General features: G+C 63.7%; 55 protein-coding genes (2 of these 55 cut by a window edge). 26 read left to right on the top strand and 29 right to left on the bottom strand.

What is annotated here, in order from left to right; genetic code table 11:
* The 4 genes from CRP40_RS18920 to CRP40_RS18905 all read right to left on the bottom strand — a co-directional run.
* Nucleotides 1–177: the beginning of an NfeD family protein gene (locus CRP40_RS18920; protein ID WP_027915285.1), read on the bottom strand. Its footprint begins 261 nt before the window's first position; 177 of the gene's 438 nt are visible here — the first part of the coding sequence; the start codon lies at nt 175–177; its stop codon lies beyond the left edge, outside the window.
* Nucleotides 178–314: 137 nt separating this feature from the next.
* Nucleotides 315–1,034: a cobalt-precorrin-6A reductase gene (locus tag CRP40_RS18915; protein ID WP_027915284.1), complete on the bottom strand. Its 720-nt coding sequence runs from the start codon at nt 1,032–1,034 to the stop codon at nt 315–317.
* Nucleotides 1,031–2,125, bottom strand: coding sequence for a cobalt-precorrin-5B (C(1))-methyltransferase (locus tag CRP40_RS18910; protein WP_027915283.1), 1,095 nt, complete (start codon nt 2,123–2,125; stop codon nt 1,031–1,033). Before CRP40_RS18910 ends, CRP40_RS18915 begins: the two co-directional genes overlap by 4 nt.
* Nucleotides 2,118–3,329 carry a bifunctional cobalt-precorrin-7 (C(5))-methyltransferase/cobalt-precorrin-6B (C(15))-methyltransferase gene (locus tag CRP40_RS18905; protein WP_027915282.1) on the bottom strand — a complete coding sequence of 404 codons (1,212 nt, stop codon included), beginning with the start codon at nt 3,327–3,329 and terminating at the stop codon, nt 2,118–2,120. The genes CRP40_RS18910 and CRP40_RS18905 overlap by 8 nt, the downstream gene beginning before the upstream one ends.
* Before the next feature lie 157 nt (nt 3,330–3,486).
* On the opposite strand from CRP40_RS18905, the gene cobG reads away from it, so the two are divergent.
* The 7 genes from cobG to CRP40_RS18870 all read left to right on the top strand — a co-directional run bounded on the left by cobG (nt 3,487) and on the right by CRP40_RS18870 (nt 10,026).
* Complete coding sequence (gene cobG, locus CRP40_RS18900) at nt 3,487–4,800, top strand: precorrin-3B synthase (RefSeq protein ID WP_027915281.1); 1,314 nt, start codon at nt 3,487–3,489, stop codon at nt 4,798–4,800.
* Complete coding sequence (locus tag CRP40_RS18895; RefSeq protein WP_027915280.1) at nt 4,793–5,419, top strand: precorrin-8X methylmutase; 627 nt, start codon at nt 4,793–4,795, stop codon at nt 5,417–5,419. Before cobG ends, CRP40_RS18895 begins: the two co-directional genes overlap by 8 nt.
* Complete coding sequence (locus CRP40_RS18890; protein WP_027915279.1) at nt 5,419–6,150, top strand: precorrin-2 C(20)-methyltransferase; 732 nt, start codon at nt 5,419–5,421, stop codon at nt 6,148–6,150. Before CRP40_RS18895 ends, CRP40_RS18890 begins: the two co-directional genes overlap by 1 nt.
* Nucleotides 6,138–7,835 (top strand): precorrin-3B C(17)-methyltransferase, encoded by a 1,698-nt coding sequence (gene cobJ / locus CRP40_RS18885; RefSeq protein ID WP_027915278.1) that lies wholly within the window; start codon nt 6,138–6,140, stop codon nt 7,833–7,835. The genes CRP40_RS18890 and cobJ overlap by 13 nt, the downstream gene beginning before the upstream one ends.
* Nucleotides 7,836–7,951: 116 nt before the next feature.
* Nucleotides 7,952–8,635, top strand: a complete 684-nt coding sequence (locus CRP40_RS18880) for a hypothetical protein (RefSeq protein ID WP_027915277.1) — start codon at nt 7,952–7,954, stop codon at nt 8,633–8,635.
* A gap of 34 nt (nt 8,636–8,669) precedes the next feature.
* Nucleotides 8,670–9,377 (top strand): hypothetical protein, encoded by a 708-nt coding sequence (locus CRP40_RS18875; RefSeq protein ID WP_134325434.1) that lies wholly within the window; start codon nt 8,670–8,672, stop codon nt 9,375–9,377.
* Nucleotides 9,370–10,026 carry a hypothetical protein gene (locus CRP40_RS18870; protein ID WP_027915276.1) on the top strand — a complete coding sequence of 219 codons (657 nt, stop codon included), beginning with the start codon at nt 9,370–9,372 and terminating at the stop codon, nt 10,024–10,026. The genes CRP40_RS18875 and CRP40_RS18870 overlap by 8 nt, the downstream gene beginning before the upstream one ends.
* Here CRP40_RS18870 and CRP40_RS18865 read toward each other — a convergent pair.
* The 8 genes from CRP40_RS18865 to CRP40_RS18830 all read right to left on the bottom strand — a co-directional run bounded on the left by CRP40_RS18865 (nt 10,023) and on the right by CRP40_RS18830 (nt 20,398).
* Entirely contained in the window at nt 10,023–12,815 is a 2,793-nt protein-coding gene (locus CRP40_RS18865) for a hybrid sensor histidine kinase/response regulator (RefSeq protein ID WP_050587336.1), read from the bottom strand. The two genes, CRP40_RS18870 and CRP40_RS18865, sit on opposite strands and share 4 nt — an antisense overlap.
* A 149-nt stretch (nt 12,816–12,964) precedes the next feature.
* On the bottom strand, nt 12,965–14,254 hold the full coding sequence (purD, locus tag CRP40_RS18860) for a phosphoribosylamine--glycine ligase (protein ID WP_027915275.1): 1,290 nt from the start codon (nt 14,252–14,254) through the stop codon (nt 12,965–12,967).
* Between the two features lie 99 nt (nt 14,255–14,353).
* Nucleotides 14,354–15,961: a bifunctional phosphoribosylaminoimidazolecarboxamide formyltransferase/IMP cyclohydrolase gene (gene purH / locus CRP40_RS18855; RefSeq protein ID WP_027915274.1), complete on the bottom strand. Its 1,608-nt coding sequence runs from the start codon at nt 15,959–15,961 to the stop codon at nt 14,354–14,356.
* An 81-nt stretch (nt 15,962–16,042) separates the two neighbouring features.
* Nucleotides 16,043–16,363 carry a DNA-binding transcriptional regulator Fis gene (gene fis / locus CRP40_RS18850; RefSeq protein WP_023534526.1) on the bottom strand — a complete coding sequence of 107 codons (321 nt, stop codon included), beginning with the start codon at nt 16,361–16,363 and terminating at the stop codon, nt 16,043–16,045.
* Nucleotides 16,360–17,373 (bottom strand): tRNA dihydrouridine synthase DusB, encoded by a 1,014-nt coding sequence (dusB, locus tag CRP40_RS18845; protein ID WP_027915273.1) that lies wholly within the window; start codon nt 17,371–17,373, stop codon nt 16,360–16,362. The genes fis and dusB overlap by 4 nt, the downstream gene beginning before the upstream one ends.
* A gap of 207 nt (nt 17,374–17,580) precedes the next feature.
* Nucleotides 17,581–18,909 (bottom strand): DUF3426 domain-containing protein, encoded by a 1,329-nt coding sequence (locus CRP40_RS18840; RefSeq protein WP_027915272.1) that lies wholly within the window; start codon nt 18,907–18,909, stop codon nt 17,581–17,583.
* A 42-nt stretch (nt 18,910–18,951) separates the two neighbouring features.
* A complete protein-coding gene (gene prmA, locus CRP40_RS18835; protein ID WP_027915271.1) occupies nt 18,952–19,830 on the bottom strand; it encodes a 50S ribosomal protein L11 methyltransferase in 879 nt (292 codons plus the stop codon).
* Nucleotides 19,831–19,942: 112 nt separating this feature from the next.
* Complete coding sequence (locus CRP40_RS18830; RefSeq protein WP_027915270.1) at nt 19,943–20,398, bottom strand: MaoC family dehydratase; 456 nt, start codon at nt 20,396–20,398, stop codon at nt 19,943–19,945.
* 130 nt (nt 20,399–20,528) lie between these two features.
* Here CRP40_RS18830 and CRP40_RS18825 point away from each other — a divergent pair, with 130 nt between their 5' ends.
* From CRP40_RS18825 to CRP40_RS18815, 3 genes are read left to right on the top strand one after another with little or no spacing between them, the layout of a single operon-like run.
* Nucleotides 20,529–20,891, top strand: coding sequence for a CidA/LrgA family protein (locus CRP40_RS18825; RefSeq protein ID WP_023534554.1), 363 nt, complete (start codon nt 20,529–20,531; stop codon nt 20,889–20,891).
* Nucleotides 20,888–21,604, top strand: a complete 717-nt coding sequence (locus tag CRP40_RS18820) for an LrgB family protein (RefSeq protein ID WP_027915269.1) — start codon at nt 20,888–20,890, stop codon at nt 21,602–21,604. Before CRP40_RS18825 ends, CRP40_RS18820 begins: the two co-directional genes overlap by 4 nt.
* Nucleotides 21,605–21,613: 9 nt before the next feature.
* Nucleotides 21,614–22,204, top strand: coding sequence for an LON peptidase substrate-binding domain-containing protein (locus CRP40_RS18815; RefSeq protein WP_027915268.1), 591 nt, complete (start codon nt 21,614–21,616; stop codon nt 22,202–22,204).
* Nucleotides 22,205–22,217: 13 nt separating this feature from the next.
* Here the strand turns inward: CRP40_RS18815 and CRP40_RS18810 are convergent, their stop codons facing one another.
* Entirely contained in the window at nt 22,218–23,534 is a 1,317-nt protein-coding gene (locus CRP40_RS18810) for a bifunctional DedA family/phosphatase PAP2 family protein (RefSeq protein WP_027915267.1), read from the bottom strand.
* A gap of 3 nt (nt 23,535–23,537) precedes the next feature.
* A complete protein-coding gene (locus CRP40_RS18805; protein WP_027915266.1) occupies nt 23,538–24,206 on the bottom strand; it encodes a DNA-3-methyladenine glycosylase in 669 nt (222 codons plus the stop codon).
* Between the two features lie 246 nt (nt 24,207–24,452).
* On the opposite strand from CRP40_RS18805, the gene CRP40_RS18800 reads away from it, so the two are divergent.
* From CRP40_RS18800 to CRP40_RS18740, 13 genes are all read left to right on the top strand, one after another.
* A complete protein-coding gene (locus CRP40_RS18800) occupies nt 24,453–25,724 on the top strand; it encodes a glutamate-5-semialdehyde dehydrogenase (RefSeq protein WP_027915265.1) in 1,272 nt (423 codons plus the stop codon).
* A gap of 1 nt (nt 25,725) precedes the next feature.
* Nucleotides 25,726–26,385, top strand: a complete 660-nt coding sequence (nadD, locus tag CRP40_RS18795) for a nicotinate-nucleotide adenylyltransferase (RefSeq protein ID WP_027915264.1) — start codon at nt 25,726–25,728, stop codon at nt 26,383–26,385.
* 43 nt (nt 26,386–26,428) lie between these two features.
* A complete protein-coding gene (gene rsfS, locus CRP40_RS18790) occupies nt 26,429–26,848 on the top strand; it encodes a ribosome silencing factor (RefSeq protein WP_027915263.1) in 420 nt (139 codons plus the stop codon).
* 10 nt (nt 26,849–26,858) lie between these two features.
* Complete coding sequence (rlmH, locus tag CRP40_RS18785; RefSeq protein ID WP_027915262.1) at nt 26,859–27,326, top strand: 23S rRNA (pseudouridine(1915)-N(3))-methyltransferase RlmH; 468 nt, start codon at nt 26,859–26,861, stop codon at nt 27,324–27,326.
* A gap of 16 nt (nt 27,327–27,342) precedes the next feature.
* Nucleotides 27,343–29,232, top strand: coding sequence for a penicillin-binding protein 2 (gene mrdA / locus CRP40_RS18780; protein WP_027915261.1), 1,890 nt, complete (start codon nt 27,343–27,345; stop codon nt 29,230–29,232).
* Nucleotides 29,233–29,270: 38 nt separating this feature from the next.
* Nucleotides 29,271–30,374 (top strand): rod shape-determining protein RodA, encoded by a 1,104-nt coding sequence (rodA, locus tag CRP40_RS18775; RefSeq protein ID WP_042139378.1) that lies wholly within the window; start codon nt 29,271–29,273, stop codon nt 30,372–30,374.
* A gap of 17 nt (nt 30,375–30,391) precedes the next feature.
* Nucleotides 30,392–31,402, top strand: coding sequence for a lytic murein transglycosylase B (mltB, locus tag CRP40_RS18770; protein WP_027915259.1), 1,011 nt, complete (start codon nt 30,392–30,394; stop codon nt 31,400–31,402).
* Nucleotides 31,402–32,409 carry a septal ring lytic transglycosylase RlpA family protein gene (locus CRP40_RS18765; protein WP_027915258.1) on the top strand — a complete coding sequence of 336 codons (1,008 nt, stop codon included), beginning with the start codon at nt 31,402–31,404 and terminating at the stop codon, nt 32,407–32,409. The genes mltB and CRP40_RS18765 overlap by 1 nt, the downstream gene beginning before the upstream one ends.
* Before the next feature lie 266 nt (nt 32,410–32,675).
* Nucleotides 32,676–33,836 (top strand): D-alanyl-D-alanine carboxypeptidase family protein, encoded by a 1,161-nt coding sequence (locus CRP40_RS18760; protein WP_023534573.1) that lies wholly within the window; start codon nt 32,676–32,678, stop codon nt 33,834–33,836.
* A gap of 72 nt (nt 33,837–33,908) precedes the next feature.
* Nucleotides 33,909–34,184, top strand: coding sequence for a DUF493 domain-containing protein (locus CRP40_RS18755; RefSeq protein WP_027915257.1), 276 nt, complete (start codon nt 33,909–33,911; stop codon nt 34,182–34,184).
* A complete protein-coding gene (gene lipB, locus CRP40_RS18750; protein WP_027915256.1) occupies nt 34,184–34,831 on the top strand; it encodes a lipoyl(octanoyl) transferase LipB in 648 nt (215 codons plus the stop codon). The genes CRP40_RS18755 and lipB overlap by 1 nt, the downstream gene beginning before the upstream one ends.
* Before the next feature lie 2 nt (nt 34,832–34,833).
* Nucleotides 34,834–35,850 carry a lipoyl synthase gene (gene lipA, locus CRP40_RS18745; protein WP_027915255.1) on the top strand — a complete coding sequence of 339 codons (1,017 nt, stop codon included), beginning with the start codon at nt 34,834–34,836 and terminating at the stop codon, nt 35,848–35,850.
* A 108-nt stretch (nt 35,851–35,958) separates the two neighbouring features.
* On the top strand, nt 35,959–36,897 hold the full coding sequence (locus CRP40_RS18740; RefSeq protein WP_027915254.1) for an LD-carboxypeptidase: 939 nt from the start codon (nt 35,959–35,961) through the stop codon (nt 36,895–36,897).
* Nucleotides 36,898–36,983: 86 nt separating this feature from the next.
* Here CRP40_RS18740 and CRP40_RS18735 read toward each other — a convergent pair whose 3' ends face one another.
* The 5 genes from CRP40_RS18735 to leuS all read right to left on the bottom strand — a co-directional run bounded on the left by CRP40_RS18735 (nt 36,984) and on the right by leuS (nt 43,031).
* A complete protein-coding gene (locus CRP40_RS18735) occupies nt 36,984–38,294 on the bottom strand; it encodes a lytic murein transglycosylase (RefSeq protein ID WP_027915253.1) in 1,311 nt (436 codons plus the stop codon).
* A 60-nt stretch (nt 38,295–38,354) separates the two neighbouring features.
* Nucleotides 38,355–38,519: an alternative ribosome rescue factor ArfA gene (gene arfA, locus CRP40_RS18730; RefSeq protein ID WP_027915252.1), complete on the bottom strand. Its 165-nt coding sequence runs from the start codon at nt 38,517–38,519 to the stop codon at nt 38,355–38,357.
* 159 nt (nt 38,520–38,678) lie between these two features.
* Nucleotides 38,679–39,716, bottom strand: coding sequence for a DNA polymerase III subunit delta (holA, locus tag CRP40_RS18725; RefSeq protein ID WP_023534580.1), 1,038 nt, complete (start codon nt 39,714–39,716; stop codon nt 38,679–38,681).
* Nucleotides 39,717–39,757: 41 nt separating this feature from the next.
* Nucleotides 39,758–40,363, bottom strand: a complete 606-nt coding sequence (gene lptE / locus CRP40_RS18720) for an LPS assembly lipoprotein LptE (RefSeq protein WP_027915251.1) — start codon at nt 40,361–40,363, stop codon at nt 39,758–39,760.
* A 61-nt stretch (nt 40,364–40,424) separates the two neighbouring features.
* On the bottom strand, nt 40,425–43,031 hold the full coding sequence (leuS, locus tag CRP40_RS18715; protein WP_027915250.1) for a leucine--tRNA ligase: 2,607 nt from the start codon (nt 43,029–43,031) through the stop codon (nt 40,425–40,427).
* Between the two features lie 224 nt (nt 43,032–43,255).
* Between leuS and CRP40_RS18710 the strand changes: the two genes are divergently transcribed.
* Nucleotides 43,256–43,570 carry a hypothetical protein gene (locus CRP40_RS18710; protein WP_027915249.1) on the top strand — a complete coding sequence of 105 codons (315 nt, stop codon included), beginning with the start codon at nt 43,256–43,258 and terminating at the stop codon, nt 43,568–43,570.
* Nucleotides 43,571–43,684: 114 nt separating this feature from the next.
* A complete protein-coding gene (locus CRP40_RS18705) occupies nt 43,685–44,446 on the top strand; it encodes a YdcF family protein (protein ID WP_027915248.1) in 762 nt (253 codons plus the stop codon).
* Between the two features lie 47 nt (nt 44,447–44,493).
* On the opposite strand, the gene lnt is transcribed toward CRP40_RS18705, so the two are convergent.
* The 8 genes from lnt to CRP40_RS18665 all read right to left on the bottom strand — a co-directional run bounded on the left by lnt (nt 44,494) and on the right by CRP40_RS18665 (nt 52,141).
* A complete protein-coding gene (lnt, locus tag CRP40_RS18700) occupies nt 44,494–46,011 on the bottom strand; it encodes an apolipoprotein N-acyltransferase (RefSeq protein WP_027915247.1) in 1,518 nt (505 codons plus the stop codon).
* An 8-nt stretch (nt 46,012–46,019) separates the two neighbouring features.
* On the bottom strand, nt 46,020–46,859 hold the full coding sequence (locus CRP40_RS18695; protein ID WP_023534628.1) for an HlyC/CorC family transporter: 840 nt from the start codon (nt 46,857–46,859) through the stop codon (nt 46,020–46,022).
* Between the two features lie 25 nt (nt 46,860–46,884).
* A complete protein-coding gene (gene ybeY / locus CRP40_RS18690; RefSeq protein WP_027915246.1) occupies nt 46,885–47,358 on the bottom strand; it encodes an rRNA maturation RNase YbeY in 474 nt (157 codons plus the stop codon).
* Complete coding sequence (locus tag CRP40_RS18685; protein WP_027915245.1) at nt 47,351–48,349, bottom strand: PhoH family protein; 999 nt, start codon at nt 48,347–48,349, stop codon at nt 47,351–47,353. Before CRP40_RS18685 ends, ybeY begins: the two co-directional genes overlap by 8 nt.
* 258 nt (nt 48,350–48,607) lie before the next feature.
* On the bottom strand, nt 48,608–49,153 hold the full coding sequence (locus tag CRP40_RS18680; RefSeq protein WP_027915244.1) for a tetratricopeptide repeat protein: 546 nt from the start codon (nt 49,151–49,153) through the stop codon (nt 48,608–48,610).
* Nucleotides 49,154–49,407: 254 nt separating this feature from the next.
* On the bottom strand, nt 49,408–50,691 hold the full coding sequence (gene hemL / locus CRP40_RS18675; protein WP_027915243.1) for a glutamate-1-semialdehyde 2,1-aminomutase: 1,284 nt from the start codon (nt 50,689–50,691) through the stop codon (nt 49,408–49,410).
* Between the two features lie 16 nt (nt 50,692–50,707).
* Complete coding sequence (thiE, locus tag CRP40_RS18670; protein WP_027915242.1) at nt 50,708–51,331, bottom strand: thiamine phosphate synthase; 624 nt, start codon at nt 51,329–51,331, stop codon at nt 50,708–50,710.
* Between the two features lie 12 nt (nt 51,332–51,343).
* Nucleotides 51,344–52,141, bottom strand: a complete 798-nt coding sequence (locus CRP40_RS18665; protein WP_027915241.1) for a hydroxymethylpyrimidine/phosphomethylpyrimidine kinase — start codon at nt 52,139–52,141, stop codon at nt 51,344–51,346.
* 262 nt (nt 52,142–52,403) lie between these two features.
* On the opposite strand from CRP40_RS18665, the gene CRP40_RS18660 reads away from it, so the two are divergent.
* Nucleotides 52,404–54,389: a hybrid sensor histidine kinase/response regulator gene (locus CRP40_RS18660; protein ID WP_027915240.1), complete on the top strand. Its 1,986-nt coding sequence runs from the start codon at nt 52,404–52,406 to the stop codon at nt 54,387–54,389.
* 73 nt (nt 54,390–54,462) lie between these two features.
* On the opposite strand, the gene CRP40_RS18655 is transcribed toward CRP40_RS18660, so the two are convergent.
* Both CRP40_RS18655 and CRP40_RS18650 read right to left on the bottom strand, forming a co-directional pair.
* Complete coding sequence (locus CRP40_RS18655; protein WP_027915239.1) at nt 54,463–54,840, bottom strand: hypothetical protein; 378 nt, start codon at nt 54,838–54,840, stop codon at nt 54,463–54,465.
* A 327-nt stretch (nt 54,841–55,167) separates the two neighbouring features.
* Nucleotides 55,168–55,413 carry the 3' portion of a hypothetical protein gene (locus tag CRP40_RS18650; RefSeq protein ID WP_027915238.1) on the bottom strand. The gene runs 141 nt beyond the window's last position, so only the last 246 of its 387 coding nucleotides appear in the window; its start codon lies off the right edge, out of view; its stop codon occupies nt 55,168–55,170.

Here is a 55,413-nt window from a genome sequence, read left to right as displayed (position 1 = left end):
CAGCACGACCCAGAGCAGCCCTTGCATGGCCAATTCCAGGCCTGGAAACGCCAGGGAAACCAAGGCCACCAGCACGGCGCCGATACCGAACCAGAGGATGAAGAACGTAGGCAAGACCAGCTCGAGCAACGTCAGCGCGATGCCGAACACCAACCAGATCCACCATTGCAATTCCATATCAGGCACGTCTTCCGAGGGGGGCGCCCGAGTTTAAGGCAGGACTGCGACACATGGCCACTTGCGGGCGCTCGGAAAAAGCCTAAGGGTGTGTAGGAGTCCAACCCCACCAGGCGCGATGCAAGGGGCTTTCGCCACTAAGCAAACAAGGCCGCTACCAGTTCCGGCAGGGCATGGAACGTCCGATCGGTGATCGGCAATGTCGGGCGCTTGAGAATGAACACCGGCAGACCCAGCGCGCGGGCTACCTCCAGCTTGGGTTCGGTGGCGACGCTGCCGCTGTTCTTGCTGATCAGAACGTCGATGCGCCGGTCGATGAACAGCGCACGTTCCTGGTCCAGGTCGAAAGGCCCGCGTGCACCGATCACCTCGCAGCGCGCATTGCCAGGGCAGGCCTGCAAGGCGCGCAGGGTCCAGAACTGGCCATCCGGGATGGCGTCCAGGTGTTGCAGGGGTTCCCGACCCAGGGTGAACAGCGGTCGGGCATAAGGCCCAATGCCCTGCATCAGCGCCGGCCAGTCTTCCACTTCTCGCCAGTCATCCCCCGCTTGTGCCTGCCAGGCTGGACGGTGCAGGGCCCAGCAAGGAATCCCGACACGCTGCGCGGCGCTGGCCGCGTTGGCGCTGATACGAGCGGCATAGGGGTGGGTGGCATCGACCAGCAGTGTGATGCCGTTTTCACGCAGGTACTGGGCCAGCCCCTCGGTCCCTCCGAAGCCGCCCACGCGTACCTGGCACTGCAGGTCGTCGGGCACCCGGCCGATGCCGGCCAGGCTGTAGATGTGGTCTGGGCCCAGCAGGCGCGCGATGGCCAGCGCCTCGGTAATGCCGCCGAGCAACAGAATGCGCGCGTTCATGGCTGACCCGCCCGGCCGACGATGCCGCCCTGGCGGTCGATGGCGACCACCTCGACGCTGACCTGCGCCGGCACGACGCTGCGGGCGAAGGCGAGGGCATGCTGGCACACGGCATCACCCAACTGCACACCCGCGCTATGGGCCAGCGCCAGGGCTTGCTGGCTGGTGTTGGCGGCCACGATGGCTGCCTGAAGCGCCGGATCGGCCCCGCCTGCCGCCGCCCAGCCCGCCAACTGTGGCAGGTCGATGCTCGAATGACGGCTGTGCAGGTCCATGTGCCCGGCGGCGAGCTTGCTGATCTTGCCAAAGCCTCCGCACAGGGTCAGGCGGGGCACCGGGACCTTGCGCAGGTGCTTGAGTACCGCGCCCACGAAGTCGCCCATCTCGATCAGGGCGATTTCCGGCAGCCCGTAGACACGACGCATGGTGTCCTCACTGGCGTTGCCGGTGCACGCGGCGATGTGGGTGTAGCCGTTGGTGTGTGCCACATCGATACCTTGATGGATGGAGGCAATGTAGGCTGCGCAGGAGAAGGGGCGGACGATACCGCTGGTGCCCAGGATCGACAGGCCGCCGAGGATGCCCAGGCGTGGGTTCATGGTCTTGAGCGCCAGGGCTTCACCGTCCCGCACGTTGAGGGTGACCTCGAACCCGCCGGTGTAGCCGCATTCGACGGCCAGGCCCTGCAGGTGGTCCGTGATCATGCGCCGTGGCACCGGGTTGATGGCCGGTTCGCCCACTGCCAGAACCAGCCCCGGCCGGGTCACGGTGCCCACGCCTGCGCCCGCGACGAAGTGCACACCGGGCTGGGCACGCAGGCGTACCTGGCTGAACAGCAGTGCACCGTGAGTCACGTCCGGGTCGTCGCCGGCGTCTTTGAGGGTGCCTGCTTCGGCGTAATCGTCGACCAGCCGGCAGAACTCAAGGCGCATCTGCACCACCTTGCCCTTGGGCAGGGTGATGCTCACCGCGTCGCTGTCTGCACCGGTGAGCAGCAGACGCGCTGCCGCCAGGCTGGTCGCGGTGGCGCAGCTGCCAGTGGTCAGGCCACTGCGCAGCGGGGCGGCCTGTTCGCGGGTTTCTTCACGCATCGGCCGGCTTGACCACGTCGAGCAAGGTGATGGGCAATGCTTGGCGCCAGGTATCGAAGGCACCCAGGGGCTGGGCATGGGCAACATGGATGCGGGTCAGTTCGCCGCCGTGCTGCTCCTTGAAGTGGGCCAGGGCCAGTTCGCTTTGTACCGTCACGGCGTTGGCCACCAGCCGTCCGCCTGGGCGCAAGCTGGACCAGCAGTGCGCTAGAACCCCTGGACGGGTGACTCCGCCTCCAATGAACACCGCATGCGGGGGTTCCAGCCCGTCCAGTGCCATGGGGGCCTTGCCGCGCACCAGGTGCAGACCAGGCACGCCCAAGGCATCGCGGTTGTACTCGATCAACCCCTGACGGCCCTCGTCGGCCTCGATGGCCACTGCGCGGCATGCCGGGTGTGCACGCATCCATTCGATGCCGATCGAGCCGCAGCCCGCGCCCACGTCCCAAAGCAGTTGCCCAGGCTCCGGGGCCAGCCGGCCCAGGGTGATGGCGCGCACATCGCGCTTGGTCAGTTGGCCGTCATGCCGGTAGGCGTCATCGGGCAGGCCTGCCAGACGGTGCAGGCGCGGCGCTTCGGGCGCTGCCACGCATTCGATGGCCACCAGGTTGAGCGCGGCCGTTTGCCCGTGCTGCCACGTGGATGCATGCCCGTGCAACTGGCCCTGAGCCTCGCCACCCAGGTGTTCGAAGACCCACAGGCGGCTGGGGCCGAAACCCCGTTCGCGTAACAACGCGGCAATTGCCGCCGGGCTGTCCCCATCGTTGCTCAATACCAGCAGACGCAGCCCACCATGCAGGTGCGCGTTGAGTGCGGCCAGCGGCCTTGCCACCAGCGACACCACCTGCACGTCCTGCAGCGCCCAACCCAGGCGCGCAGCCGCCAGGGCGCACGAGGAGGGCATCGACAGCACCTGCATCTCGTCGGCAGGCACCTGGCGCGCCAGGCTGGCGCCCACCCCATAGAACATCGGGTCGCCACTGGCCAGCACGCACACAGGCGCGCCACGCAGCGCAAGCACGGGCGCGAGCGAAAAAGGGCTCGGCCAGTGCAGCCGTTCGCCGGTCACGCAACGCGGCAGCAGGGCCAGCTGGCGGGGGCTGCCGAAAATCCGCGCGCCACTGAGCAGCGCTCGGCGAGCTTGTTTGCCCAGACCGCTGAAACCGTCTTCGCCGATGCCTACTACCGTCAGCCAGGGTGCCATTGATACCTCTAGAGTTCGTGCGTGTGCAGCACGCCCAATTGTGCCTTTACCCGAAAGATGCTCGACCACCGGCTTTTCATGCGGGCGGCCAAAGCAGGCATAATACCGCGCCTTCTCCACTCAAGCGCAGTTTCACGGATTGCCGGACACCTCAGCGATGCCACCTCACGCTTCCTACAGTTCGCCTCGCCCCTCGGCTTGCCCGGGGTTGTGGCGTATCGTCAGCGCCCTGGATGGCGGCATCTGCCGGATCAAGCTGCCGGGCGGGGTGTTGCTGGCCCAGCAGGCCGAGGCCGTCGCCAGCGCCGCCGAGCGCTTCGCAGGCGGTGTAATCGAGGCCACCAACCGGGGCAACCTGCAGATCCGTGGCGTGGGCCCTGATCACCCGGGCCTGGTAGCGGCGCTGCTCGCCGCTGGGCTGGGCCCGCGTGAAGCGGCCGGCGACGATGTTCGCAACCTGATGCTCAGCCCCCTGGCTGGGCTTGACCCAGCGGGGGTGCTGGACGTCAGGCCGCTGGCAGGGCAGATCCTCGACCTGCTCGAGGGCACGCCACGCTTTCACGCGTTGTCGGCCAAGTTCGCCCTTCAGCTCGATGCTGGTGAACGCCTGGCCATGCTCGATCACCCGCACGACCTGTGGCTTTCGGTGCTTGAGCTTGAGCAGCGGCCCTGGCTCGCATTCGGCCTGGCCGGCAGCCTTGGTGAGGGTGACGTACTGGGTGCGGTGCCGTTCAGCCAAGGCCTGACCCTGGTGCGCGCCGTGCTCGAACGTTTTCTGGACCTGGCCACCCCAACCCAGTCGCGCATGCGGCATGTGCTGCAGGCCTGCACGGCAGCCGATTTCATCGGTGGGCTTGGCGTGGCGTTGCGCCAAGACCCCGCCGTGCTGGGCTGGCGCCGACCGGTTCGCCCGGTGACGTGGCTGGGGGCACTGCCTCAGCGGCGTGGGGTTGCGCTGGGCGTGGCCCCGCCACTGGGGCGGCTCACCCCGGCCATGCTGCGTGAGGCGGCGCGTGTCGCGCGTGAACAGGGCGACAGCAGCCTGCGCTTGACCCCCTGGCAGAGCCTGGTGCTGCCCAACCTGGCGCCCAGCGGCCTCGACCAGGCGCAGCGCAGCCTGATGACGGTCGGGCTGCTCTGCCACGCGGCCGAGCCCCTGGTGCGCATCAGCGCCTGCACCGGCGCCAGCGGCTGTGCCAAGGCCTTGAGCGAGACGAAGGCCGACGCCGTGGCATTGGCCGCATTATTGGGCCCCGGGGCGCCTGTCAGCGTGCATCTTACTGGCTGCCCCCGGTCCTGTGCCCTGGCCCACACCGCCCCGGCCACGCTGCTGGCCCGCGCGCCCGGGCGCTACGATCTTTACCAGCGTGATCCCCGCCTGCCGGGGTTCGGCGCCCTGCGCGCCACTGACATTACCTTGAATGAAGCAGGCGCCATGCTCGACCTGCCGACGGAGCACCTTGATGATTGACTACATCCGCGATGGTCAGGAGATCTATCGCAATTCCTTCCGGATCATTCGTGAGGAAGCCCGACTTGAGCGGATTCCCGCAGACCTCGAAAAGCTTGCGGTGCGCGTGATCCATGCCTGCGGCATGGTCGATGCGATTGATGGCCTGCAATTCTCCGAAGGCGCCGGCCAGGCGGGCCGCCAGGCCTTGCTACGTGGCGCACCGATCCTGTGCGATGCGCACATGGTCGCCGAGGGCATCACCCGGGCACGACTGCCGGCGAACAACCCGGTGATCTGCACCTTGCGCGACCCGAGCGTACCGGACCTTGCCAAGGCCGCTGGCAACACCCGCTCCGCCGTTGCCCTGGAGCTGTGGCGCCCACACCTTGAAGGCAGCGTGGTGGTGATCGGCAACGCGCCGACGGCGTTGTTCTACCTGTTGGAAATGCTCGATGCCGGCGCGCCGCGCCCAGCGCTCATTCTGGGGTTTCCCGTCGGCTTCGTTGGCGCTGCCGAATCCAAGGCCATGCTGGCGGCCGACAGCCGTGGCGTGCCCTTCGTGATCATGCAGGGGCGGCTGGGCGGTAGTGCCATGGCCGCCGCGGCCGTGAATGCCCTGGCCACGGAGGTGGAGTGATGGCCCCGCGTGGACGCCTGATCGGCCTTGGCGTAGGGCCGGGTGACCCTGAACTGATCACGCTCAAAGCCCTGCGCCTGCTGCGCGAGTCGCCCGTGGTCGGCTACTTCGTCGCCAAGGGCAAGCGCGGCAACGCATTCGGCATCATCGAAGCGCACCTGCAACCCGAGCAGACGTTGCTGCCGCTGGTCTATCCGGTGACCACCGAATCCTTGCCCGCCCCCCTGTCCTACGAGCAGGTGATCAGCGATTTCTATGACGAAGCCAGCGTACAGGTGGCCGAGCATCTGGACGCAGGGCGTGATGTGGCGGTGATCTGCGAGGGTGACCCCTTCTTCTATGGCTCCTACATGTACCTGCACGACCGCCTGGCACAGCGCTATGAAGCGCAGGTGATTCCTGGTGTGTGCTCCATGCTCGGTGGAGCCTCGGTGCTGGGTGCACCGCTGGTCTATCGCAACCAGAGCCTGTCGGTGCTCTCTGGCGTCTTGCCGGCCGAAGACCTCAAGCGCCGCCTGGCCGACGCCGATGCGGCCGTCATCATGAAACTGGGGCGCAATTTCCCCAAGGTGAGGCAGGTGCTCGGTGAGCTGGGCCTGCACGCGCGTGCGCTGTATGTGGAACGCGCCACCATGGCCAACCAGAAAATCGTACCGCTGGACCAGGTTGACCCACAGTCCTCGCCGTATTTTTCGCTGATCATCGTGCCGGGGGAAAAATGGCAGGGCTGAACACGCAGGTAGCACCGGCCATCGTCATCCTGGGACAGGGCAGCCTGGCCACTGCCCGTTGCCTTCAGCAGGTCTACGCCCAGGCCACGATTCACGGCCTGCAAGGGCGCGTTCAGGGTGCAGACCAGGATTACAACGCCTTTGGCGATCTGCTGCGCAGCCTTTACCAGCGCGGTACGCCAATCATCGCCTTGTGCGCTGCGGGTATCGTGATCCGCAGCCTGGCCAGCCTGTTGGGGGAGAAGGGCAGCGAGCCGCCGGTGCTGGCCGTGGCAGAAGACGGCAGCGCCGTGGTGCCCCTGCTCGGTGGCCTCAGTGGCGTCAACCAGATGGCACGGGACATGGCCTCGGCGCTGGGTGTGTCAGCGGCCATCACCACCAGCGGCGAGTTGCGCTTTGGTACGTGCCTGCTCAACCCGCCCCAGGGTTACGCTTTGGCGGACCTGGAACAAGGCAAGCGCTTCGTTTCCGACCTGCTGGCCGGGGAGCCGGTTCGCATCGAGGGTCAGGCGCCGTGGCTGGCGCAGGCACAGTTGCCTGCCAGTGATGCCGCGCAGCGCACCATCCATGTAGGCCATCTGGCGCGTCCCGCCAGCCGAGACGAGCTGTTGATTCATCCCCGCTCCGTCGTGGTCGGTGTCGCAAGCGGCGATCTGCAGATGATTCGTGACGCGCTGCAGCAGGCCGGTATTGCGCAGGCGTCACTGGCCTGCGTGCTGGCCGATGAGCGGGCCATGGCGGACACCCGGTTGCAGGCTGCCGCGCAGGCGCTGGGTGTCGAATTGCGCTTTGCCGCAAGGCCCGACGATGTGGCTGGCATGGTGGGCGCTGCACTGCCCGATGCGCGGTTGCAGTGCCAGGGTGAGGTGGTCATCGCCGTGGCACCTGCGCCGATCGAAGTGGCTCAGGTTGGCCGTCGCCGCGGGCGGCTGGCGGTCATCGGTCTGGGGCCAGGCGCAGCGGAGCTGATGGTGCCAGCGGTCAAGGCTGAGCTGGCCCGGGCCGAGGATGTGCTGGGCTACGAAACCTATGTACGAATGGCAGGGCCGTTCCGGGACGATCAGGTGCTGCACTGCACCGACAACCGTGAGGAGATGCAGCGCGCCCGGCACGCATTCGAACTGGCCGCGCGTGGCCGTTCGGTGGTGGTGGTGTCATCGGGGGACCCAGGCGTATTCGCCATGGCCGCTGCGGTGCTCGAGGCGTTGCACGCGTCCACGGACGCTGCCTGGCACGCTGTCGACCTGGAGATACTGCCTGGTGTATCGGCCTCCTTGGCAACGGCTGCACAGGCTGGCGCGCCGCTGGGGCATGACTTCTGCGTGATGTCGCTGTCGGACAATCTCAAGCCCTGGTCGATCATCGAGAAACGCCTGGACCTCGCTGCCCAGGCCGATCTGGTGCTGGCCTTCTACAACCCGATTTCCAAAGCACGGCCGCACCAACTTGGGACCGCGCTGGACGTCGTACGCCGGCACCGTGGTGCTGATACACCTGTAGTCCTTGGCCGTGACATTGGTAGGCCGGGGCAGACTTTGCGCGTCGTCTCTTTGGCCCAACTGGTGCCAGAAATGGTCGATATGCGCACCATGGTGCTGGTGGGCTCATCGACCACGTGCACGTTCGAACGCCCAAATGGTGGGCAGTGGGTCTACACGCCGCGGTGGTATGGCGCCAAGCCCTGAAGCACGGTAGCTCGATCCGAGGGGGAAGCGTTTCGGCGCAGGATGAGCAGCGTCGAGCGGTTAGGTTCAAGGCCGAAGCCACCTGGTTTCGACCGGACCTAACTGGAGCCTTTGACATGACCACCAACAAAGAAAACCTTGAACTGCAAGTCTTGCCTGACATGAACCTGTTCGTGTTCCCCGACACCATGAGCGAGGCCAACCGTACTGCGGCCAAGGCCTGCCACGCCCTGGCTACCCAAGGCGCCAACAAGCAGCACCACCCGATCCAGGAAACCCAGGCCTGGTTCAACCAGTACGTGTTCCTGATGTCGAAGATGGGCTGGACACCCACGCGCGTTGATGTTCAGCGCATTACCCAGAGCGACAGGCACCTGGAAATCAGCAACCTGGTTGGCAAGGGGCTGCAAGCTGCCTATGGCGCCTTTACTGGTGACGTGGCCTCGGCGCTGGAAGGGTTGGGCAAGACCGTCGTTTCCGCACTGGCTGCCAGCACCAAGAATGTCGAACTGCTGGACCGCAAGTCCGTGGAGGATGACCGCAACAGCCTGAGCCTGAACAAGTGTGAGCAGACCGGTGCTGGCCAAGTCGCCATGATGGTGAGCGCAGTCCAGACCGATGCCAAGCCTGACAAGAAAGCCAACTACCTGTTGGCCAAATGGGAGAGCAGCGGCACCACCAACTATGCCTGCGGTGCCGTGCTGAACCTTGATCAGCGCCAGTACGAGAAAGTACGCGCCGTTGTTGAAACCAAGCTCGACGACAACGCCCTGGAAGTGTTGCTGGCCCTCGAAATCTAACCTGTCGGTATGGCTCACCGGAGCCTTGGCTTCGGTGAGCCTGGAGGGTGCATCAATGTCAAATAACTACAGCGTGTGGCGCAATGGCAACAGCCTGGTGCTCGTCGACAAGACCATCAGCGAGTCCTGCAGGCTCGACATGCTCAATATCCAGCTGGCGGCCTACCTCGCCGCGTGCAATGGCGGGGTCTCAGGGGTTGATGGGGACAGCTGGCTCAAGGAATACATACGTGTGCAGAGCGGTTTCGGCTGCACGCTAGCCACGCTACGGTCGCAAACGACACCCATGGTGCCGGTTGCCGCGTTCAGGCCTTGGACCATGCTTTGCGACAGCCTTCTCCAGGCTACGCCTCACCACCTTCGCGAAGCTGTCGCGCAGTGTCTGGAAGCCTGCGCAAGCAGTGAAACATGTGATAACCGGATAGGGGGGCGCTGTGACCTTGGCGAACCCCTTGGCGACACCTGCCTGAACCACGCGCATGCCGAGGTTCGGCTGGTGCTGCCTGACTATTCCATCATCAGCACTCAATTGAACCTTGGAAGTCGAGCGCCGCTTGATACTGACTGGCTCTGGCAATCGTTCGACCCTCCGGCGGTGCCGGCCTGCTGGCAGTTCCAAGGGCAGTATTTGATCGATTCCAGGCGTATGAACCTCATCGGGCCGGGGCTTGCAAAAAAACTTCAGGCCAAGCTCGCCCTTCATCGCAGCGAAATCAGCGTGCAGGAGCCGAACCATGACTAACACCGACGCATCATCTATCGCCGGCCAGCTGGTACACAGCAGTGTGCTGGTCTTTTTGCCAGGCGTATGCCCGCAAGCACGTTCAGACATACTGCTGGCCAACGCCTTTGCTCAGCAGGTGGCATGGGGGGATTTGAAAGACGGTCTTGAACCTGACTGGTTCAGGAATTACTGGCGCAACCTCGCTGCCCTGGGCTTCGATGGCAAGCTGGCGCCAGCAGGGCGGCGGCCGGGGCCTGACCGGGGCAGCCTCGCTGCGCAGGCAATCGAGCACATCAGCCAAGCGGGCTCTGCCCGGCTGGGCGAAGCGGCCAACCAGGCGCTGGAGGCCTTACGTCGTGATGACAAGGCTCTGAAACTGTTCAGCAGCCATTCGATCGTGGGCACTCAAGCGCGTGTGCAGTTGTTGCCCTGCGCCCAGCAGTCCAATGGCTTCATCGACATGGTGCTGCTGCACATGGATGTCTCGATGGAAAAAAGCGCCAGCGACTTCCTGTTCAAGGGCGCGAGCAATGGCATCAGTGTGAGAGACCTGCGACTGGAAGTGATCCATTTCAATCTGCAAGGGTTTCGTGAGGATTATCGGCGCCGGGCAGAGGCCAGTGTTGCGCGAACGGCCGAGCGCGTCATCAGGGATTTGGTGCTCTAGTTGCGCGGCGAGCTGCCGTCCGGACCCATGCCCTGATCGGCATTGGCCGGCTGCTGGCTGGCCCAGTATTGAATCAACTCTCGCAGTTGCGACAATTCGACGGGCTTGGCCATGTGGCCGTCCATGCCGGCTTGCTTGGCGCGGTCCTTGTGCTCGGCAAGGATATGCGCGGTCAGCGCAACGACGGGCGTGTGCGCGCGCTGGTTGGCGGCTTCCCATTCGCGCAGGCGCCTGGTTGCCGAGAAACCATCCAGAACCGGCATTTCGCAATCCATGAGCACCAAGTCATAGCGCTTGGCTTTCATCGCTTCAAGAGCTTCTTCGCCGTTGGACGCGGTATCGGGCTGCAGGCTCAGCTTGCCGAGCATACCGCGGATGACCTTGGTCGAAATGGTGTTGTCCTCTGCGACCAGCACGCTGAAATGCGGGGGCAGGTCGAGCGCCTGGGGCTGGCCGGGTGCAGCCGCCGGCAGCGCCTGCTCGCGGCCGCGTTGAGCCAGTTCTTCGGCCAGGGTGGTCTTGAGTGTGTAGCCAGCCACCGGTTTGGCCAAGATCCGCTTGATCCCGGCGTTGCGCGCGATGATCTTGCTGGGCGCGTTGCTGATACCGGTCAGCATGACCACCAGAATGTCGTGATTGAGGCTGGGGTCTTCCTTGATTTTGGCGGCCAGTTGCATGCCGGTCATGCCGGGCATGTTCTGGTCCAGGAGCACCGCGTCGAAGTAATCGCGAAGATGAGCCTTGGTACGCAGTAGGGCCAGGGCCTCCTTGCCCGAAGGCACTGCGCTGACATTCATGCCCCAGGCGCTGCACTGTTGGACCAGCACCTTGCGGCACGTGTCGTTGTCGTCCACCACCAGTACCCGCGCGTCGCGCAGCGGTCCGTCCAGGTCGGTCGGAGGTTGCTCGAGGCAGGCTGGGTCCAGCGGCAAGGTCAGCCACAAGGTATTGCCGGTGCCGGTGCTGCTCTTGATGCCGAATTCCCCATGCATAAGGCCAATCAGCTGCTTGGCGATCACCAGCCCCAGGTGGCCGCCCAGTCGATTGCTGGACAGGAAATGCCTGCTGTGCAGTTCTGCCTGCAACAGCGCCTCGCGATCGGCTGCCGGCAAGGGGTCGCCGCTGTCCTGTACGGCGATGCGCAAGCGGGGCACCTCGCCGCGCTGGTCCAGTGCAACGACGAGCAGGATTTCCCCCTGGTCGGTGTTCTTCAGTGCGTTTTCCATCAGGCTCGACAGCGCCTGACGCAAGCGGGTGGGGTCGCCACTGACCACGCGGGGCACCTGGGGCTGGGTGAAGCTGATCAGCTCGATGTTCTGCTGCTCGGCCTTGGCCCTGAAGATGTTCAAACAGTCTTCGATCAGCGCGTTGAGGTCGAACTGGACGTCGTCGAGTTCGATCTGGCGGGACTCGAGCTTGGAGATATCGAGTATCTCGTTGATCAATGTGAGCAACTCGTTGCCCGCGCTGTGAATGGTCTGGACGTAATCGCGCTGCTTGACCGATAACGGCGTGCCCAGCAGCAGTTCGGTCATGCCCAGCACGCCATTCATGGGGGTACGTATTTCGTGGCTGATCTTGGCCAGAAACTCGGCCTTGGCGTTGATTTCGGCGTCACTGGCCGCCAAGGCGCGGCTGACACTGAAGCGCTCTTCGTTGATACGCCGCAGCCGGTCGCTGACCGCCAGGTTCAACAGCAGCCCGCTCGCCACCGCTAGCCCCAACAGAATGCACAGCAACCAAGGCGTGGAGGTGCGGGTAAGCCCAAGCAAGGCAGGCAGCAGCACCAGCCCGCCAACGTTGAAGATGATCATCGCCAGACCGAACAAACGGGCCGGTGCGTAACCTCGGTACCAATGGTAGCTGCTGACCACCAGCATCGTGACGCTGCCCAGTGCCATCAAGGCATAGGTCATGAGATTGAGCGGCAAGGTATCGATGAACAGCAGCACGATCCCGCTCACCCCCACCAGCAGCATCTCGCCGCTCAACAGCCGGTTAAGGCGCGGCGTGTTGCGCGGTGCGAAGAAGTGCTGGGTGAAATACAGCCCAGCCAGCCCCGCCAGTACCAGCGTAAGGTACGCCGCTGGCGTCTGGGCGCTGTACCACACATGCCACCATGGGCCGCTGAGGTTCAGCAGGATCAGGCCACTGAGCAACATCAGGCCATGGTAGAACGCCAGGATCAGCGCAGTGCTCGAGCGGCTGTAGATGAAGCGAATCAGGTTATGCAGGATCAGCATCACCAGGCCACCGAACAGCATGCCGAAAAGCAACGGCTGGGTCTGGTTGGCGGCGGCTCGCGCAGCAGGCTCCAGGCTGATGGCCGGGCGCAGTTGGTGTTCCGATACCAGGCGCAGGTAGATATCCAGGCCTTGCTTGCTGTTGGGCAACGGCAGCACGTGGTCGCTGCCGCGCAATGTGGGGTTGGCACTGCCGGCTTGGCGGCCGTGATGCAGGTGGCGTATCAGCTTGTCGCCTTGCAGCGCATACAGGTCCAGACCCGACAGATCAGGTGCGAAGACGCGCAGCAATTGTTCCTGCTCACCAGGCTCTAGCCGATAATGCAGCCACAGGGCCTGGTCGGGGGGCGCTGCATCGAGTTCTGCCAGCTCCAACGGGCTGAACTGGTTGCGATAACGGTCCGAGCGCACGTCGCTCAGTTGCAGGTTGCCTTGTTCGTCGAGCAGCAGGGCCCAGCCACTGTCATGTTCCGCCATCGCGGGGAGCATGCAGATCAGGGTCAGCAAGCTGACGATCAACGCTGAGGCAATCCGGAGCCGGCGCACTACGAAATCCCTTCTTGGCCCATGTGCGGGGTGCTAACTATGCGCGGCGTGCCGAGTTGAAGGCAAGGCCCGCGGGCACGCCGACAAGACGGTTGCCGTGCGCCCGGCTGCACGGGCCCGGGCGCCTCGACATTACAGCGGTGAAGCGGTTATTGCTCGGCACGTTCCCGGGCAATGGCCCGGTAGCCGATATCGGTACGGTAGAAGCTGCCGTCCCAGGTGATCTGCTCGGCCAGGCGATAAGCTTGCTGCTGGGCGGACTCGACGGTTTCACCCAGGGCGGTGGCGCACAGCACGCGACCCCCAGCGGTCACCACGTCACCGTCCTTCAAGGCAGTGCCTGCATGGAACACCTTGCCTTCGAGCTTCGCAGCCGCCTCCAGGCCCGAAATGGCTGCGCCCTTGGCGTAGTCACCCGGGTAGCCGCCTGCGGCCAGCACCACGCCCAGGCTCGGGCGTGGGTCCCACTGCGCTTCGACCTTGTCCAGGGCCTTGGCGAAGGCCGCTTCGATGAGCAGCACCAGGCTCGATTCCAGGCGCAGCATGATCGGCTGGGTTTCCGGGTCGCCGAAGCGGCAGTTGAATTCGATGACCTTGGGGTTGCCCGCCTTGTCGATCATCAGGCCCGCATACAGGAACCCGGTGTAGACATTGCCTTCCTCGGCCATGCCGCGCACGGTCGGCCAGATCACCTGGTCCATGACCCGCTGGTGCACGTCGTCAGTGACTACCGGGGCAGGGGAGTAGGCACCCATGCCGCCCGTGTTCGGGCCGCTGTCCTGATTGCCGACGCGCTTGTGGTCCTGGCTGGTGGCCATGGGCAGCACGTTGTGGCCGTCGACCATGACGATGAAGCTGGCTTCCTCGCCATCGAGAAATTCCTCGATGACCACGCGTGAACCCGCTTCCCCAAAGGCATTGCCCGCGAGCATGTCACGCACGGCGGCTTCGGCTTCTGCCAAGGTCATGGCGACGATCACGCCCTTGCCAGCGGCCAGGCCATCGGCCTTGATGACGATCGGCGCGCCTTTTTCCTGCAGGTACGCCAGGGCCGGTTCGATTTCGGTGAAGTTCTGGTAGTCGGCCGTCGGGATCTTGTGGCGGGCCAGGAAATCCTTGGTGAACGCCTTGGACCCTTCCAGCTGGGCAGCGCCCTGGGTCGGGCCGAAGCAGTCCAGGCCACGGCTGCGGAACAGGTCGACCACACCGATGACCAGGGGCGCTTCCGGGCCGACGATGGTCAGGTCGACGTTCTTCTCGGCAAAATCAGCCAGTTGCTCCAGGGCGCAGACGTCGATCGCGACGTTCTCGCACTTGGCCTCGATGGCGGTGCCAGCGTTGCCCGGGGCCACGAAGACTTTTTCGACGCGTGGGTCCTGGGCGACTTTCCAGGCCAGGGCGTGCTCACGGCCGCCGCTGCCGATGATCAAAACTTTCATGTCAAAACCTCTAGATCTGTCGAGCGAGAGGCCCTGCCTCTCGCTGTGCCAGGTCGCACCGCGGCAGTTGCCTGCCTGGGTGCGGCCGATTGCCGTGAATCAGTGGCGGAAGTGGCGCATGCCGGTGAACACCATGGCGATACCGGCTTCATCAGCGGCAGCGATCACCTCGGCGTCACGCATCGAGCCACCTGGCTGGATGACCGCGCTGATGCCGACCTTGGCCGCATTGTCGATGCCGTCACGGAACGGGAAGAAGGCGTCCGAAGCCATGACGGCACCCTGCACCTGCAAGCCGGCATGCTCGGCCTTGATGGCGGCGATACGGGCGGAGTTGACCCGGCTCATCTGGCCCGCGCCCACGCCGATGGTCTGGCGCTGCTTGGCATAGACGATGGCGTTGGATTTGACGAACTTGGCCACTTTCCAGGCGAACACCAGGTCGTGGATCTCTTGCTCGGTCGGTGCACGCTGGGTGACGATCTTCAGGTCATCGGCCGTGATCATGCCGATGTCACGGCTCTGGACCAGCAGCCCGCCGTTGACTCGCTTGAAGTCCCAGCCGGCAGCCCGCTCAGCTGGCCACTCGCCACATTCGAGCAGGCGCACGTTCTGCTTGGCTGCAACCACATCGCGGGCAGCCTGGGAGATCTTCGGTGCGATGATCACCTCGACGAACTGGCGCTCGACGATGGCCTTGGCGGTTTCGCCGTCCAACTCGCGGTTGAAGGCAATGATGCCGCCGAAGGCCGATTCGGTGTCGGTGGCGTAGGCCAGGTCGTAGGCTTTGCGGATACCGCCTTCGTCTTCAGGCACCACGGCCACGCCACACGGGTTGGCATGCTTGACGATGACGCAGGCCGGCTTTACGAAGCTCTTGACGCACTCGAGCGCCGCGTCGGTGTCGGCCACGTTGTTGAAGGACAGCTCCTTGCCTTGCAGCTGCACGGCAGTGGAAATGCTGGCTTCGCCTTTCTTGGCTTCCACGTAGAACGCCGCACGCTGGTGCGGGTTCTCGCCGTAGCGCATTTCCTGGGCCTTGACGAACTGGGTGTTGAAGGTGCGCGGGAAGTCGCCGCGTGCTTCGGTGCTCAGGGTTTCCTTGGCCTGGTCCACGGTGCCCATGTAGTTGGCGATCATGCCGTCATAGGCTGCGGTGTGCTCGAAGGCCTTGAGCATCAGGTCGAAGCGCTGGGCGTAGGTCAGGCCGCCGGCCTTCAGGCCCTCGACGACGCTGGCGTAGTCACCGGCGTTGACCACGATGGCCACGTCCTTGTGGTTCTTGGCAGCCGAGCGGACCATGGTCGGGCCGCCGATGTCGATGTTCTCGATGGCGGTCGGCAGGTCGCAGCCAGGCTTGGAGATCGTGGCTTCGAAGGGGTACAGGTTGACCGCCACCAGGTCGATGGGCTTGATCCCGTGCTCGTTCATGATCGCGTCGTCGGTGCCGCGGCGACCGAGGATGCCGCCATGGATCATCGGGTGCAGGGTCTTGACCCGGCCATCCATCATTTCGGCGAAGCCGGTGTAGTCGGCCACTTCCACCGCGTTGACACCGTTGTCCTTGAGCAGCTTGTAGGTGCCGCCGGTGGACAGTATCTCGACGCCGAGCTGTTGCAGCTCACGGGCAAATTCGAGGATACCGGTCTTGTCGGAGACGCTGATCAGGGCGCGGCGGACTGGCAGGCGGGTAGTCTGGTCGGTCATTTCGGGTTCCAATAACGCGGTGGAGTCAGCAAAAAAGGCGTCTGTGTTGAGACAGGCGCCTTTTTCGATCGGGATTCTGGCTTACAGCAAGTCGTATTGCTTGAGCTTCTTGCGCAGCGTGCCTCGGTTCAAGCCGAGCATCTCGCTGGCTTTGGTCTGGTTGCCCTTCACATAGCTCATCACGCTTTCAAGCAGCGGCGCCTCGACTTCGGAGAGCACCAGGTTGTACACGTCCGTGACGGTCGCGCCTTCGAGGTGGGCGAAGTAGTTGTGCAGCGCCTTCTCGACGCTGTCGCGAAGGGTCTGGCCCTCTTCGCTCGGCGTGTTCAGGTGCTGTTTCAGGTTGGCGTTGTCGCTCACGGGCGTTGTTCCACTCACAAATGTTTCGGTCATCATCGTCATGCGGCCACCCCTTGTCCGTCCTCTGTCTCAAGGCTCTGTCGACGTTCACTGAAAAACGCGCGAACGTTGGCGCACTGCGCTTGTGTGTCTTCCAAAGCGTTGAACCGGGAGCGAAACTCCTTGCCGCCGGGTCGTGTCGCCAGGTACCAGCCCACGTGCTTGCGGGCGATCCGCACACCCATGACATCGCCGTAGAAGGCGTGCAGGGCGGCCAGGTGCTCCAGCAGGATGCGTTCCACCTCGTCCAGCTGCGGCGCTGGCAACTGCTCGCCAGTGCGCAGGTAATGCTCGATCTCGCGAAAGATCCAGGGCCGGCCTTGAGCGGCCCGGCCGATCAGCAGGCCATCGACGCCCGTGGCGTCGAGCACTGCCTTGGCCTTTTGCGGCGAGGTAATGTCGCCGTTGGCGAAGACCGGAATGGACACCGCTTGCTTGATAGCGGCGATGGTGTCGTATTCGGCTTCACCGGTGTACAGGTCGGCGCGTGTGCGGCCATGCACCGCAAGCGCCTGGATGCCAGCCTGTTCGGCTATTTTCGCCACGTTCAGGCCATTCTTGTTGGCCCGGTCCCAGCCGGTGCGGATCTTCAGCGTCACCGGAACATCCACGGCGCCCACGACGGCCCGCAGAATGTCGCTGACCAAGGCTTCATCTCTCAATAAAGCAGAGCCTGCCGCCTTGTTGCAGACTTTTTTTGCCGGGCAGCCCATGTTGATATCGATGATCTGGGCGCCCGCGGCGACATTGGCCTGTGCAGCCGCCGCCATCATCTGTGCGTCGCCCCCGGCGATCTGGACCGAGCGCGGCTCGGGATCGCCTTCGTGGATGCGGCGCAGGCTCGACTTGCGGCTGTTCCACAGGGACAGGTCGCTGGAGACCATTTCCGACACCACCATGCCTGCGCCCATGCGCTGGCAAAGTGTTCGGAACGGCTGGTCCGTGACCCCAGCCATGGGTGCGAGGATCAGGTTATTGCGCAGTGTATAAGGGCCGATGCGTACCGCCGACATAGGTGTTCCCTGTTGTGGGGCCGAATCTTGAGGTTCGAAAAAGGGTTGGCATGATACCCGCTCTGGATGACCGGATAAAGATGGATTTGGATAAAATCTGAACAACTGAGGGTTGCCGCCCCTGCACCCTGGGCTCCGGGTCGTCAGGCCCCGGACAAGCGGCATCATGGCCGGCGCAGCGGCAGCGTACCTGTTGGCCGTCAGGGTTTATTCCGGCGAGCGGAAGCTCAAGCTGTAGTTCACCGCTCGCTGACCTGGGTCAAGAATATCCAGCGCGATGTGGATTGGCGTCTGGCTGGGCATTTCGCCGCGTCCGGCCAGCTCCCCGGACAGGTATTCGGCCGGCTTGAAACGGCGACTGGCGATCAGCTGGCCATTGAGGTCCGAGAAGCGCAGTTCGAGCAGTGGAAAGGGTTGGGCGAAGGGGGCACGGTTATAGATGATGGCGTCCACGATCAGCGCACCTTTGAAGTCCGGATGGCTGCGCACCACCAGGTTGCTGCTCTTGATCCGGTTCACATCGACACGAGAGGGGACCTGGCAGCCCACGGCCGGACACACCTGCTCGAACAGCGGGCGGTACTGGTCCTGTCGGGACAGCTCGTCGAAATGGAACCAGACGTACTGCAAGGCGAGCATGGCAGCAGCGATCAGCGTCAACCCACCCCACAGCAGGCGCTTGCCCCAGGCCGGGGCCGGCTTCTCCCAGCCCAGTTGCAGCGGGTCGTCCACCACATCCACCAAGGGTTCCTTGCGCCTTGGGCGTTCGGCCTTGTCAGTGACCTCAGGCTCCATGCGCCCCATGGGCAACGGCGCTTCGTCGTGTTCATCGTCGGCGCGCAGGCTGGTTGCCAAGGGTTCGTCGTCGTGCGCGGTGAGGCCGGCAATCGACACCTCGTCATCGTCTTCGGGTCGCAGTGACGCTCCCAGTTTTGGCTCATCCTCATCCGTCACGATGCTGCCCAGCGGCGGCTCATCTTCTGCGTCTGCGTCCAGGCCGGCGGTGAAGGTCGGCTCGGTACGCGCCTCGCGCCGCGAATCTGCCTGGGGAGCAGGCTCGAGTACGGGGGCAGCAGCAGCCTGTTCCGGTTCAAACGGCTCGCCTGCTGCAGTGCCGAACACTTCGTCCAGGTGTTCGTCCGCGTCCTCCTCGTGACGCCGTGCCTGCAGCATGGACGCCTGATCGGCCTCACGCACCTGTACGGGCGCGTGGCGGCGCTCCAGGCGCTCCAGTTCCTTGTCCAGGTCGAGCTCGTCCAAGGCCTGGGCGGTCTGGGCCCAGGCCTCGTCGTCCGGCGCGATGGGGTGCACGTGCGCGGGGGTGGGCGCGGCAGGCGCCGGCGCTGCCTCGGTGGCCGGCAGCGGGCTCGGCGGGAGGGGGGCGCTGCGGTTCTGCTCCAGTAGCTGCTTGGCGGCATTGAACACTTGCAGGCACTGGCCGCAACGCACCACGCCACGGGCCACGCTCAACTGGTGGTGGGTGACACGAAAGCTGGTCTGGCAATGCGGGCACTGGGTGACGAAACTGTCGGTCATGCGGCAATCCGGAGGCTGTGCTGAGGGCTATTCTAGGTTCGACTAGCGGCGGCGACCACTGATTCGCACCCAGCCATCGCGAACGACGATAGGGTCCAGGTCGAAATCGGCAGCGTAGGCGGCGGCCACTTCTTCGCCTTGTTCAGCGAGAATGCCCGACAACGCCAGCAGACCGCCCGGGCGGACCAGGCCGCTGAGCTGCGGTGCCAGCGACACCAGTGGCCCGGCCAGGATGTTGGCCACCAGCACGTCGGCCTGCATGGCAGGCATGTGCTCGGGCAGGTACAGCGCGAACAGCTCGTCGGCAATGCCGTTGCGTTGGGCATTGTCGCGAGAGGCTTCGATCGCCTGCACGTCGATGTCCGTGCCTACCGCTTCGCGCGCGCCCAGCAACAGTGCAGCGATCGCCAGAATGCCCGAGCCACAGCCAAAGTCCAGTACCTGGGTGCCCTGCAACTGCTGACCGTCGAGCCACTCAAGGCACAGCGCCGTGGTGGGGTGCGTGCCCGTGCCGAACGCCAGCCCAGGATCGAGCAACAGGTTCACGGCGTCCTTTTCCGGAGCATCGTGCCAGCTCGGCACGATCCACAGCCGGCGGCCGAAACGCATCGGCTGGAAATTGTCCATCCAGCTGCGTTCCCAGTCCTGGTCTTCGATCACTTCGGCCTGGTGCTGGGGCAGCTCGACGCCCGTCAGCAGGCGCAGGTGCGCGAACACCTGTTCAGGGTTGGTGTCAGCCTCGAACAGGGCCAGCAGGTGGGTGTGCGACCACAGCGGCGTGGTATTGAGGTCTGGCTCGAAGATGGGTTGATCTTCGGCGTCCATGAAGGTGACCGACACCGCGCCGACTTCCAGCAGCGCGTCTTCGTAGGTTTCGGCTTGTTCCGGGCTGATGGCCAGACGTACTTGCAGCCAGGGCATGGCGTGTACCTTTGATAGATCCAGAAGGGCAGCCCAAGGCTGCGCGGAGCCTGGCAGTTTACGCGAGTGCGTAGGGTTTGTAGAGACGCCTGCGCCTGTCAGGTGCCGGTGCCTAGACAAAGCACAGGGACAGGGATTCAGCCCGGTAGGCGGGCTTGTCCTCGTCTTTTATCTCCAGCGTGGCGATGGCCTTGAGCAACCATTGGCCGGGGCGCTTTTGCTGCACATCGGCCAGCTCGACATGCAGGCGCACCTGGCTGTCGACCTTCACCGGCTGAATGAAGCGCACGCTGTCCAGGCCGTAGTTGACGACCATCTTCAGCCCCTGCGGCAAGACCAGGATGTCCTCGATCAGCGCAGGAATCAGGGACAGGGTCAGGAAGCCATGGGCGATGGTGCCGCCGAACGCGGTTTGCGCAGCTCGCTGCGGGTCAACGTGGATGAACTGATGATCGCCAGTCGCCTCGGCGAAACGATCGATACGCTGCTGGTCGATGGTCAGCCAGGCCGAGTGGCCGAGGGACTTGCCGACGTATTGGGTAAGCGCGGTGGCCGGCACTAGCGGCATGGTAATCCTCCTGGGTATGAAATGGCACGCGCGTGCAAGATCAGCATGCTTGGCCAGGCCGGTCAAGTTGCGCTCGGCGCGGGCAGCCTGCCCATGCTTATAATGAGCCGCACGCCTGAAGGAGAACGTTATGCTGTTGCGGGGTTTGACCTGGCTGGTGCTGTTCCAGCTGTTGGGGACGGCAGTCAATCATCTGTTGGTTCCCGTCCTGCCGGGGCCGATCATCGGCCTGTTGCTATTGCTGGGTTTTCTGATGGTGCGCGGCGAGGTGGGTGCGCCCCTCAACGAAGCTGCCGGCAGCCTGCTGCGCTACTTGCCGCTGTTGCTGGTGCCTCCGGCCGTGGGGGTGATGGTGTATGCCCGTGACATCGCCGCCGACTTCTGGGCCATCGTCGGTGCGCTGTTGATTTCCTGCCTGCTGACGCTGGTGGTGGTGGGCGTGCTGATGCAGAAACTCATTCATCGTCAGGCCCGGCGCGAGGACCAGCCATGATGCTCGATTGGCAAGGCGCATTGGATGCAGTGGTCCACCACCCATTGTTCGGCATTGGCGTGACCCTGGGGGCCTACCAGCTGGTGCTGGCCGGGTATGAGAAGACCCGCTGGATCTTCCTGCAGCCGGTGCTGGTGTCGATGGCCCTGGTGATCGGCGTGCTGCTGCTGTGCGGCATCGACTACGCCGAATACCGCAAGAGCACCGAAATCATGAACATCCTGCTGGGCCCTGCCACCGTGGCCTTGGCGGTGCCGCTGTTCCTGAACCTGCGGCGCATTCGCCAGTTGTTCTGGCCGACCTTGACTACGCTGGTACTCGGAGGCCTGTTCGCCACGGTGTGCTGCCTGTTGCTGGGATGGTGGTTTGGCGCCGAGCACATGATCCTGATGACCATGGCGCCCAAGTCCGTCACCTCGCCCATCGCGATGCTGGTAGCCGAGCAGATCGGTGGCGTGGCGGCGCTGGCTGCGGTCTTCGTGCTGATTACCGGGGTGATCGGGGCCATTTTCGGGCCTGCCTTGTTGAGCCGCTGCGGTGTGCTCAGCCCCGAAGCGCGGGGCATGTCCCTGGGCATCACGGCCCACGCGGTCGGCACCTCGGTGGCCTTGCAGGAAAGTGACGAATGCGGCGCCTTCGCCGCGCTGGCGATGAGCCTGATGGGCGTGGCAACGGCAGTGTTCCTGCCGCTGGCCGTCAGCCTGGTGGCTTGAGGAGTGATGATGATGCTACCGCTGTTTCCCCTCGACACCGTGCTGTTCCCAGGGTGTTTTCTCGACCTGCAGATTTTCGAAGCCCGCTACCTGGACATGATCGGGCGTTGCATGAAACAAGGCGAAGGCTTTGGCGTGGTCTGCATCGTGGAGGGCGAGCAGGTCGGCAAGGCGCCGCCCGTGGTGGCGTCCATTGGCTGCGAAGCGGTGATCCGCGATTTCGTCCAGCAGGACAATGGCCTGTTGGGTATTCGCGTCGAAGGGGTGCGGCGTTTCGATCTGCAGGCCACCGAGGTGCAAAAGGATCAACTGCTGATGGGGCAGGTGCAGTGGCTGCCTGAGCTTGACGACAGCCCCTTGCAGGAAGCGGACGACGACTTGCTGGCCCTGCTGCTGGCCTTGGGCGAGCACCCGATGGTCGAGGCGCTCGACATGCCCCGGCCTGTGGACGGGCGTCAGGCGCTGGCCAACCAACTGGCCTACCTGCTGCCCTTCGCCGAGCAAGACAAGCTGGACTTGCTGGCCCAGGACTCGCCCGAGCAGCGCCTGGGCGAGATCCACAGGTTGCTCGAGCGCATCCAGGGTGAGCTGTTTGCCTGAATAGCGCCTGGCGTCAGTACTGGTACCTGAGCAGGGCGTGGGGCAGAGCGTGGGTGGCAAAGAAGGCCAGCAAGGCGATGCAGGCCGGCAACACCAGCCACCAGACCTTCAGGGGCAGGGCCGGCAGGGTCTGACGGTACTGGGACAACGTCAGGCTGATCGCGCAGACGCAGCAGGCCAGCAGGGCGCCGGCCAGGATGTCGGTGGGCCAGTGTGCACCCAGGTACACCCGCGACAGGGCAATGGCCAATGCCGGAATGCAACCTAGCATGATCCAGGTCAGGCGCATGCGCGGTGGCTGGCCGCGGCCGGCGAGCACCGCTAGCACCAGAAAGAACGCAAACGACGCCGAACTGTGGCCGCTGGGCATACTGTAGCTGGTCAGCGGGTCGGTCAGCACTTCCGGCCGGGCCCGGGCGAACAGCCACTTGAGCGTGCCATTGGCGATGGCGGTGCCCATCAGCGCCCCAGCTGCGAAGAAAGCGTGCCGCCACTGGCGTACCACCAGCAGCAAGCCTGTCAGCAGCCCGCCGAGGAAGAACTGGGTGCGAAAATCCCCGAGCCGCGTCACCACCACCACGGCGCCGTCGATGGCCTGGCTGCGATGCTCCTGGACCAGCGTCATCACCCCGTCGTCGAAGGCGTGCAGGTAGGGCCAGCCAAGAAATACCCCGGCCAAGGCCAGCAGGCACAGGGCACCAATCAGCCGTGTGCCGTGGCGACGGTCGCGGATGCTGGTGCTCAGGCTAAGGCCGATGATCACCGCCAGCGTGCCGAAAATGATCCCGGCCTGGGGCCAGAAGCCTTCGGGCAGGGGCAGGCGCATGGCCGCACCGGTGGCCCAACCGGGCAGCAGGTAGGCGATCGACCACCCTGCGGCTGCCACCAGGCTCACGGCGATGAACCGCAGTAGCGGCATGTCGAACATGCCGGCGACCATTGGCAGCATGGGCCGCAACGGGCCGATGAAACGGCCTACGAGCAGGCTGGCGATGCCATAGCGCTTGAAGTAGGTTTCGGCGCTGCCGATCCATTCCGGGTGGTGCCGCAACACCGGCAGGCGGCGAATGTTCTGGTGGAAATGCTTGCCGATCATGTAGGACAGCGCGTCACCCAGTAACCCGCCCAAAAAGCCCAGCAGCAAGGTTTCGCCAAGGCCCAGCACACCGCTACCTGCCAGCACGGCTACCGCAAACAGCAGCACCGTGCCTGGAACGATGATGCCGGCGATGGCCAGGCATTCGATGCACGCGACCAGGAAGATTGCGACGCCAAGCCACTGTGGGTTGGCACCCAGCCAACCGGTCAGGCCGTCGAGCCATTGTTCCATGGTTCAGCTCTCTTGTTCGATGATGGAGAAGTCACGGCCTTCGACCTGGCCGCGCCGCAATGGGTTGCGTGTGCAGAACCGGGCGTATGCGGCGTCGACGAAGCGGTACGGCAGGTGCTCGTCACGCCCGTGGGGAATGCCCAGACGGGCTGCCTGGATCACCCGCGGCACCGGGTTGGCGCAGTCGTCCACATACAGCCGCTGCGGGTCGAAGCGCTGCGCATCCCAATGTGGCACCTTGAGGCCCAGCGCCCGGCACAACAGCGTCTGCCCCGCGCACAGGCGCTCGGCGGAGCGCAGGTTGCCGCTGGCGTCGGGGTTGTTCAGGTGCATCTGCGCCAGGCTGTCGGGCCCTGAGAGGGCGTCCTGCCACGGGTAGGCGGACTTGATGAGCACCGCATTGCCGGGGCCCTGGGCGCTGAAGTTCAGGGAGTCGCCGCCGCGGGCGTAGTACATATAGATGTGCCCGCCATCGAGAAACAGCGCCTTGCGCTTCTCGGTGTAGCCCAGCGACGCATGGCTACCCTTGTCGGTGAGGTAATAGGCCTCGGTCTCGATGATGCGGGCGGCAAGCCACAAGTTGCCCTGGCGGTGGCGAATGACCTTGCCCAGCAGGGCTTTGGCCAAGGTTTGGGCGTCGCGGTCGAAAAAGCTGTCTGGCAGTGCTGGCATGCAAGGGCTTCGCAGGCTAAAGGCATGAGGGTAACAGGCGCTACCTTAACCGAATCTGAAACCTTCGAACATGTGACGGCGCAGGGCAGAGATTTCCACAGAGTTCTGCTTCCTTATGGATAAGACCGGTTACATCTTTCCTACAGATTTGCCACAGCTTTTTCTACCATCCGCCACCCACCGCTGGGCGTACACCTGCGCGACAGTTATAATCAGCCGTTTCCCCACCGCCAAGACACCGAGCCCATGACTGAGTCCGTTCTTGACTACATGACCCGCCTGGGTCGCGCAGCCCGTGAAGCCTCCCGGGTAATCGGCCGTGCCAGCACCGCGCAGAAGAACCGTGCCCTGCACGCTGCCGCCGACGCGCTGGATGCAGGCCGTGACGCGCTGATCGCAGCCAACGAGCAGGACTTGGCCCATGGCCGTGCCTCTGGGCTGGAAGCCGCGTTGCTCGACCGCCTGGCCCTGACCCCGGCGCGCATCGACGGCATGATCACCGGCCTGCGGCAGGTCGCCAGCCTGCCGGACCCGGTCGGCGCCATTCGCGACATGAGCTACCGCCCATCGGGTATCCAGGTCGGCAAGATGCGCACGCCGCTGGGCGTCATCGGCATCATTTACGAATCACGCCCGAACGTCACCATCGACGCGGCCAGCCTGTGCCTGAAGTCAGGCAATGCCACGATTCTGCGCGGCGGCTCCGAAGCCATCCACTCCAACCGCGCGATTGCCGCCTGTATCCAGCGCGGCCTGGCGGCGGCGGGCTTGCCCGCCGCCGTGGTTCAGGTGGTGGAAACCACCGACCGCGAGGCGGTGGGCGCGCTGATCAGCATGCCCGAGTTCGTCGATGTCATCGTGCCGCGCGGTGGCCGGGGCCTGATCGAGCGCATCAGCCGCGACGCACGGGTACCGGTCATCAAGCACCTCGACGGTATCTGCCATGTCCATGTCAGCCAGCATGCCGACCTGGACAAGGCCTGGCGCGTGGCGTTCAACGCCAAGACCTACCGCTACGGCATCTGCGGGGCGATGGAAACGCTGCTGGTGGACCAGCTGGTCGCCGAGCGCTTCCTGCCCGAAATGGCGCGCCGTTTCCAGGAGAAAGGCGTTGAGCTGCGCGGTTGCGAGCGTACCTGTGCGCTGATCGACGCGCACGCGGCCAGCGAGGACGACTGGCACACCGAGTACCTCGATGCCGTACTGTCCATCCGTGTGGTGGACAGCCTGGATCAGGCCATCGAGCACATCAACCACTACGGTTCGCACCACACCGACTCGATCATCACCGAGCATCAGGGGGAGGCGCGCCAGTTCATGGCTGAAGTGGACTCGGCCTCCGTCATGCTCAACACCCCGACGTGCTTCGCCGACGGGTTCGAATATGGCCTGGGTGCCGAGATCGGCATTTCCACCGACAAGCTTCACGCCCGTGGCCCGGTCGGCCTCGAAGGCCTGACGTGCGAGAAATACGTGGTGATCGGCGACGGTCAACTGCGCGGCCAGGAGTCCTGCTGAGTTGAGTCAGGCCCAGGCAGTTCGCCGCGTCGGCATTCTTGGCGGCACCTTCGACCCGGTCCACATCGGCCACCTGCGCAGTGCGCTGGAAGTCGCCGAGTTCATGGCCCTGGACGAGCTGCGCCTGTTGCCCAATGCTCGCCCGCCGCACCGAGACACGCCGCAAGTGGCCGCGCACGATCGCCTGGCCATGGTGCAGGGCGCCGTCGCGGGCGTTGCAGGCCTGAGCGTGGACGCGCGTGAACTGGCACGGGACAAGCCGTCGTACACCATCGATACGTTGGAGTCGATCCGTGCCGAGCTTGCCGCTGACGACCAGTTGTTTCTGGTGCTGGGCTGGGACGCCTTCTGCGGACTGCCCGGCTGGCACCGCTGGGAAGAACTGCTGCAACACTGCCACATCCTGGTGCTGCAACGCCCGGATGCGGATGTAGACCCCCCCGACGAACTGCGCAACCTGCTGGCTGCCCGTTCGCAGAGCGATCCCACCGCCATGTCCGGCCCGGCGGGAAACATTTCGTTCGTCTGGCAGACACCGCTTGCGGTGTCGGCTACACAGATCCGACAGCTGCTGGCCAGCGGCAGGTCGGTGAGGTTCCTGGTGCCGGACGCCGTACTGGCCTACATCGAGGCGCACGAACTGTATCGTGCGCCCAACTGACGGTGCCCCTGGCACCTCATCCTACGAGTTGAACGAGTTTTATATGACCAAGCAGAAAATTTACGGCGACGAACTGGTCGCAGTGACCACGGCAGCGCTGGAAGACGTCAAGGCCCAGGATATCCAGGTCATCGACGTGCGTGACAAGCACAGCCTGACCGATTACATGATCATCGCCACCGGTACCTCCAACCGTCAGATCAACGCCATGGCCGAGAAGGTCCGCGAGGCAGTCAAGGCCAAGGGCGCCCAGCCTCTGGGTGAGGAAGGCAAGGGCGACAGCGACTGGGTGCTGCTGGACCTCAACGATGTCATCGTGCACATGATGACTGCGGCTGCACGCCAGTTCTACGACCTCGAACGCCTGTGGCAGGGCGCCGAGCAGAGCCGCGCCGCCGATGGCAAGCACCACAGCCCGGACCATGTCCACGAGTACTCCGACAAGCTCAAAGATCGCGAATAAGGAAAGCGCCGTGCGTCTGCGCCTGATCGCGGTTGGCTCGCGCATGCCGAAGTGGGTCGAGGAGGGCTGGCATGAGTATGTCAAGCGCCTGCCGGCCGAACTTTCGCTCGAGCTGGTGGAAATACCGCTGAACACCCGCGGCAAGAATGCCGACGTCGCCCGCCTGATTCGCCAGGAGGGCGAAGCCATGCTCAGCAAGGTGCAACCCGGGGAGCGCGTCGTAACCCTGGAGGTCCATGGCAAGCCGTGGAGCACCGAGCAACTGGCAGGTGAACTGGACCGCTGGCGCCTGGATGCGCGCACGGTGAATCTGATGGTGGGTGGGCCCGAAGGGCTTGCGCCGCAAGTGTGCGCCCGCGCCGATCAGCGCTGGTCCCTGTCGCCGCTGACCTTGCCGCACCCGCTGGTCAGGATACTCATCGGCGAGCAGGTCTACCGGGCCTGGACGGTGTTGTCCGGGCATCCCTACCACAAATGAGCCTGTAAGCAGCCCGATGTCGCAGCCGATCCGCCTCAAGGACCACGAAAAAGACGCCCGTCTGGTGCGCAACCGCGTCGTGGTCGGCGCCGTGGCGGTCATGCTGCTCATCTGCGTGCTGATTGCGCGGCTGTATTACCTGCAGATCATCCAGTACGACTACCACTCCACGCTGTCTGAGAACAACCGGGTGCATGTGCAGCCGATCCCGCCGACACGCGGGCTGATCTTCGACCGCAACGGGGTAGTGATCGCCGACAACCGGCCCAGCTTCAGCCTGTCCATGACCCGTGAGCGTGCGGGAGACTGGCAGCAAGTGCTGGACAGCATCGTCGAGATACTGGAACTCACTCCAGACGACCGCGCACTGTTCGAAAAGCGCATGCGCCAGGGACGCAGGCCGTTCGAGCCGGTACCCATCCTGTTCGAACTCAACGAGGAACAGATCGCCCGTGTGGCGGTGAACCAGTTCCGCTTGCCAGGGGTGGAGGTGGTCGCCCAACTGGTGCGTCACTATCCACAAGGGGCGCATTTCGCGCATTCGGTGGGCTACGTCGGGCGTATCAACGAGAAAGAGCTCAAAACCCTGGACCCTGTGAACTACAGCGGCACGCACCACATCGGCAAGACTGGTATCGAGCGGTTCTACGAGGCCACACTACACGGCCAGGTCGGCTACGAAGAAGTCGAGACCAACGCCCGCGGCCGTGTGCTCAGGGTGCTCAAGCGTACCGACCCCAAGCCTGGCAAGGACATCGTGCTGAGCCTGGACATCAGGTTGCAGGAAGCGGCCGAAGCCGCCCTGGCCGGGCGCCGTGGTGCGGTGGTGGCGCTCGACCCACGTACCGGCGAAGTGCTCGCCATGGTGAGCCAGCCCAGCTTCGACCCCAACCTGTTCGTCACCGGCATCAGCTTCAAGGCCTATGCCGAACTGCGTGATTCGATCGACAGGCCGCTGTTCAACCGCATCTTGCGCGGCCTTTATCCGCCCGGTTCGACGATCAAGCCAGCCGTGGCCATCGCCGGCCTGGACAGCGGCGCGGTGACCCCGAGCAGCCGTGTGTTCGACCCTGGGTACTACCAGCTGCCCAACTACGATCACAAATACCGTAACTGGAACCGCTCGGGTGACGGCTGGGTGGACCTGGACACCGCCATCATGCGCTCCAACGACACCTACTTCTACGACCTGGCCCACAAGATGGGCATCGACCGGTTGTCCAGCTACATGAACAAGTTCGGCATCGGTCAGCGGGTGTCGCTGGACATGTTCGAAGAGTCCGCAGGGTTGATGCCGTCGCGGGAGTGGAAGCGGGCTACGCGCCGGCAGGCCTGGTTCCCGGGCGAAACCCTGATCCTGGGTATCGGCCAGGGCTATATGCAGGCCACGCCTCTGCAACTGGCCCAGGCGACGGCGCTGATTGCCAACAAGGGTGTATGGAACCGGCCGCACCTGGCCAAGACCATCGAAGGGGAACCGCCGGTGGATGAAAACCCGATGCCGGACATCGTGCTGCGCGACAAGGCCGATTGGGCGCGTGTGACCCACGGCATGGAGCAGGTGATGCACGGCGCGCGCGGTACCGCCCGCAAGGCTGCCATCGGTGCCCAGTACCGCATCGCCGGCAAAAGTGGTACCGCACAGGTGGTGGCCATCAAGCAGGGCGAGAAGTACGACCGCAACAAACTTCAGGAACGTCACCGCGACCACGCCTTGTTCGTGGCCTTCGCACCGGCAGAAGACCCCAAGATCGTGGTGTCGGTCATGGTCGAGAACGGCGAGTCGGGCTCTGGGGTGGCTGCGCCTGTGGTGCGCCAGATCATGGATGCCTGGCTGCTGGACGAAAACGGCCGGCTCAAGCCTGAGCTTGCGCCGGTTACCGCTACTCAGGAGTCGCCGCTGTGATGAACAATTTCGATCGCATGCTCTCCAGCGAGGATGTGATGCGTCGGCGCGCCAGCTTCCTGCAGCGCATCCACGTCGATGGTCCCCTGCTGATCATCCTTCTGACCCTGGCCGCGGGCAGCCTGTTCGTGCTGTATTCGGCCAGCGGCAAGAACTGGGACCTGTTGCTCAAGCAGGCCACCTCGTTTGGCATCGGCCTGGTATCGATGTTCGTCATCGCCCAGCTCGAGCCACGGTTCATGGCGCGCTGGGTGCCACTGGCGTACCTGACCGGGGTATTGCTGCTGGTGGTGGTGGACGTCATGGGCCACAACGCCATGGGTGCAACGCGCTGGATCAACATACCCGGGGTGATTCGCTTCCAGCCCTCCGAGTTCATGAAGATCATCATGCCGGCGACCATCGCCTGGTACTTGTCCAAGCGCACCCTGCCGCCGCACCTCAAGCACGTGGCCATCAGCCTGGTACTGATTGGCGTGCCTTTCATTCTGATCGTGCGCCAGCCGGACCTGGGGACGGCGTTGCTGATTCTGGCCTCCGGTGCCTTCGTCCTGTTCATGGGCGGCCTGCGCTGGCGCTGGATTCTCAGCGTGCTGGCGGCAACGGTGCCCGTGGCGGTGGCCATGTGGTTTTTCGTGATGCACGACTACCAGAAGCAGCGGGTGCTGACCTTCCTCGACCCGGAGAGCGACCCGCTGGGCACGGGCTGGAACATCATCCAGTCCAAGGCGGCGATTGGGTCTGGCGGCGTATTTGGCAAGGGGTGGCTGCTGGGCACGCAGTCGCACCTGGACTTTCTGCCTGAAAGCCACACCGACTTCATCATCGCCGTGCTGGGCGAGGAGTTCGGCCTGGTGGGCATTTGCCTGTTGCTGATCGTGTACCTGCTGCTGATCGGGCGTGGCCTGATGATCACGGCGCAGGCACAGACATTGTTCGGCAAGCTGCTCGCTGGCAGCTTGACCATGACATTCTTCGTATACGTATTCGTCAATATCGGGATGGTAAGTGGCCTTCTGCCCGTCGTCGGCGTGCCCTTACCCTTCATTAGCTATGGCGGAACTTCATTGGTGACGCTGCTGTCAGCGTTTGGCGTTCTGATGTCGATCCACACGCATCGAAAGTGGATCGCACAGGTTTGAATAAGGTGAACAATTACATGCAAGCAGTGCGTAACTGGGCTACCCGTTGTGCGCCGTGGTTTGGTGCGGTGAGCCTGTTTGGCGCTGTACAGCTGGCCGAGGCCGGCGACTACGACAACTCGCCCCAGGTGGCCGAATTCGTTGGCCAGATGAGCCGCGACCATGGTTTTGCCCCAGAACAACTGATGGGCGTGTTCCGTGAAGTGCAGCGCAAGCAATCGATCCTCGATGCGATTTCGCGGCCAGCCGAACGGGTCAAACCCTGGAAGGAGTACCGCCCGATGTTCCTCACCGACGCGCGCATTGCGCGGGGCGTGGACTTCTGGCGCCAGCACGAAGCCGTGCTGGCGCGGGCCGAGCAGGAATATGGGGTGCCGGCACAATACATCGTGTCGATCATTGGCGTTGAAACCTTCTTCGGGCGCAACACGGGCAACTTCCGAGTGCTCGACGCGTTGTCCACCCTGGGCTTCGATTATCCCCCACGCGCCGAATTCTTCCGCAAGGAACTGCGTGAGTTCCTGCTGCTGGCCCGTGAAGAACAACTCGATCCCCTGACCCTCAAGGGCTCCTATGCCGGGGCCATGGGGCTGCCGCAGTTCATGCCCAGCAGCTTTCGCAACTACGCCGTGGACTTCGACGGTGATGGGCACATCAACATCTGGACCAACCCCGATGATGCCATCGGCAGCGTGGCGAACTACTTCAAGCGCCATGGCTGGATGGCCGGGCAGAGCGTGGTCAGCCGCGCCACCGTGCAGGGCGAGCGCGCCGATCAAGGCCTGACCACCGGTATCGAGCCGGCCAGCACGGTCGGGGAGTTGCGTGCCCTTGGCTGGTCGGTTCATGATTCGCTGCGCGATGATCTGCCCGTCACGGCCTTCCGCCTGGAGGGTGAGAACGGCCCCGAGTACTGGGTGGGCTTGAAGAATTTCTACGCGATCACTCGCTACAACCGCAGCGTGATGTATGCCATGGCGGTGCATCAGCTTGCGCAACAGCTGGTCCAAGCACGGGGCGTCAACTAATGCGCGCAATTTTCTCTACCACTTCCTTCAAGCTGGTCACCTGCGCCGCCATCGGCCTGGCGTTGGTCAGTTGCTCCTCCAGCCGCCCGGCGCCCAAGAGTTCCAGCGGCGCGAGCGTGGTGCGCAGCCAGCCCGGCCTGGACATCAACCGTGCCCACAAGGACGGTGCGCCGTGGTGGGATGTGGACGTCAACAAGATCCCCGATGCCACGCCCACCCTGCACACCGGCAACTACAAGGCCAACCCCTACACCGTCCTAGGCAAGACCTACTACCCGATGCAGGATGCGCGCAACTACCGCGCCGAGGGCACGGCGTCGTGGTATGGCACCAAGTTCCATGGTCAGAACACCGCCAACGGCGAGCTGTACGACCTGTACGGCATGAGTGCCGCGCACAAGACGCTGCCATTGCCCGCCTATGTAAAGGTGACCAACCTGGCCAACGGTCGCAGCGTCATCCTGCGGGTGAACGATCGCGGCCCGTTCTATTCCGATCGCATCATTGACCTGTCGTATGCGGCGGCGAAGAAGCTGGGCTACGCCGAGATCGGTACTGCCCATGTGCGCGTCGAAGGCATCGACCCCCAGCAATGGTGGGCTCAACGCGGCCAGACGCCGCCCATGGTGCTCAAGGAGCCCCAGGTGGCGCAGACCCAGGCGATCCCGGCCAGCTCCGGTCGGGTAGAGCAGTGGACGCCACCGCCGCAGCAGCATGCGGCGCCGGTGGTGCCGGTGCAGGTCGGTGGCAACAACGTGCCTGCCGGCACTGGCGGCAGCTTCCTGCAGGTCGGCGCATTCGCCAACCCCGATGCGGCCGAGCTGCTGCGCGCCAAGCTCAGCAGCATGGTCAGCGCACCGGTGTTCATCAGCTCGATCGTACGCAACCAGCAGACGCTGCATCGCGTACGCCTGGGGCCGATCAACAGCGAGGGTGAAGTCCAGCAGGCGCAGAACAGCATCCGCCTGGCGAACCTGGGGCAGGCCAAGTTGGTCACAGCTGACTGACCAGGCGTCCCGACAGGGTGACTGACCCCTCGCGCACGCTATGAACAGCCTGCGGGTGGGGTCCACCTATGGACAAGAGCGGTGCAAAGTGGCGGTTTTGTCATGAATTGACAGGCCCAGCCATGTACAATGCCGGTTTTGCCCGCAGCGGCACCCTGTCGCACGTTGCCGGGCCAGGCCCCAGGCCAATAACTAGACTGACCGGTGCTGGGCCGTGTGCTTGCCCAGAAAACATCTCCAGACCATTAGCGATTTTCGAGAGACGGATGAACATCACCAACCTTGCCAAACGACTTTGCTTGCCCGTATTGCTCCTGCTCACCCCGGTGGCCTTCGCGGCCGAGCAGATGACGCCCGCGCCGCCTCAACTGGCAGCCAAGTCCTACGTACTCATGGACGCGTCCAGCGGCAACGTGCTGGTCGAGAACAACGGTGACGAGCGTCTTCCGCCAGCCAGCCTGACCAAGCTGATGACCGCCTACATCGCCACGCTGGACATCCGCCGTGGCCAGATCGGCGAAAACGACCCGGTGACCGTCAGCGAAAACGCCTGGCGCACCGGCGGTTCGCGCATGTTCATCAAGGTGGGCAGCCAGGTGACCGTCAGCGACCTGCTGCACGGCATCATCATCCAGTCCGGCAACGACGCTTCCGTCGCCCTGTCCGAGCACATCGCCGGCAGCGAAGACGCTTTCGCCGACATGATGAACAAGACCGCTGCCGACCTGGGCATGACCAACAGTCACTTCATGAACCCCACTGGCCTGCCGAACCCGGAGCATTATTCCTCTGCTCACGACATGGCGATCCTGGCCCGTGCGATCATCAACGTCGACCCGGCTCACTACGCCATCTATTCGCAGAAAGAGTTCTTCTGGAACAACATCAAGCAGCCTAACCGCAACCTGCTGCTGTGGCGTGACAAGACCGTGGACGGTCTGAAGACCGGCCACACCGAAGAGGCTGGCTACTGCATGGTGGCATCGGCCGTACGTGACGGCCAGCGCCTGATCGCCGTGGTGTTCGGTACCAACAGCGAGCAGTCCCGCGCTGCCGAAACCCAGAAGCTGCTGACCTACGGCTTCCGCTTCTTCGAAACCCAGACCTTCTATCAGAAGGGCACCGAGCTGACCAAGGCTCCGGTCTGGAAAGGCGCCACCAGCGAAGTCAAGGCCGGCCTTGCCGAAGACCTGACCATGACCATGCCCAAGGGCCAGCTCAAGCGCCTGCAGGCTTCGATGACCATGAACCCGCAACTGACCGCCCCCATCGCCAAGGGTGACGTGATCGGCAAGGTTGAAGTCAAACTGGACGACAAAGTGGTTCACAGCGCCGACCTGATCGCCCTCGATGGCGTCGAGGAAGGTGGTTTCTTCCGCCGTATGTGGGATAGCATCCGTCTATTCTTCTACGGGTTGTTCAACTGACACGTGACCTGCACGCCCCCGCGTGATCGCGGGGGTGTTGTTGTTGCCACGGCTTGCGAGGCCGTTTCCGCCATGAGCGAACCAGACGTCAAGTCTCACAAAATCGAATTTCCCTGTGCCGATTACCCGATCAAGGTCATCGGTGACACCGGTGTCGGCTTCAAGGACACCGTGATCGAAGTGCTCAGCAAACACGCCAAGGTCGATCTTTCCACGCTGGCCGAACGCCAGAGCAAGGAAGGCAAGTACACCACTGTGCAATTGCACATCGTGGCCGAAAGCGAAAATCAGCTCCACGATATCAACAGCGCCCTGCGTGCCACCGGCATCGTGAAAATGGTGCTCTGATGCCCGGCTGCCTCGGTGTCCGCGAACTTGGCCTGCAGCCCTATGAACCGGTGCTCGAGGCCATGCGGCGTTTCACTGAGCAGCGCACTGCCGATACCCAGGATGAAGTCTGGCTGGTCGAACACCCGCCGGTCTTCACGCAAGGGCAGGCTGGCAAGGCCGAGCACCTGCTGGTGCCGGGCGATATTCCCGTGGTGCAGACCGACCGGGGTGGCCAGGTGACCTATCATGGGCCAGGCCAGCTGGTGGCCTATCTGCTGCTGGATGTACGCCGCCTGGGCTTCGGCGTACGCGACCTGGTCAGCCGCATCGAGCGCAGCCTGATCGCCCTGCTCGATGGCTACGCGGTGCAGGCCGCTGCCAAGCCCGATGCACCGGGTGTGTATGTAGACGGCGCGAAGATCGCTTCGCTCGGCCTGCGTATCCGCAACGGCCGCTCCTTTCATGGCCTAGCCTTGAACGTGGACATGGACCTGGCGCCCTTTTGCCGAATCAACCCCTGCGGTTATGCGGGGCTGGCGATGACCCAGCTGCGTGACCTGGCAGGCCCGATCGAACTCGACGAGGTCAGGACAAGGCTGCGCGAACAGCTGGTCAAGCACCTCGACTACGCAGAGCAGACGACCCTCACGGGCGGAATCGACTGAATATGACTACTGTGCAAGAAGCCGTGCCGAACCTGATCCCAACCCAGGACGCTACTGCGCGTTCCGCCCCCAAAAAGGTCGAAGCCGGGGTCAAGCTGCGAGGCGCCGACAAGGTCGCGCGCATCCCGGTCAAGATCATCCCCACCGACGAGCTGCCCAAGAAGCCTGACTGGATCCGCGTGCGTATCCCGGTCTCGCCCGAGGTAGACCGCATCAAGCAACTGCTGCGCAAGCACAAGCTGCACAGCGTCTGCGAAGAAGCCTCCTGCCCGAACCTGGGCGAGTGCTTCTCGGGCGGCACCGCCACCTTCATGATCATGGGCGACATCTGCACCCGGCGCTGCCCGTTCTGCGACGTGGGGCATGGCCGTCCCAAGCCGTTGGACCTGGACGAGCCGAAGAACCTTGCGGTGGCCATTGCCGACCTGCGCCTGAAGTACGTGGTCATCACCTCGGTTGACCGTGATGATCTGCGCGATGGCGGCGCCCAGCACTTTGCCGACTGCATCCGCGAAATCCGCGCCTTGTCGCCAGGCGTGCAGCTCGAAACCCTGGTTCCGGACTACCGGGGCCGTATGGACGTGGCGCTGGCGATCACGGCCCAGGAGCCGCCGGATGTGTTCAACCACAACCTTGAAACCGTGCCGCGCCTGTACAAGGCCGCTCGCCCGGGTTCGGACTACGACTGGTCGTTGGACCTGCTGCAGAAGTTCAAGCAGCTGGTACCGCATGTGCCCACCAAGTCCGGCCTGATGCTCGGGTTGGGCGAGACCGACGAAGAAGTGATCGAGGTCATGCACCGCATGCGCGAACACGACATCGACATGCTCACCCTGGGTCAATACTTGCAGCCATCGCGCAGCCACTTGCCAGTGCAGCGCTTCGTGCACCCCGACACCTTTGCCTGGTTCGCCGAGGAAGGCTATCGCATGGGCTTCAAGAACGTCGCTTCCGGCCCGCTGGTGCGCTCGTCCTACCACGCCGACCAGCAAGCGCACGAAGCCAAGATCAAGCTCTGATCTGACCGTGAATAGAGAAATGCCGATGCGCCGCAAGGCTGCATCGGCATTTTTTTTTCTGCCAGCCAACCCGTAAGCTGTCCGGGACAAGCCGTATGGAGTTGCCCGATGAAGTGCGTTGAACCTTCTGCCTTGCCACTGCGCAAGGCCATTGCGCCCGATGCCTGTTTTGCCGTGGTTGCCCCGGCAGGCCCCGCGCGTCTGGATGTGCACAAGGCGACCCGGTGGTTCGCCGAGCGCGGCTACCGCTGCCGGGTCTATCCGGGTGCGACCCAGGCCGAGGGCTACCTGGCAGGCGCCGACGCGCAGCGACTACAGGACCTGCACGACGCCTTCCGGGACCCGTCCATCGACGCGGTCCTGTGCATGCGTGGCGGCTACGGCAGTATGCGCCTGCTGGACAGGCTCGATTTCGAGCTGTTGCAAAACCACCCCAAGCCCTTGATCGGCTACAGCGATATCACCGCCTTGCATGCGGCGCTCTACCGCCATACAGGGATGATCAGCTTCCACGGGGCCATGCTCAACGCCGACCTGTTGGGGGGCAAGCAGGCACCGACCGAATCGTCGCTGGTGGCGCAGCTGAGCGGGCACCTGGCAGCCGGTGACCCGATCACACACCCGGCGCAGTTCCCCTTGAACACCGTCATCCCCGGCCTTGCCAGTGGCCCGCTGATGGGGGGGAACCTGTCGATGCTGGGTGCAACCCTGGGGACCTTGGCAGAGCTGGATACCCAGGGCTGCATCCTGTTCATCGAAGATGTGAACGAGCCGTTGTACCGGGTCGATCGTCTGCTGACGCAGTTACGGCTGGCCGGCAAGCTGGAAGGTATCAAGGGTGTGCTGGTAGGGGACTTCGCTGGCATTACCGCGTCGGCGCTGGCACCGCTGCTGCGCGACACGTTCGGCCCCTTGGGCGTACCAGTACTGGCCGGGTGGCGCAGTGGACACTGTGACCCCAATATCTGCCTGCCGCTGGGTGCCCGAGTGACGCTGGACAGCGAACGGCAGCGCCTGGTGCTTGAGCAGGCGCTGTTCCAGGCGTGAGCCTGGCGCCAAGGCCACCCCAGGCAGACGATTACCGTTGCTGGGGTAGCTGACCCGCACCATCGCCAGTAAGCGTAAGCCTACGGCTACCGTAGGCTCTCCAGGAGCTTGTGCGTCGGATAACCATCGGCTGGCCAGCCCAGGCCCTGCTGGGCGTTACGGATGGCCTTGCGGGTGTTGGCGCCAATGATCCCGTCGGCGTTACCCGCATCAAAACCCTTGGCATTGAGCAAGTTCTGCAACTCCATGCGCTCGCTGCGGCTCAGGGGCGTGTCGTCCTTGGGCCAGCTGCCAGCGATGAAGCCCCAGCCGGTGAAGCGATCGCTCAGGAGGCTGACGGCCAGCGCGTAGGCCGATGAGTTGTTGTACTTGAGAATGGCGCGGAAGTTGTCGAGAACCAGAAATGCTGGGCCTCGCGCACCAGCGGGCAGTAACAGGGCGGCTGGCAGCTCATTGCTACCGGCTGGCAACTGCGTACCGGCAGGCAGTGTCAGGCCCATGGCCAACCATTCGGCGATAGGCTTGCGCGAGGTCCCGTCAGCTTGCCAATAATCGAAGCCTGCCGGTACCTGCACCTCGAACCCCCAGGGTTGGCCACGCTTCCAGCCTGAGCTTTGCAGGTAATGTGCGGTGGAGGCCAAGGCATCGGGCGTGCTGTTCCAGATATCGCGGCGGCCATCGCCGTCGAAATCCACGGCATGGGTGTTGTAGGTGGTCGGAATGAATTGGGTCTGGCCCATGGCGCCGGCCCAGGAGCCGCGCATCGCGTCGGCTTGGATATCGCCGTGCTGGATGATCTGCAGGGCGGCAATCAGCTGGTCATGCGCAAACTGTGGACGTCGCCCTTCATAGGCCAGGGTGGCCAGGGAGCGGATCACTGACTTGCTGCCCTGGAACTGGCCGAAGTTGCTTTCCATGCCCCATACCGCGACCAGGATCTGGCGATCGACGCCATAGCGCTGTTCCAGACGGGTCAGCAGCTCGGCGTTCTGCTCCAGCAGCCTTTTGCCGTTGCGTACGCGCAGGGGCGACAAGGCACCTTCCAGGTATTCCCAGACTGGCCGGGTGAATTCTGGCTGGCTTCGGTCAGCCTTGATCACGTCCATGTCGGGGGTAACGTCGAGAAACGCCTTGTCGAAGACGTCGGGGGCAATGCCCGCTTGCAGGGCCTGCTGGCGGAAACCTGCTTGCCACTGGGCGAAGGTTTGGGACGGCTGGATATCTGGGTTGCTGTCTGGCGCCTTGCCAGGTGCATTTACGACGGGGGCCGGCTGCGCCTGGGCGAGGGGCAATGCATCGGCTGCCGTGGGTTTTTCCGCACAGGCAACGAGCAGGATGAAGCTGGAGGCCGCAACGAGCTGGCGGGTTTCCCAGCGAGGAAAAAGACGGTAGAGCATGCACAGGTCCAGGTCTGCAGGTCAGGTGATGACCATATCATGCCTGCGCTACGGATGCCTTCATGCCGCCAAAAAGTAAGAAGCCTCCCAATCTCTCGATTGGAAGGCTTCGCGGCGGTAGCTGCCCTTGCCTTTCTCCGGTCGTTCCTGACGGCAACGGAACAGGGGCTGGGCGACGATGGACTTGGCCTTGTTGTGGCCTTGCTTGTTCGGCTTTTTGCTCATGAAGGCGGTTCCTGTGTTCGGACATTGCAGGCTGCATTGTGCAGGGTTGGCCGGGGTCAGGCCAATTGATTGTTTATAGGGTGAGCGTGATCTGGCCGCTTCATGAGGTGGCGTGCCGGCGGTGGCCAACAAGCGCGTGCGCTACAGGCAGGGCACCGGTTATTGGGCAGGCAGCGCCAGGCGCTGGCCGGCCATCAGCAGCGCCAGGCGCGCCAGGCCCGTCCAGGGTGAACCCTGTGCCTGGCCCTTGATCTGGGCGTCGATACGCTGAGCGTCCTGCAGCAGCTGCGGCCAGCGTTGCGCAGGTAACCGCTGCAGGGCCTTGCTGACCAGGGGGCGGCGTTTGTCCCAGATGGGCGGGCGGGCCTGGCTGAAGGCCTTGTCCAGGGGAACGCCTTGACTGAACAGTTGGGCCAGGCCCGCCAGTTGCCGCAGTTCACGGGCCAGGGCCCACAGAATCACCGGCGGCTCCACCCCTTCGCCGCGCAGGCCTTCGAGCATGCGCAAGGCATGGGCGGCTTCACCCTTGAGAATGGCGTCGACCAGCCCGAAGACGTCAAAGCGCGCGCTGTCCGCCACCGCAGCCTGGACGGTTTCCAGGGTGATGACATTGCCCTCGGCCAGCAGCTTGAGCTTTTCGATTTCCTGCGCGGCAGCGAGCAAGTTGCCCTCCACGCGCGCAGCAATCAGGTCCACGGCATCACGCTGGGCGCTCAGGCCTGCCTGTTGCAGCCGCTGATTGATCCACTGAGGCAGCTGATGCGCGTCCACGGGCCATATCTGGATGAACTGGCAGTGATCACCCTCGACCAGTGCCTTGCCCCATTTGGTCTTCTGCGCGCTGGCATCGAGCTTTGGCAAGCTGATCAGCAGCAGCGTGTCTTCGGCAGGGCGGGCGCAGTATTCCAGCAATGCAGCAGCACCCTTGTCGCCCGGCTTGCCCGAGGGCAGGCGCAGTTCCAGCAGGCGTCGCTGGGCGAAGAGCGACAGGCTCGCACCCGCTTGCAGCAGGGTGCCCCAATCGAAGTTGGCATCGGCACTGAACACCTGGCGCTCGTCGAAGCCTTGCTGGCGGGCGGCGCTGCGGATCGCGTCGGCCGCTTCCTGGCACAGCAACGGATCATCGCCGCTGACCACGTAGACGGGCGCGAGCGAGCCTTGCAGGTGTTTGGTGAGTTGAGCGGGGGCGAGTTTCATGGCATTGGGGGGCAGGGCGCCTGGCGGCGCCCTGCACGGGCTCAGTTGCCCGGCACTTCCAGTGGCGACTGCTGAGGTGTCTCGGCCTGCTGGCGACGCGCAGCTTCAAGCGCATCCGCTTCGGCCTTGGCACGCTCATCGGCCTTGCGCTGCAGCTCATCGAGCTGGGCAGGGGTGAGGTTCTGCAGGCGCACGATCATGGCATTCACCAGGTCGCGGCGCATCTCGTCACGGGCGCGCTTGGCATCCTGCTCGGAACCGGTGATGTTCGAGGCGTCGCGCACATAGATCTTGCGCACTTCGACCTTGTCGCTGGTCAGCTCCAGGTTGTTCAGGCCCTGAATGCTATAGTCCAGCTCGGTGGTCAGCTCGAATTCTGCCGTGCGGTTGCCGCTGTTGTAGGTAACGGCGCGCTGGCGCTCCTGTTCGTTGGTCAGCACCAGGCGGTACGGTGCGCCTGCGTGAACGTTCACGCCGCTGCGCTCGAGCACTTCGCGCAGTTGAACCACGGTCGGGCCGTAGGCATTGCGCGCGCTGACGTCCATCTCCTTGACGCTCAGTTCGCTGGTGCCCGTGCCGCGCAGCTGGAACCCGCAGGCGCTGAGCATGACCGCCAGGCCGACTACCAGCAGATTGCGTTTGATCATGTTGTTGCTCCCTCGTGAGCCTGTTCCGCCCGTGCGCAGAGCCTGCGAACGGGCGTTGCCATCAGTTGGCGACGATATTGACCAGTTTGCCCGGCACCACGATGACCTTGCGGATGGCCAGGCCATCGATGAAGCGCAGGACATTCTCGTTGCTGCGCGCGGCGGCTTCGACTTCTTCACGGCTGGCTGCGGCCGGCATCTCGATCTGGCCACGCAGCTTGCCATTGACTTGCACCACCAGGGTCACGGTGTCCTGTACCAGCGCAGTTTCATCCACTGCAGGCCAGGCGGCATCGATGACGGCCTGGTCATGGCCCAGTTGCTTCCACAGCTCGTGGGAGATGTGCGGCGTGATCGGAGCCAGCAGCAGGGTGACGGCTTCGAGGCCTTCGTGCAGCAGGGCACGGTCTTGCGCGGTGGCCTGCGGCGCTTTTTCCAGCACGTTCATCACGGTCATCACCTGGGCGATGGCGGTGTTGAACTTGTGGTACTGGCCTACATCGGTGCTGGCTTGCTTGATGGCGGCGTGGATGGCGCGGCGGATCACTTTCTGCGCGTCATTCAGGGTCGCAACCTCCAGCTTGCCAGGCAGGCCTTGGGCGACATGAGCCTGGGCCAGGCGCCAGACGCGGCGCAGGAAGCGGCTGGCGCCCTCTACGCCGGAGTCGGACCACTCCAGGCTCATGTCGGGCGGCGAGGCGAACATCATGAACAGGCGGCAGGTATCGGCGCCGTACTGCTCGATCATCGACTGGGGATCGACGCCGTTGTTCTTGGACTTGGACATCTTCTCGGTGCCGCCGATTTCAACCGGCAGGCCATCGGTCTTCAGGCGTGCGCCGACGATCTTGGCCTTGGCGTCGCGCTCGACTTCGACATCGGCGGGGTTGAACCAGTCCTTGCCGCCGTTGCTGGCGACCCGGTAGTAGGTTTCGGCCACGACCATGCCCTGGGTCAGCAGGTTCTTGAACGGTTCGTTCGAAGTGACCAGGCCTTCGTCACGCATCAGCTTGTGGAAGAAACGCGCATACAGCAGGTGCAGGATGGCGTGTTCGATGCCGCCGATGTACTGGTCGACCGGCAGCCAGTGGTTGGCCGCTTTGGGGTCTACCATGCCGCCTTCGTAGTTGGGCGAGGCATAGCGCGCGAAGTACCACGAGGACTCGACGAAGGTGTCCATCGTGTCGGTTTCGCGTTTGGCCGCAGTGCCGCACTTGGGGCAGCTGCATTCGTAGAATTCGGGCATGCGTGCCAGCGGCGAGCCTGCACCGTCCGGCACCACGTTTTCAGGCAGGGTAACCGGCAATTGGTCTTCCGGCACCGGCACATCGCCGCAGGACGGGCAGTGGATGATCGGAATCGGGCAGCCCCAGTAACGCTGACGGCTGATGCCCCAGTCGCGCAGGCGGAACTGGGTGCGGGACTTGCCCAGGTCTTTGCGCACCAGCGCCGCTTCGATGGCGTCGAAGGCGCCGGCGAAATCCAGGCCGTCGAACTCGCCGGAGTTGATCAGCTGGCCATGCTCGCCATAGGCGGCCTGCCACTCTGCGCCCACTTCGTCACCTGCACTGGTACGCACCACGGCCTTGATCGGCAGGTCGTACTTGCGGGCGAACTCGAAATCGCGTTCGTCGTGGGCTGGCACGGCCATGACGGCACCGTCGCCGTAGTGCATCAGCACGTAGTTGGCGACCCAGACCGGCAGTTTCTCACCGGTGAGCGGGTGCTCGACCAGCAAGGACGTGGCCATGCCTTTCTTTTCCTGGGTGGCCATGTCCGCTTCGGCCACGCTGCCGCCCTTGCACTCGTCGATGAAGGCCTGCAGCGGCGGGTTGCCCTGGGCCGCCTGGGTGGCCAGCGGGTGCTCGGCGGCGACCGCCACGTAGGTGGCGCCCATCAACGTGTCCGGGCGAGTGGTGAAGACCTTCAGCGTGCCGGTGTGGCCAATGCTGGCCTGATCGTACGGGAACTGCACTTCCATGCCGCGGGACTTGCCGATCCAGTTGCGCTGCATGGTCTTGACCTGTTCAGGCCAGCCCGGCAGCTCGTCGAGGCTTTCCAGCAGCTCATCGGCATAGTCGGTGATGCGGAAGTAGTACATCGGGATTTCGCGCTTTTCAATCAGCGCGCCGGAGCGCCAGCCGCGCCCGTCGATGACCTGTTCGTTGGCCAGCACGGTCTGGTCAGCCGGGTCCCAGTTAACGGTGCCGTTCTTGCGATAGATGATGCCCTTCTCGAACAGGCGGGTGAACAGCCACTGCTCCCAACGGTAGTAGTCGGGCTTGCAGGTGGTGACCTCGCGGGCCCAGTCGATGGCAAGGCCCAGGCTCTTGAGCTGGGTCTTCATGTAGTCGATGTTTTCGTAGGTCCACTTGGCCGGGGCGACGTTGTTCTTCATCGCCGCGTTTTCGGCGGGCATGCCGAAGGCGTCCCAGCCCATCGGCTGCAGGACGTTCTTGCCCAGCATGCGCTGGTAGCGGGCAATCACGTCGCCGATGGTGTAGTTGCGCACGTGGCCCATGTGTAGCTTGCCGCTCGGGTACGGGAACATCGACAGGCAGTAGTACGTGTCCTTGCCTGGCTGTTCGGTAACAGCGAACGATTGTTGCTCGTCCCAGAACGTCTGGGCGGCGGCTTCGATATCACGGGGCGTGTATTGTTCGTGCATGGCTACTTTTGGCTGAGAGAGAGGAGACCTTTCCAGGCAGCGAACCTCGCTGCGTCCGGCACTCCGGTGTCATCGGGAGTGAACGCCGTAGCATACAGCAGCGCCGCGCATCGTGGGAAACGTTCGTTGCGAATGGCCGCTGGTCGCAGCGCCGGGCTGCTTTTCGCAACGACGCTAAGCTCTGGGGTGGGGGAGATAATCGTTATCTTCAATGAGGTGAACGAATGGGAGAGTCGCAGCTACCCGCAGTAAAACCAGAACTCTATGAGCGCCTGATCGATAGGCTGGGCCTTGCCCTGGATACGGCCAGAACGTCCATGCGGCTTCGGGACGAGGCGCTGACCGAGTTGGAATTGCGTGGCTTGAGCCGCGCTGAGTTCGATGTGATCAAGGCGTATCTGGATACTTTCCAGAAGCGCGCTAACGAGGCGGCATGCCCTAGGCCGCAGGCTGAGCCTACGTCGGCCAGGATCATCTGGCTCAAGGACATCAAGCGCACCGTGCGCACGCCACGCACACGCAAGGCCTCCCGCCGCTAGGGGTTGCGCGGCGCATGTCCAGGGTTTGCACATTTATCCGACCTTGATCGACGCCGGCCATGTTGTTGGCCGGCGCCGATGCTTTTAGTCTGCACACCTTCGAAGGAGGTGTGCATGCCCATCCGCTATTTCATCAAGCAATGGTTGTTACCCCCCGGTGTGCTGTTTCTGCTGCTGCTTGCAGCCTGGTGGCTGCGCAGGCGTCGCCCCCGGCTGGCCGCTGTGTGCTTTGTGGCAGGGCTGGGCGGGCTGTGGATGACCAGCTTGCCCGTGGCCGTGCAGTGCCTGGCAGAAGCGCTGGAAACCGAGCCTGCGTTAGCCGGGCAGGACTGGGCTGGCCTCAAGCGTCGGGCCGATGCCATCGTCGTACTGGGCGCAGGGCGTGAACGGGGCGACCCTGCCTGGGCGGGTGTCGACCAGCCGACGCCCACGGCCCTGGAACGGCTGCGCCTTGCCGCTCGCCTGGCCAAGGCGTCCGGGCTACCGGTGCTGACCAGCGGCGGGCTGCACTACGGCACACCGCCCAGCGAGGCGCAGCTGATGGCTGACAGCCTGCATGAGGACTTCGACGTTGAGGTGACGTGGTTGGAGCAGGCCAGCCGCACCACTTGGGAAAATGCCCAGTACTCGGCGAGCGTGCTTCAGCCGTTGGGGATACGCCGCGTCGTGGTAGTGACCCAGGCCTGGCACATGCAGCGCTCGCGCTGGAGCTTCGAGCAGGCAGGTTTCGAGGTGATACCCGCGCCGGTCGGTTTCCTCGGCCGTGATCCCGCGCGGCCATTCGGAGGTTGGCTGCCGGAAAGCCGGGCGATGTGGCAGAGCGGGCAGTTGCTCAACGAGGTGGCAGGGCTGGTGGGGTATCGGTTGTTCTACTGAAGGGGGGCTGCGAAGCAGCCCCTTGCAACGTCAACTGCAAGGCCGCATCACACGGCCCTGGCCACGCGCCCGGCCATCAACGCCCAGGCCAGCAGCAACCCACACAGGATCGCAAGCGGCCACGAACGCCATTGCAGATAAGGCGTCAGCTGCTGCATCGGCACGACCTCGCCGTACATCACCGCCTGCTGGAACTGAGGTACCTGGGTCGTGATGCGCCCGAACGGGTCGATCAAGGCCGTCACGCCATTGTTGGTGGCGCGGATCATCCAGCGGCCGGCTTCAAGCGCACGCATCTGAGCCATCTGCAAGTGCTGCAGCGGGCCTATGGAAGTGCCGAACCAGGTATCGTTGCTGATGGTCAGCAGCAAGTCGCTGCGTGCTGCCAGGCCGGCGGCAAACTCGGGGTAGACCACCTCGTAGCAGATGTAAGGCGCGATCTGATAACCCTTGGCCTGGAGCAGCGGTTGGTCCTCAGGGCCCCGGGCGAAATCCGACATGGGCAGGTTGAAGAACTCGATCAGCCCTCGCAGCATGTCTTGCAGCGGGACATATTCGCCAAAGGGCACCAGCTTCTGCTTGAGGTAGGTGCCGTCCCCTTCGCCCGTGACGGTGATGCCGTTGAAGTAACGACGCTGACGGTGCACCACCTCGCGAACCGGCACGCCAGTGATCAGGGCTGAATGCCGCTCTGCGGCGAAGCGGCCCATGACGTCGATGTAGCCTTGGGCCTGGTCCTTGAGCACAGGTACCGCGGTTTCCGGCCAGATCAGCAAGTCGGCAGGCTTTGAACTGAAACTCAGGTCGCGGTACAGGGCCAGCTGGGCGTCGATATGCGCCGGGTCCCACTTCACGTCCTGTTCGACGTTGCCCTGAATGGCAGCGACCTTGAGCGGCTCGCCTGCGGGGGTGGTCCAGGCATGCCCTTTGAGCGCCAACCCCACTGCCCAGGGGGTGAGCAGCAGCACGCAGGCGATGGCAAGAAAGCCCGGGCGGGCACGCAAACGGTTGAGGTTGCACAGCAGCGCAGCCGTCAGGGCCAACGCAAACGACACCAGCCACACCCCACCCAGAGGCGCCAGGCCGGCCAGCGGGCCGTCCAGTTGGCTGTAGCCTGCGTACAACCAAGGGAAGCCGGTGAGGAACCAGCCGCGGAACGCCTCTTGCGCCACCCACAGGGCAGCAAAGCCCAGCGCATCGGCCAGGGGCGCCTCGCTGCGCCGCAACCAGCGCGCCCACAACCAGGTGGGCAGCGCGAAGAACCAGGCCAGGGCCGCAAAGAACGCGACCAGCAGCGCAATGGCCAACAGCGGCGAGGCGCCGCCGTAGTTGGTCATGCTGACGTAGATCCACCAGGTGCCGGCGCCGTAAAGGCCAAAGCCGAACCACCAGCCACGCCACAGGGCCTGGCGCGGGCCAAGCTCGCGCAGGCCCAGGTAGAGCATGGCGATGGACAGCAGCGCCAGTGGCCACAGATCGAATGGCGCCAGGGCCAGGAGGGTAGAAGCGCCGGCCGCCAAGGCCAGCAGGTTACCGGGCCAGCCGGGGCGGGTGATCCAGCGCATGTCGTTCCTTAACGGTTGATCGGGGTCAGGCGCAGCAGGTGTATCCGGCGGCTGTCGGCGTTGAGCACGCGGAACTTGTACGCACCGATTTCGGTGGTTTCGTTGCGCTTGGGCAAATGGCCGAACGCACTCATCACCAAACCGCCGACGGTGTCGAACTCATCGTCGGAGAACGCGCTGTCGAAGGACTCGTTGAAGTGCTCGATCGGCGTCAGTGCCTTGACCAGGAAGTCGCCGTTAGGCAGCGGCTTGATATAGCTGTCCTCTTCGACGTCATGTTCATCTTCGATATCGCCGACGATCTGTTCGAGCACATCCTCGATGGTCACCAGGCCAGCCACGCCGCCGTATTCATCGATGACGATGGCCATGTGGTTGTGGTTGGCGCGAAACTCGCGCAGCAGCACGTTCAGGCGCTTGGACTCGGGCACGAACGTGGCCGGGCGCAGCAGCGTCTTGATGTCGAAGTTGTCGCCGTTCTCCTTGAGAATCAGCGGCAGCAGGTCCTTGGCGAGCAGGACACCGAGCACATCGTCATGGCTTTCGCCGATTACCGGGTAGCGCGAGTGCGCTGCGTCGATCACCGCCGGCAGGAACTCGCGTGGTGACTGGCCGGCCTTGATGCTGTTCATCTGCGAGCGTGGCACCATGATGTCACGCACCTGAAGGTCCGCCACCTGGATGGCCCCTTCGACGATGGTCAGCGCCTCGCTGTCGAGCAGCTTGTTCTGATGTGCTTCGCGCAGCAGCTCCAGGAGCTCCTGGCGGTTTTTCGGCTCATGGGCAAAAGCCTGGGTCAGTTTACCCAGCCAGGACTTCTGCCCGTTGCTCGATCGATCTTCGCTCATGGCGGTTCTCGTGATCCTTGGTCTATCAGTGTGGGGTTGATTCGGTTTCGTCATCGGCGTATGGGTCCGGGTGACCCAGTTGCGCCAGCAATTCTCGTTCCAGGCTTTCCATTTCCTCGGCTTCCTCATCCTCGATGTGGTCGTAGCCAAGCAGATGCAGGCAGCCGTGAATGACCAGGTGTGCCCAGTGCGCCTCCAGCGACTTGCCTTGCTCGGCCGCCTCGCGTTCAACCACCGCGACGCAGATCACCAGGTCGCCCAGCAAGGGAATATCGAGCAGCTCATCTGGCACGTCGGCCGGGAAGGACAACACGTTGGTCGCGTAGTCCTTGTGCCGATACGTGTGATTGAGCTCGCGTGCTTCCGCTTCGTCGACAAGACGAATGGTCATCTCCGAGTCGGCCTTGCGTTGCTGCAAGGCCAGCTCGCACCAGCGGCGAAAGTCGGCATCAATCGGGGCGAGCGCCTGGGTCGCCCGTTGTATGTCCAGTTCAAGCATTTTTGCCGGGTGCCTCGGGGGTGGCTTGGCGGGCTTCGAAGCGGTCATAGGCCTCGACGATACGCTGCACCAAGGGGTGACGTACCACGTCCTTGGGCTGGAAGTGGGTGAAACTGATACCCGGCACGTCCCGTAGCACCTCGATCACATGCGCCAGACCCGACTTGGTGCCCCGGGGCAGGTCGACCTGGGTGATGTCGCCGGTGATCACCGCCGTGGAGCCAAAGCCGATGCGGGTGAGGAACATCTTCATCTGCTCGAGCGTGGTGTTCTGGCTTTCGTCGAGAATGATGAAGCTGTTGTTCAGGGTGCGACCGCGCATGTAGGCAAGCGGCGCAATTTCGATGACCTGGCGTTCGATCAGTTTGGCCACGTGCTCGAAACCCAGCATTTCATAAAGGGCGTCGTAAAGCGGGCGCAGATAAGGGTCGATCTTCTGAGCAAGGTCGCCCGGCAGGAACCCGAGCTTCTCGCCAGCTTCAACGGCCGGGCGCACCAGCAGGATACGGCGAACCTGTTCACGTTCCAGCGCGTCGACGGCACAGGCCACGGCCAGGTATGTCTTGCCGGTACCGGCCGGGCCGATGCCGAAGTTGATGTCGTTGGCCAGGATCTCCTTGACGTAGCGCTGCTGGTTGGCGCCCCGTGGTCGGATATTGCCCTTGCGCGTGCGCAGCGAGACGCTGACCTCGTTTACCGCCGGGTTGTCGATGTGCTCGACGGCCGATTCCTGAAGGTACAGGTGCACGGTTTCCGGCGACAGCTCGGTGGCCTGGGTCTCACGGTAGAGACGGCGCAGCAGTTGCTCGGCAGCATGGGTGGTCTTGGATTCGCCGATCAGTTCGAACTGATTGCCGCGGTTGCGGATCTCGATGGCCAGGCGCTGTTCGATCAAGCGCAGGTGCTCGTCGAATTGGCCACACAAGTTGGCGAAACGGTGGGCCTCGATAGGTTCGAGGATGAAACGATGGGGTTCGATGGGTGCGTTCAAGGTCGTTTATAGCCGCCCGACGGCAATGAGTGTGAACTCAAGAATAACCCTTGAATGGCAGTGGCGAAAGTCCTGATGGGTTCAACGGCGTTATGCCCAGCAAAGCCCAGGCTCTGCGTGAAAAGCCTTGATACTCGGTGATTGAAAACAGCCTGGAGCGCCAGCCCGGTCGGAATGCTCATTTACAACCCGTAAACTCCGCTTCCTCGGCCGTTTTCGCCTTGCCTGACCTTCGTCTCAAGACTTTTCACACAGAGCCTAGGGCAGCGGGGAGAACGGCGAGCGTCCCTCGGCGTTCTGCAGCTCCAGCAGGTACTTGCGGAAGATCTGGCCGAGCACCTGCGTCGCATGCTCCAGGTCGTCCCTGGGCATCTGCTCTGTCACTTCATCTGCCATGTCCAGAGCATCTTCAGCGCCGTTGACTGCCGCCATCTTCAAGAGAATGTAGGCCTGCACGTTGTTGGCCTTGACCCCTTCGCCGCGGAAAAACATCGACCCTAGGCGGTACTGGGCCTCGGCGTGGCCTTGCAGGGACGCTTTCTGGTACCAGTCCAGTGCCTTGTTGAGGTTCTTTGGCGCTTGCGCATAGAAGTACTCGCCCAGCTCGAACTGTGCCTGGGCATCGCCGGCATCGGCCACCTGTTCACAGCTCTTGAGTGCGCTTGCCAGGTCCTGCGGCTGCACGTTCAAGGTGCAGCGACCCGTCGTCGGGATGAGCAACGAGTTACCGCCCTCCGCCAGGGCCAGCAGGGGCTGGAGAAGCAACAGGCAGCCCAGGGTGAGGGCGCGGCCGGTGCGGTTCATGGGGATCGACTTACCTCTGCAAAGCTGCGGCCAATGTCTCTGGTGGCACATTATGGGATAAGCAGCGCCAACCTTACAAAGTTTTACTCGAATTTATGTCGGCGTGGCGAAACAGGCTGATGGCAAGAGTCCTTCGTTACCCGTATGGCCTCATCGAACGTGCGCCCGTTCACACGGCGTACGCCCCTGGCGATGGCCGGTACAACCACCGTGATAGCGGGTTCTACCGGCGATCACGGTGGGTAAGCGCCGGGTTACTTCAGGGCTGCGAAGGCCTTTTCAGCGGCATCCAGGGTGATCTGCAGCTCGTTGTCGCCATGAGCGATCGAGGTGAAGCCAGCTTCGAACGCGCTCGGCGCCAGGTACACGCCACCGTCGAGCATCAGGTGGAAGAACTGCTTGAAGCGACTGGCGTCACTGGCCATTACGTCATCGAAGGTGACGATGTCGTCGGCCCCGCTGAAGTACAGGCCGAACATACCGCCAGCCTGCGTGGTCACGAACGGCACGCCGGCAGCGTCGGCGCGCTGTTGCAGGCCGTCGAGCATGCGGCTGGTGTAGTCTGTCAGCTCGGCGTGGAAGCCTGGACGACTGATCAGCTTGAGCGTGGTCAGGCCGGCGGCCATGGCCAGCGGGTTGCCCGACAGCGTACCCGCCTGGTAGACCGGACCCAGCGGGGCGATGCAGCCCATGATTTCGCGCTTGCCGCCAAAGCAGCCGACCGGCATGCCGCCGCCGACGATCTTGCCGAAGGTGGACAAGTCGGGGGTGATGCCGTAGTGCGCCTGCGCGCCGCCCAGCGAAACCCGGAAACCGGTCATCACCTCATCGAAGATCAACACCACGCCATGCTTGTCGCACTGCTCGCGCAGGCCTTCGAGGAAGCCCGGCGCCGGCGGTACGCAGTTCATGTTGCCGGCAACCGGCTCGACGATGATGCAGGCCACGGTCTGGCCCACCTCAGCCAGCGTCTTCTCGACGGCGGCGATGTCGTTGAAGGGCAGGGTCAGGGTGTGCTTGGCGAAGTCGGCCGGCACGCCGGCCGAGCTGGGCACGCCTTGGGTCAGCAGGCCGGAGCCGGCCTTGACCAACAGGCTGTCGGAGTGGCCGTGGTAGCAGCCCTCGAACTTGATGATCGCGTCACGGCCGGTGTAGCCACGGGCCAGGCGGATGGCGCTCATGGTCGCCTCGGTACCCGAGCTGACCATGCGCACCATTTCCATGGAAGGCACCAGCGAGCACACCAGGTCTGCCATTTCGGTTTCCATGGCGGTCGGGGCGCCATAGGACAGCCCGTGTTCCAGCTGGCGACGTACCGAGTCCAGCACGTCAGGGTGGCCATGGCCCAGGATCATCGGGCCCCAGGAGCCCACGTAGTCGACGTAGCGCTTGTCATCTTCGTCGACGACGTAGGCCCCCTCGGCATGCTTGAAGAACAAAGGCGTGCCGCCCACGCTCTTGAACGCGCGCACGGGCGAGTTGACACCACCGGGGATGTGCTTCTGGGCTTGGGCGAAAAGTGCTTCGGAACGGGACATGGAAAATTCTCTCGAATCAGGATGCGAACAAGGCGTTGAAGGCGCGGGCGCGGCGGGTGACTTCCTGCGCGCTATCGGCACCGAACAAGCCGTGGATCACCGCCAGCAGGTCGGCACCGTGGTGCACCAGTGCAGCGGCATTGTCGAGGGTGACCCCGCCGATGGCGGCGATCGGCAGGTTCACCTGGGCGCGCGCCTGCGCCAGAAGACGGACGTCGGCAGCCGGGGCGCCGGGTTTGGTGCTGGAGGTGAAAAAGCGGCCGAAGGCGACGTAACTGGCGCCTTCGCGGGCTGCCTGGGCGGCCAGGTCCAGGCTGGCATGGCAGGTCGAGCCAATGATCGCCGCGCTGCCCAGCAGGGCGCGTGCAGGGGTCAGCGGCCCGTCGGTTTGCCCCAGGTGGACGCCCACGCCCAGGTGCCTGGCCAGTTCGGCATCGTCGTTGATGATCAGCTGGGTGCCGTAGCGCTCGCACAATTGCTGGAGCGCCTGGGCTTCTCTCAAGCGCCGCGCGGCGTCGTCGCTTTTGTCACGGTACTGCAGAAGGCATACGCCCCCTTCGAGCGCTGCCTCCACATGAGACAGGAATCGGCCGGCCAGCAATTGGCTGTCGGTGATGGCATACAGGCCGCGTAGCGTCATGAGCACCTCGAGTCAGGAGCAGAAATCCAGGGGCAGGCGCCGAGGCACGAACTGGCCTCGTCCCAACTGCTCCGCATCGCGCAGGGTGCGCCAGGTGTAGTCCAGGGCCGTGCGCACGGCGCTTTCCAGGTGCTCGCCCAGGGCCAGTCGACCCGCCAGGGCGCTGGCCAGGGTGCAGCCCGATCCGTGGTAGCTGCCCGGCAGGCGTTGGCAGGTCGAGGTGCTGCGGTGACCGTCGCGGCTGTACAGACGGTTGTGGATTTCCACCTCGTCGCCGTGTCCGCCCGTGATCAGCACGTGCTCGCAGAACTCCAGCAGCCTGGCAGCGCACTCGTCGGCGCTGCCGTCGGGCAGCTCGGCGAGAATGCGGGCTTCGGGCAGGTTCGGCGTGGTGATGGTCGCCAGCGGCAACAGGCGTTCACGCAGGGCGTAGCCTACTTCGTCCTTGCCCAGCCGGCCGCCGCCGCCTGCACGCAGCACCGGGTCGCACACCAACGGCAGGTGCGGGTGTGCAGCCAGCAGCTCGGCCACGGTATCGACCATGTCGATCGAGCCGAGCATGCCCAGCTTGACCGCGGCCACCGTGGAGTCGGTGAGCACGGCATTGGCCTGGGCCAGCACCCACTCACGGTCGAGCACGCGGAAGTCGGAAACATTGACGGTATCCTGCACGGTCAGGGCGGTCACCGCGGGCGCGGCATGACAGCCTTGTGCAAGCAGGGCTTCGATATCTGCCTGCAAGCCGGCGCCGCCACTGGGGTCGTGGCCGGAGAGACAGAGGACAACGGGGCGGGAGGCGTAGGTATTCATGGTCGGCGAGCTTACCACCAAACCTGTTTGTGCGGACCTTGCGCGTGCAGGTCGGTGCGTTTTCCGAAGAACGGTATGCGCGCCTGAATGCCGCTAAGGCCCGTTCCAGAGCGGTCCTGTGGGTTTTGTGCCGCCGCTCGACGCAGCTTGAGGCTGTGCTAGAGTGCGCAGATAAATCGATAAACAGGTTCTGCAGGATTTCGTCGTCTCAAACGGAAAGGGGGCAACCGCGACGCGACCGGACAGGCCTTGCTGGGGCTGTATGCGCTATTTGCTGATTGTGCTCATGGGTTTGCTGCCCACATTCGCCGAAGCGGTGGACATCACCGCGGCCACCCGTCACCTGTCTCTGGGCAAGGTCATGCAGGTTTATGAAGACCCGGACGGCAGCGCCAGCATCACGGATGTCAGTGCGCCCGACTTCGCGCAGCGTTTTCGCCCCCACCCTGAAGACGTCCTCAATGCCGGGTTTTCCACGTCGGTGTTCTGGCTCAAGCTCGAACTGCACCCTGACCCGGCGCCGGGCATGCCACTGCACTGGTTGCTGGAGCTGGCCTACCCACCCCTTGATCACCTCGAACTTTACCTGACAGGCCCGGACGGGCGCTTTCGCTTGGCCCAGCGCACGGGTGATGCGTTGCCTTATTCAAGCCGGGAGATCCGTCAGGACAACTACCTGTTCAACCTGCAATTGCCACCTGGGCAGGTCACCACCGTCTTTGTGCGACTGCACAGCCAGGGTTCGGTGCAGGCGCCGCTGGCCCTCTGGTCGCCCCAGGCTTACCTGGAAGCCCAGGCCACGCGCCTGTACGTGCTGGGGATGATCTACGGGGTACTGTTGGTGATGCTGGTGTACAACCTGTTCCTGTACCTGAGCGTGCGGGACGTCAGCTACCTGTACTACATCCTCTATATTGCCTCCTTCGGCCTTTACCAGGTCTCGGTCAACGGCGCCGGCATCGCTTACCTGTGGCCTGACAGCCCCTGGTGGGCCAATGCCTGCACACCGTTGTTCGTCGGCGCAGCTGCGCTGTTCGGCTCTCAGTTCGCCCGGCATTTTCTGCAGCTTCGCCATAACAGCCGTGGCTTTGACCGGTTGCTGCAGGCGCTGATGCTGGGCGGTGCCGTGGTGATGGTGCTGTCTGTGAGCGTGCCCTATGGCCTCGCCATGCGCCTTGCCACCGCCTTGGCGCTCGTGTTCAGCCTGGGCGTTTTCTGCGCAGGGCTCGACGCCTGGCGGCGCGGCCTGCGCGTGGCGCGCTGGTTCATCATCGCCTGGACCGCGTTTCTGGTCGGGGGGCTGGTCAACACGCTGATGGTGCTGGGCTACCTGCCGAACATGTTCCTGACCATGTATGCCAGCCAATTGGGCGCTGCGCTGGAGGTGGCGTTGCTATCGCTGGCCTTGGCAGACCGAATCAAGACGCTGCGCGACGAGCAGGCCCGCACCCTGCGTGAGACGGGGCAGCAACTGGAAGTGCTCAACCAGCAACTGGCCAACAGCAACCGGCTCAAGGACGAGTTTCTGGCCTGCGTCACCCATGAACTGCGCACCCCGATGAATGGCGTGATCGGGTCCCTGGAGCTGATGCATACCCTGCCGATGGACGCGGAAATGGCCCGCTTCCACCAGACGGCGGTGGGCTCGGCTCAGGGCATGATGCACATGGTCGACGACATCCTGACCTTGTCCGAATTGCAAGCAGGGCGGCTGCGAGCGCAGCCAGCGCCCTTCGACCTTCGGACATTGCTGCAAGGCTTGCGCGCTACGTATGCCGGCCAGGCGCTGGGCAAGGGCCTGTACTTGAGTGTGGACATGCCGGCGGACCTGCCCGACCGGCTGGTGGGGGATGGGCCGAAGCTGGCCCGGTGCCTGGGGTGCCTGGTGGACAACGGCCTGAAATTCACCCACCAGGGCGGTGTGATGATCCAGGTCCGGGGGCAGCACAGGGGCCCTAATCAACTGGCCTTGACGTTTACCGTGAGCGACACGGGTATCGGTTTCGAAGACCTCGACCAGTCGATTCTTTATCAGCGGTTCTTTCAGGTGGATGGCTCCATGACCCGGCGCTATGGCGGGTTGGGCATTGGCCTTGCCATCTGCAGGCAGATGAGCGAATTGCTGGGGGCACGGCTATCGCATCAATCGGCGCCTGGCGTGGGCAGTCGGTTCGAGATGAGTCTGGAATTGGCGATTTCGCAGGGGCAGGTGGCTGTGCAGGGGCATGCGGGGCGGCGTTGGCGGTAAGCATCGGTAGGTTAGGACGATGTGCTGTTAGCTATGTGCGCAGCGAGATACCGTGGACGTGGGATTCACGGCATCAAAGAAAGTAAGAGCCTATGATCAACCAGCTGAACGCGACAGTGTTTAGCCATGAGGAAATTACTATCCGCTTTTTCATGGATGATGGAAATTGCTCATAATCCTGTGCATCAAGCATGCCTCGTCGAATACTTGATTTTGGATACTTTATGATCCCGGCGACCATGAATGTCACCAACATTCTCGCACGCAGAGTCTTTTCACCCCAAAGGGTGACAATAAAGGGTAAGCACGCACTGCGCTGCAGGGCCCCGATCATGACTTTGTATTCTTTGGAGCCTGCGATACGCAGATCCATGGCGAGACCGGTCAGTCCGAGGGCAAAGGGAGTGGCAAGAAAAAGTAATTGAAACGTAATGTCAAAATTCTTGATCACTCTCAAGGCCTCGAAAGTTTTCGCTTAATTGCATGCACGAAGACTTCCCGTCAGAGGCGCTGTTGCAGGGGTCGAGATGCCGTATGCAGCGCCGTCAAGGCAGTTCTTCGGGAAGGAATAAGTATCACTTCATTAGCTATTTTGGCCCCCGACCATTTTGGGCAAGCCAAAATCGTCAGGCTCAGTAAATAGTGTTCTTCAACATGGCTTTGTATTCCCGTCCGCCGTGCGAGCTTCGAGTACCTGGCCTACTTGCCAGCTCGCCCAGATGCGTCGAATACCCAATCATCAGCGTGGATCCATGGTGCTTGTAATGAGTAAACAGTTTCACCTTGGTAGTAGGAAAAAGTAACCGACTGTTAGCCAAGTGAACGCTACTGTGTTCAGCCAGGATGCGGTGTTGATCTTCTTTTTAAGGGAGGCTGGAAAATTCTGATAATCGAGTGGATCAAGCGCACCTTTGCGAATGTGGTAGGTTGGAAATGCTATGAGCCCACCCACCATTGAGATCACCAATAATCGTGCGCGTATGCTTTGTTCTCCCCAGAGTGTTGTAATAAACTCTAGGCACGC

This window comes from Pseudomonas sp. URMO17WK12:I9 (genome assembly GCF_900230165.1).
In the GTDB taxonomy this organism is placed as follows: Bacteria; Pseudomonadota; Gammaproteobacteria; order Pseudomonadales; family Pseudomonadaceae; genus Aquipseudomonas; species Aquipseudomonas fulva.
Note: the sequence above shows the minus strand (reverse complement) of the source record. Positions and strands in the feature narration are given on the sequence as shown.

What these genes read in the sequence shown, in the direction of transcription:
- cobJ (WP_027915278.1), top strand. Translation starts at nt 6,138, where the DNA reads ATGGCAGGGCTGAACACGCAGGTAGCACCGGCCATCGTCATCCTGGGA.
- CRP40_RS18895 (WP_027915280.1), top strand. Translation starts at nt 4,793, where the DNA reads ATGATTGACTACATCCGCGATGGTCAGGAGATCTATCGCAATTCCTTC.
- CRP40_RS18740 (WP_027915254.1), top strand. Translation starts at nt 35,959, where the DNA reads ATGAAGTGCGTTGAACCTTCTGCCTTGCCACTGCGCAAGGCCATTGCG.
- CRP40_RS18665 (WP_027915241.1), bottom strand. Translation starts at nt 52,141, where the DNA reads ATGAATACCTACGCCTCCCGCCCCGTTGTCCTCTGTCTCTCCGGCCAC.
- CRP40_RS18735 (WP_027915253.1), bottom strand. Translation starts at nt 38,294, where the DNA reads ATGCTCTACCGTCTTTTTCCTCGCTGGGAAACCCGCCAGCTCGTTGCG.
- CRP40_RS18810 (WP_027915267.1), bottom strand. Translation starts at nt 23,534, where the DNA reads ATGGAACAATGGCTCGACGGCCTGACCGGTTGGCTGGGTGCCAACCCA.
- purH (WP_027915274.1), bottom strand. Translation starts at nt 15,961, where the DNA reads ATGACCGACCAGACTACCCGCCTGCCAGTCCGCCGCGCCCTGATCAGC.
- mrdA (WP_027915261.1), top strand. Translation starts at nt 27,343, where the DNA reads ATGTCGCAGCCGATCCGCCTCAAGGACCACGAAAAAGACGCCCGTCTG.
- CRP40_RS18660 (WP_027915240.1), top strand. Translation starts at nt 52,404, where the DNA reads ATGCGCTATTTGCTGATTGTGCTCATGGGTTTGCTGCCCACATTCGCC.
- cobG (WP_027915281.1), top strand. Translation starts at nt 3,487, where the DNA reads ATGCCACCTCACGCTTCCTACAGTTCGCCTCGCCCCTCGGCTTGCCCG.
- purD (WP_027915275.1), bottom strand. Translation starts at nt 14,254, where the DNA reads ATGAAAGTTTTGATCATCGGCAGCGGCGGCCGTGAGCACGCCCTGGCC.
- mltB (WP_027915259.1), top strand. Translation starts at nt 30,392, where the DNA reads ATGCAAGCAGTGCGTAACTGGGCTACCCGTTGTGCGCCGTGGTTTGGT.
- fis (WP_023534526.1), bottom strand. Translation starts at nt 16,363, where the DNA reads ATGACGATGATGACCGAAACATTTGTGAGTGGAACAACGCCCGTGAGC.
- dusB (WP_027915273.1), bottom strand. Translation starts at nt 17,373, where the DNA reads ATGTCGGCGGTACGCATCGGCCCTTATACACTGCGCAATAACCTGATC.
- arfA (WP_027915252.1), bottom strand. Translation starts at nt 38,519, where the DNA reads ATGAGCAAAAAGCCGAACAAGCAAGGCCACAACAAGGCCAAGTCCATC.
- CRP40_RS18830 (WP_027915270.1), bottom strand. Translation starts at nt 20,398, where the DNA reads ATGCCGCTAGTGCCGGCCACCGCGCTTACCCAATACGTCGGCAAGTCC.
- CRP40_RS18680 (WP_027915244.1), bottom strand. Translation starts at nt 49,153, where the DNA reads ATGAACCGCACCGGCCGCGCCCTCACCCTGGGCTGCCTGTTGCTTCTC.
- CRP40_RS18910 (WP_027915283.1), bottom strand. Translation starts at nt 2,125, where the DNA reads ATGCGTGAAGAAACCCGCGAACAGGCCGCCCCGCTGCGCAGTGGCCTG.
- CRP40_RS18840 (WP_027915272.1), bottom strand. Translation starts at nt 18,909, where the DNA reads ATGACCGACAGTTTCGTCACCCAGTGCCCGCATTGCCAGACCAGCTTT.
- CRP40_RS18815 (WP_027915268.1), top strand. Translation starts at nt 21,614, where the DNA reads ATGATGCTACCGCTGTTTCCCCTCGACACCGTGCTGTTCCCAGGGTGT.
- holA (WP_023534580.1), bottom strand. Translation starts at nt 39,716, where the DNA reads ATGAAACTCGCCCCCGCTCAACTCACCAAACACCTGCAAGGCTCGCTC.
- CRP40_RS18710 (WP_027915249.1), top strand. Translation starts at nt 43,256, where the DNA reads ATGGGAGAGTCGCAGCTACCCGCAGTAAAACCAGAACTCTATGAGCGC.
- rsfS (WP_027915263.1), top strand. Translation starts at nt 26,429, where the DNA reads ATGACCAAGCAGAAAATTTACGGCGACGAACTGGTCGCAGTGACCACG.
- lipB (WP_027915256.1), top strand. Translation starts at nt 34,184, where the DNA reads ATGCCCGGCTGCCTCGGTGTCCGCGAACTTGGCCTGCAGCCCTATGAA.
- CRP40_RS18800 (WP_027915265.1), top strand. Translation starts at nt 24,453, where the DNA reads ATGACTGAGTCCGTTCTTGACTACATGACCCGCCTGGGTCGCGCAGCC.
- leuS (WP_027915250.1), bottom strand. Translation starts at nt 43,031, where the DNA reads ATGCACGAACAATACACGCCCCGTGATATCGAAGCCGCCGCCCAGACG.
- CRP40_RS18805 (WP_027915266.1), bottom strand. Translation starts at nt 24,206, where the DNA reads ATGCCAGCACTGCCAGACAGCTTTTTCGACCGCGACGCCCAAACCTTG.
- CRP40_RS18705 (WP_027915248.1), top strand. Translation starts at nt 43,685, where the DNA reads ATGCCCATCCGCTATTTCATCAAGCAATGGTTGTTACCCCCCGGTGTG.
- CRP40_RS18890 (WP_027915279.1), top strand. Translation starts at nt 5,419, where the DNA reads ATGGCCCCGCGTGGACGCCTGATCGGCCTTGGCGTAGGGCCGGGTGAC.
- CRP40_RS18905 (WP_027915282.1), bottom strand. Translation starts at nt 3,329, where the DNA reads ATGGCACCCTGGCTGACGGTAGTAGGCATCGGCGAAGACGGTTTCAGC.
- thiE (WP_027915242.1), bottom strand. Translation starts at nt 51,331, where the DNA reads ATGACGCTACGCGGCCTGTATGCCATCACCGACAGCCAATTGCTGGCC.
- lnt (WP_027915247.1), bottom strand. Translation starts at nt 46,011, where the DNA reads ATGCGCTGGATCACCCGCCCCGGCTGGCCCGGTAACCTGCTGGCCTTG.
- CRP40_RS18870 (WP_027915276.1), top strand. Translation starts at nt 9,370, where the DNA reads ATGACTAACACCGACGCATCATCTATCGCCGGCCAGCTGGTACACAGC.
- CRP40_RS18760 (WP_023534573.1), top strand. Translation starts at nt 32,676, where the DNA reads ATGAACATCACCAACCTTGCCAAACGACTTTGCTTGCCCGTATTGCTC.
- ybeY (WP_027915246.1), bottom strand. Translation starts at nt 47,358, where the DNA reads ATGCTTGAACTGGACATACAACGGGCGACCCAGGCGCTCGCCCCGATT.
- CRP40_RS18820 (WP_027915269.1), top strand. Translation starts at nt 20,888, where the DNA reads ATGATGCTCGATTGGCAAGGCGCATTGGATGCAGTGGTCCACCACCCA.
- CRP40_RS18765 (WP_027915258.1), top strand. Translation starts at nt 31,402, where the DNA reads ATGCGCGCAATTTTCTCTACCACTTCCTTCAAGCTGGTCACCTGCGCC.
- CRP40_RS18825 (WP_023534554.1), top strand. Translation starts at nt 20,529, where the DNA reads ATGCTGTTGCGGGGTTTGACCTGGCTGGTGCTGTTCCAGCTGTTGGGG.
- rodA (WP_042139378.1), top strand. Translation starts at nt 29,271, where the DNA reads ATGCGTCGGCGCGCCAGCTTCCTGCAGCGCATCCACGTCGATGGTCCC.
- CRP40_RS18755 (WP_027915257.1), top strand. Translation starts at nt 33,909, where the DNA reads ATGAGCGAACCAGACGTCAAGTCTCACAAAATCGAATTTCCCTGTGCC.
- CRP40_RS18695 (WP_023534628.1), bottom strand. Translation starts at nt 46,859, where the DNA reads ATGAGCGAAGATCGATCGAGCAACGGGCAGAAGTCCTGGCTGGGTAAA.
- CRP40_RS18915 (WP_027915284.1), bottom strand. Translation starts at nt 1,034, where the DNA reads ATGAACGCGCGCATTCTGTTGCTCGGCGGCATTACCGAGGCGCTGGCC.
- prmA (WP_027915271.1), bottom strand. Translation starts at nt 19,830, where the DNA reads ATGCCCTGGCTGCAAGTACGTCTGGCCATCAGCCCGGAACAAGCCGAA.
- hemL (WP_027915243.1), bottom strand. Translation starts at nt 50,691, where the DNA reads ATGTCCCGTTCCGAAGCACTTTTCGCCCAAGCCCAGAAGCACATCCCC.
- lipA (WP_027915255.1), top strand. Translation starts at nt 34,834, where the DNA reads ATGACTACTGTGCAAGAAGCCGTGCCGAACCTGATCCCAACCCAGGAC.
- lptE (WP_027915251.1), bottom strand. Translation starts at nt 40,363, where the DNA reads ATGATCAAACGCAATCTGCTGGTAGTCGGCCTGGCGGTCATGCTCAGC.
- CRP40_RS18880 (WP_027915277.1), top strand. Translation starts at nt 7,952, where the DNA reads ATGACCACCAACAAAGAAAACCTTGAACTGCAAGTCTTGCCTGACATG.